Here is a 57671-nt window from a genome sequence, read left to right as displayed (position 1 = left end):
TCAGATTCGCAAGCGCCTTGTCGTCGCCCACCATCTTCAGCGCCACCTTCGAAGCGGCCCGGCCCTGCCCGGGAAAGTCCTCCGCGGCGACCGACAGGTACATTCGGCCGTGCGCCGCCGGCACCGGGACGTGGTGCCAGTACTGGTACCGGCCCGTCTCGCCGATGGGCTTCAGCTCCGGGGTGTACAGGCCCCCGGCAGTAAACAGCGTGCCATCCGGCCCCGGCAGGATGGCGCCGACGGTGGTGTGTTCGTAGTGCGCCTTCGCGCTCGACTCGCCGAGCACCATGCTCGACAGCCCGGACGGGCTCAGCCCCTGGGTCCACCACGCGAACACGCGCCCGTCGGCCGAGACCCGGACCGCCGGCGGGTGCTGCGGGTGCCCGCTCATCGCGCCCATCCCGCGGCCGTTCGCCTCGGCCGGGAGGTCCAGCGCTTTGAACGTTTTCGGGTCCAGCATTCGGTTCGGACCGACCACGAACAGCGGGCCGTCGGTTGCGTGGCCCATCAGGAGTTGCCGCGGCGTACCGCTCAGCGGGTTCGCAACGGTCGCCTCCTTCTCGAACGTGGTCAGGCTCCACCGCTGGATCACGTTGGCCGTCGGGGCCAGCACGAACAGGTGTTCGTTTCCGGCCGCGATCAGGGCGCCGTCCTCCGGGATCGGGACGTATTTGACGATCTTGCCCTCGCACACGTCCAGCACCGCGACCTTCTTCTCTTTCGGGATCCGGAGCAGCACGAACCGGCCGCCGCCGCCGAAGCAGGTCGCGTCCGCGGTCCCGGGCAGTTTCAGTTCGGCCTTATCCGCTGCTTTTGTCGGGGTGATGGGCGCGGGCTTCGCGGCGGGCCGCACCAGCCCCGGACGAGCGCCGGCGGGAGGGGCCGGGAGCGGGCTCAGGTTCGGCGCCAGCGTCACCTGCGCCGGCCCCCCGATCACCGGCGCCGGCGCCGGTGTGGCCGCCGCCGGGCCGGGTGTGGCCGCCGCCGGGGCGAGGGTGAATGTGTGGAAGATCTCCTGCCCGGACCGGTCCGTCACCGTGAGGATCACGCTCTCACTGCCCGAGAAGTCGCTTGGCACCGGCCAGGTGACGACGCCGCTCGCGTCCACCGCCATGCCGCCCGGGCCGGCGTCCACTTTGACCTTCACCCCGCCCTTCTTCGACCGCACCTCCGGCGCGTACCGGAACACTCGCCCCGGCACCGCGCCGGGGGCGCGGCTCGTCACGAACAGGTAATCGACCCCTGCCTTATCGAGCGTCGCCTCCAGATCGAACTTGTGGAGGACCAGTTTGTCGCCGGACGGGGCCAGCACCGCGATGAGCTGGCCGGTGGTGGTGAACAGCACCTTCTTGTCGGCGAGGAAATCGGTCCCGGCCCACGCCTCGTTGCCGGCCGGCAGTTCGACATCCGACAGCTTCACCAGCGCGCGGGCGTCGCCGGTCGCGTACACGGTGGTCGGCCCGGCCACGTCGCCCATCCCGGTGTTCACCTGCGCCCCGCCCCCGCCGGGGATGGTGAGATAGAAGCCGCCCTCCTGGGCCGGCGTGCGGAAGAAGTACCCGTCCGGGCCGGCGAGCTTCTTGCCGGTCGGGCCGTACACGCCCGCCGCGGTGACCGTGGTGCCGTCGGCCGCGGGGAGCACGAACCCGACCGAGGTGTGCTCGCTGAACGGCTTGACCGACGTGTCCCCGAACGTGGCGACGTTCAGCCCGGACGGCGAGAACTCCGTGCTCCAGGACCCGATGACGTGGCCGTCCGGGCTGATCCGGGAGTGGCGCCGGCCGTACAGCCCAAAGCCCGCAGGAGGGGCCGGTGCGTCCATGAGCTTGAAGGTCTGGAGATCGACCGGCGTGCGCCCGAGGAACAGCGGCCCTGCGGACGCGGCCCCCAGTAGGAGCGCGTCGAACTTCTCGACCGGCGACTGGACCGTCACCTCCTTTTCGAGCGTGGTGAGGTCGAACCGTGTGAGCGCGCCGGTGTCCGGGTACCCGACCACCAGCTTGTTCATCCCGGCGGCCATCACCATCTTGCCGCCCGCGACCGGCAGGAACTTGGTCACCTTCGCCCGGTTCACGTCGAACACCGCGACCTGCTTCGAGTCGCCGATCATCAGGCACCAGAAGCGACCGCCGCCGCCGACGCACGCGTCGGTGACGGTGCCCGGGAGCTTCAGCTCCGTTTTCGCTTCGGCCAGCGGCGCGGGCTTGAGCGGCACGGGCGCGGCCGGCGGGAACGTGAGCTTCGCCTTCTCCGGCGGCTTTGGAGTCGCGGGCTCGACGGGCGGGCGCGAGGGCAGGACCGGCGGGACGAACGGCTGCCGCGGCGGCGGGTTGAGCGGTTGGGCCCACGGGTTCGCCGGCAGAGTCGGGCGCTCGGGCGGTGTGGAAGGGATCGGGGGGGCGGGGACGAACGGCGGCGGGTTCGCGTCGCGCTGGGCGCGTTCGGCCCGTTCGCGCGCCTCGGCCTGAGCGACCTCCTCGGCCTTCTGTGCGGACTCGTGCCAGGAGTACAGGACCACGCCGGCCACGGTGGCGAGCAGCACGAACCCACCTACCGCGAGCCCGCCGAGGATCAGCAGCGGGCTGACGCCCTGCGGCTTCTTGCGCGGGCGCGGGTCGCGCTCCCGTCCCTTGTCACGGGGCCTCCTGGATACGGGGCGCCCCTTGATAACGCCGCCGGGTTTCGCCTTCGCGCGAGGCTGCCCGGTGCGGTCCTTCGCCGTCCGCTCGTCACCCGTTGGCGCCGGCGCGTCGTCGGACTCCTCCGGGATCGGCTCGAGGGCGCTTGCGGTCGTGTTTGAAACCGTTGCGTCGGCGGCTGCGGCGTCTTCGGGGGCGGGACGCGACGGGGCCGGAGCGGGTTCCCGAACCGGTACGGCCGCCGTTGACGGTGCGGCAAAGACCTCGCCGCACTTCCGGCAACGGATCCGCTGGCCGGGTTGCACACCGGAGGCGCGAAGCGAGCACTTACACGCCGGACAGGACAGTACGACGGGCGACATGGCGCGACCCCGTGGGTGACGAACGACCGGTCCGCCCGTCCGCAGGCGGGTCGGCAGCTTGAAGGTAGAAGCGCTAATAGAATACACGCGCGCGGGAACGGCAACAACGCTCGCGCTGGGATCCTATTACTGCGTGGCGCACACGTACCGCTCCCGCCGAGCCGCAGGTATTACGAGGCAACAAGCCGGAGAAACTCGCGTTCAAACCCTTCGGGCGGAAGCTCGGTCCCGACGGGGTGACGGATTTCCGCTTGTCCGAGTCCGCGATTCTCTCAAAACTCTCTTCCAACCTTCTCGGTGCCCACTCGTGCCATCGGCCTCGGCGGACTCCCACCGGCCGGCGTCCCGGCGCTCGTGGTCCGGTTCCAGGCGCACCGTTCGCTCGTACCGGCTGTCGCTGTCGAGGAACAAGAACAAGTCCCAGCGGCGACCGGTGACGGTGTACAGACTGCCCATCCAGTTGCCGACAACCACTTCGGACGCCCCTCTCATGTGGTCCAACAATGAACTCACCTGCACCGCCATGATGGAGGATGTGGTGCGTCCCGAATGCGCGGGCGGTGTCCTCCGCAACTGCTACCTCGGGAGCTGAGGGGCGCGAAGGTATCGGGCGGCAACGTATGCCGTCTCATGAAGGGCGGCAGCCAACCCGACTCCGCTCGAAATGATCCCGAGAGCCGGGGCTACCCCGTTCGAGCGGAAGGCGAGCCACAGGCCCCAGAACACCAAGCAGGAGCCCGCGACCAACCGGGCATAGCTGAACACCGTACCCATCCCTTACCCTCTGGCGATCTCGGGCCGCCTGTGGACCCGCTGGTGTCGTTTGGTAGTTGCCGCTGGCGAGACGACCAGCCCCATGCTCTTGTCCACGGAACCGTCCTCCGTGGCCCAATCACAGGCTTCGTAGATCCACCGGCCTATTGAGCCGAATGCAGGAGTTCCAAGTTCCACGTGAGGCTCAAAGCCACACGAACGGCCCGGGGCTTGGGCTGCACGGGTTCCCGACTTGTAAATTGGAACTACTGGAAAAGGGCTGCGTGCTCGCGCAGCCGATTGAGCGCTGGTTGCCCCAGGCCGGGGCGAGCTTCTTCACGTGAAGTGAGAGGCCCGCACCCTTTGGAACGGGTTCGGGCCTCTGATGATGTCGTGCAGCAAGCGTGAGGCGCTTGAGTTGCGGTCGTTACGACTTCTTCAGCTCTTTGATATAGATGTTCTTGAACCAGAGCGGGTCGCCGTGGAACTGGAGTTCGATCGGCCCTGTTTCAGGAACCGGTTTGCCCCGTTCCCAGAAGTTGAGCAATTTGGCCTTATCGACCACGAGCGTGCCGTTGAGTTTCACGGTCACTTCGTCGCCGATCACGGTAATGTGAAACGTGTTCCACTCGCCTACCGGCTTGTCGGCCTTCGTCAGCGGGACTTTTCCAACCTTGCGGCCTTCTTGCAGTCTCAGCGCCACGTCCGCTGATTTTTCGGCGTTCGGCGGGAGCGGATTGTTCCACAGACCGCCGGACCCGGTGCCCGGATCTTCGATGCGCCCGCCGCCGGCGTTGTCCGAGTCCCAAATTTGGACCTGCGGTTGTCCGCGCAGGTACAGGCCGCTGTCGCCTTTCTTGGCGATTTTCCAGTCCACCAACAGCTCGAAGTTGCCGTAATCCTTCTCAGTCACGAGGCTGACGCCGCCCTTGCCGTCGCAGTGGATTGCGCCGTCGACAAGCTTCCAGTGTTCGAACGCGGTTTTGGTGCGAGTGGCTTGCAGTTTGGCGAGGTCTTCGGGCTTCTGTTTGGCCCGCTCGGTCATCGTGGTGTGACCCTTCCAACCGGTCAGATCTTTACCGTTGAACAGCGCCGTAAACCCGGCCGGGGCCTTATTGTCTTCGGATCGTACTGATGTGGTGACGATCGCGACCGCGATCGCGACCGCCGTAAGGCGGACTTTCATGATCTGCTCCAAGATGCGAGGAAGGTGGGCGGCATCAGGCTACCCGCGGCCCGAGGCGAGGGCAAGGGGTTGGAGCAGAGGGCGGGCACGCGCCGGTGGCACGTGCAAAGTACCGTATTCGTTACCCGTGGATTTCAGCCACCGCGAGGTACAACCGGGCGAGCGCGTTCCACCCGCTCGCTTCCGGGATGGCGTCGATCGCTTTCTGAAGCGACGCGCGGGCCTGGGCGAACCGGCCGAGAAACAGTTCCGCCATCCCGCGGTTGAACAGCACCGCGGGCGTTGCGGCCGTTGCGTTCCAGGTGGCGAGAGCTTCCTCACTCTTACCGCTCTGCCACAGTAATGCGGCCTTTTCGTTCCCCGTCTCATTTGCTCCGGCAAGCAAGGCCTCAGCAGTTTCAAAGTCGCCCAGCGTTCGGGCGATGCCGGCGGCCACCAGGGCGTTCGACTTGGCGTTCTTTTGAACCCACGCCCGCAGGCCGGTGAACGCCGGGATCGCGGCCTCTTCGCCCGTGGGCCGCAGATCGGCCGGTCGGAACTGCTTGAGCAGCGGTTGCAGATCTTTAACTCGCTGCGGGAAGTGCCCGGCGGCCATCGGTATGGCGAACGCTGCCGACGGCTGGCTCACCAGCGCTGCCCACTCGGTCGGCAGCGGCCCCGGGGAGCCCGTGGTGTGACTGTTGGCGTCGATCCAAGCCGTCCGCGGGTCGACCCGGAACCCAGCCGCCACTTCGTGCGGTTCAACTTCGCTCTCGCCGCGTTCGACTGCCGTGGTGGCGTCTGAACGGGTGGCAAGGAATCGCAGCGTAAGCGATTCGAGGCTCGGCTGATTCGCGTTCGAGTGGGTCATGGGTCAGGCTCCTCGCGGCCCGGACACTGCCGCCGGGGCACGCTTGTAACGCGGCGCCTGGTGCTGCTTGCGCCTCGCGGAAAGAAAAACTGCGGTCGCCAACCGGCTCGTCGTGCGGAGTTCACATACCCAAGATAACGGAGAGGTCAAATCCGGTCGGCCAGCAACAGGATGCGGCCTCGTAAGTGATTGACCTGTAATCTGTTGCTGCCGTGGCAAGTTGCTCGGCCGCTTACCCACATTGCCCAGGTTACATCCGTGCGCCGCCGTACCCCATTCGACTGCTACTGGCCCCATTCAATTCTTCGACAAGGAAACGCGGTCCGGGCGTGGCGAGCCACGCGAAATAATTGCGGCCGAACGCCCCGGTTTGTCCTATCCCGCGCTCCGAGAGCCACAAGACCTCCACCTCACGCGAAGACGCGGCCTGTTTCCCTTTGATCGCCTTACATTCCGGCGTAAACTGAATGGACCGGCCGCCGGCGGCCATCTCACCCTTTTATGGACACCACGATGCGCTTCCTTTGCGCGGCCGCGCTGTCGCTGTCGGTCGGATTGTGGTTCGCATTTGCTCAGGACCAGGCCCGGGCCGAGAAACTGGCGACACAAAAGAAACGGTTCGAGGAGGAAAACAAGGACCTGTCCGAGCGGCTCCAGAAGGCCAAGAGCCCGGACGACGCCCGGGCGATCCAGGCCGAGGTGCGCGAGCTGGCCTTGCTCACCGCGGGCAAGGTGCTCGTGATCGCCGAGGACGACCCGAAGGACGCGGTCGGGTTCGAGGCCGCGGCGTTCGTGCTCCAGATCGCGGGTAACGCCGGGGCCGGCGGGGACGACGTGGCGAAGGCGATCGCGCTGCTCGCCGAGCACCACGCCGCGAACCCGAAGATGAAGGACCTGCTCGTTTCCGCGATGCGGGTCGGCGCGTCCGGCGACAAACTGCTCAAGGCCGTGGCCGCCGGCGGCAGCGACAAGGAGTCAAAAGCCGTCGCGATGTTCCTCCGCGGGTACGCCCTGGCGCGGACCGTGGACGAAGAGGACGACGACAAGAAACTGGCGGACGTGGTGAAGCAGGCGGTCGCGCTGTTCGAGGCGGCGGCGAAAGAGGCCCCGGACGCCAAGGTCGGCAGCGGCGGCACCGTGTCGAAGTTCGCGGCGCAGGAGATCAAGGGGCTGAACGCGCTACTGAATCTGGGGGTCGGTAAAGCCGCCCCGGACGTGGAGTCCCTGACGCTCGACGACAAGAAGGTGAAACTATCAAGCTCCAAGGGTAAGGTGGTGCTGCTCGATGTGTGGGCCACGTGGTGCCCGCCGTGCCGGGCGATGATCCCGCACGAGCGGCAGATGGTGAAGCGGCTGGAGGGCAAGCCGTTCGAACTCATCAGTGTGAGCGTCGATGACAAGAAGGAGACGCTGCAAAAGTTCCTGGAGAAGGAGCCGATGCCCTGGACGCACTGGTGGGACAACGGGCCGGAAACGGCCATCCTCAAGACGTACCGCGTCCGCGGGTTCCCGACGCTGTACCTGATCGACCACACCGGTGTGGTGCGGCACAAGTGGTCTGGCGCGCCCGACGACAAGGAACTCGACCGGGCGGTCGACGAACTCGTGAAGGCCGCCGTAGCGGCAAAAGGTTGAACGCCACCCCCGCCCGCGGTGTCCGCACCGCGGGCCGTTTTGCTCAATAGAATGCCCTTCATGGACACGGGTGAGCCGCTTCAATTCGATGCCGTCCCCGTGCCCGTCCCTCCCGATGCCCCACTGGCGGTGGAACTGATCCCCGCCCCGAGCCCGTGGGCCGTCGCACGGAAGCTGTCACACCTTCCGCACCTTCTCTTCCTTGACAGCGCCGAGGAACACACTGAGCGTGGGCGGTATTCATACGTTGCGGCCGACCCGCGTGTCACTTTACTCACCCAACCGCCGGCGGGTGGAGAAACGAACGGGAACGAGGGGGAAAGTGGTACGCCGTTTGACCCGCTGGAGCGAGCGAAACTTCGCCTCCGTCAGTGCGCTCTCACGACGGTATCGGATCTGCCCCCGTTTCAGGGCGGGCTGGCCGGTTGTTTCGGCTACGGGTACGGGCGCTCGCTGGAGCGTCTTCCCCAGACCCGGTACGACGAGTTCCGGGTTCCCGACGTTGTGCTCGGCTTTTACGACTGGGTCTTCAGTTACGACCACACGTCACGCCGGGCGTGGCTGGTTTCGTCCGGTTTTCCGTTCGCGCCCGGTGACCGCTCGCAACGTGTTGAACGAGCCGCGGCACGCCTTCAAGAGGCGTTGCAGGTGCTGCGCACAGACCAGTCGGAGCGAGCGTCCCACTTGCCCCGATTGGGCGAGCGAATCGACCCCGCCCCACAGTACGCGCTGCCGGGTTTCCCGGGGGTGACGAGCAACTTCGACCGCGCCGGGTACGAGGACGCGGTGCGCCGGGCGGTCGAGTACATTCACGCCGGTGACTGCTTCCAGGTGAACCTGTCGCAGCGGCTGCTCGCCCCGCTCCGCGAGCACCCGTTGGAGTTGTACGGCCGGTTGCGGCGCCTCAACCCCGCACCGTTCGGCGGGTACTTCGATCTGGGCGACTACCAGCTTCTCAGCGCGTCACCGGAACGGTTCTTGCGGGTACACGCCGACGGCGCGGTTGAAACGCGGCCGATTAAGGGCACACGCCGGCGCGGGCGGACCCCTGAAGAAGATGCGGCCCTCGTTCGCGACCTCGTCACGAGTCCGAAAGACCGGGCCGAGAACGTGATGATCGTGGACCTGCTCCGCAACGACATCGGAAAGGTGTCGGTGTTCGGCTCGGTGCGGGTGCCGCGGGTGTGCGAACTGGAAACGTTCCGGTTCGTCCACCACCTGGTTTCCGAGGTGCGAGGGAAGTTGAAGCCCGAGGTCGGGCCGCTCGATCTCCTGACGGCATCGTTTCCCGGTGGGAGCGTGACCGGGGCGCCAAAGGTGCGGGCGATGGAGATCATCGCGGAGTTGGAGCCGACGGCTCGCGGCCCGTACTGCGGGTGCCTGGGGTGGGTCGGGTTCGACGGGGCGATGGACACGAATATCCTGATCCGCACGTTCACCGCGGGGGGCGGGTGGGTGCAGTTCCCGGTCGGGGGCGGGATCGTCGCCGACAGCGACCCCGCCCGCGAGTACGAAGAGACCCTCCACAAAGCCGCCGGCTTGCTACGAAGTTTGTGAGTTGAGGCTCCCGGTCCCGTCGGACAGCGGCAATGTCGCTGCCGGCGCTCGACCCGGGCGCGAGACCTGAAACGCGGGCCGTGCTAATGATCCTCGAAGCGCTCGTCACCACCACCGACGCCGACGGGGGCTTGCACCTCGCGCCGATGGGACCCTGGGTTACGGACGACTTCACGCGCTTCACGCTCCGCCCGTTCCCGACCTCCAACACCTACCAGAACCTGGTGCGCCGGCCCGAAGGCGTGTTGCACGTCACCGACGACGTGCTGCTGCTCGCGCGGGCGGCGGTCGGGCAACTGCCCGAGGCGCCGCCCGCGCGCCCGGCCGAGTGCGTGAGCGGCTTCGTGCTCGAAGACTGCTGCCGGTACTTCGAGTTCGTGGTCCGGTCGGCGGACGCGAGCGGCCCGCGGGTGCGTCTCGAGGCCGAGGTGGTGCGGGCCGGGCGGGTGCGCGACTTTTTCGGGTTCAACCGGGCGAAGCACGCGGTCGTGGAGGCCGCCATACTCGCGACCCGGCTCCACCTGATACCATTGGCCGAAGTGGCCGTCGAGTTCGCCAAACTCCGCGTGATTGTGGGCAAGACCGGCGGGCCGGCGGAGCACCGGGCGATGGAGATGCTGGAAACGAAACTGCGCGAAGCAGAGGGGCGCCGATGATTCGCGTGGTTGCGCCGAGCCGGCTGCACGCCGGGCTGTTTCACGTGCCCGGCGCGGGCGCGCCGCCGGCCGGCGAGCGGGCGTTCGGCGGCGTCGGGCTGATGGTGGACCTGCCCGGCGTGGTGGTGACGGCGCGCCCCGCCGCGGGGTGGCAGTTCGAAGGGGCGCTCGCCAGCCGCGCGCAAGTGTTCGCGATGCGGTTCCTGAGGTCCGTGCCCGAAGACCGCCTCCGCCCGCAACAGGTGCTGATCGAGCGCGCCCCGGCGGAGCACACGGGGCTCGGCGTGGGAACGCAGTTGGGCCTCGCGGTGGCGAAGGTGCTGGCGGTGGCGCACGGGGAAGCAGGACTGCCCTCGCCCGATCTGGCGGCACGGGTGGGGCGCGGCGAGCGGTCCGCCATTGGGGTTCACGGGTTCGATCACGGCGGGCTGCTGGTAGACGCCGGCAAACTGCCCGGCGAACCGGTGTCTCCGCTGCTGGCGCGGGTCGATTTGCCGGACGAATGGCGGGTCGTGGTGTTCACCCCTTCCGTCGCGGGCGGCTGGCATGGGGCGCGCGAGCGGCACGCGTTCTCGGTTGCGGCGGGCGGCGCCCCGGACGCGCTGCGGCGTCTCGCCCACGAGACGCTCCTGCCGGCGGCGCGGGCCGGAGATTCGGACGCGTTCGGCGACGCGCTGTACGAGTTCAACCGGAAGGCCGGGGAGCCGTTCGCCGCGGCGCAGGGCGGGGTGTACGCCTCGCCCGAGGTGGAGGCGCTGGTCGCCGACCTGCGGTCGCGGGGCGTCCGCGGGGTGAGCCAGAGTTCGTGGGGGCCGACCGTGTTCGCGCTCGCGCCGGACGCCGACACCGCCCTCTCGCTGGTGCTCCGGTTCCGCGGCCGGGTGCCGTGCTTCGTGGCGCGCCCGTCCAGCGGGCACCGCGTGGAACGCGAGTAACGCGAGCCGCTCTGCAAAGCTGGTGTCTGATCGATGACCCTTGAACGGGAGGCGTCATGCGATCGGGCATGGGCAAGGTGCCGGTCGAGCGCCCGCGGATCGGGCGCTCGCGAGCGGAGAGTTGGCTCGGTGAGGGTTACAAGAAGCGCGTGGGAAAATGTCTAGACGCTGGTGACCCGCCGCCCCGTTCGTGAAGGTATCAATCGCAGTTACGGTGGCCGGCTGAAACACTTCAACGAGCGCCTCGGCCCGCTCCGCCGGTTCCTCAGTGCAAACGTCGGTCGGCCGTGGGGCAAGATCTACGCGGAAAGCTATCGCCACGTTGACCGCGGGAACGTTGTCCAGAAGCACATCCTCACGCACTTGTTTCAGTATGTCGTCACGAACACGGTTCTGATCTACGGGGTGCCGCGGCGCGGCGTACGCGCGTCGGTACGGGGAACCCCTCCGCACGAGCGACCGCCGAGATCAGTGCTACGTGTGTCCGAAGTCGGGGCTGCTGCGCGCGAGCCGCTACGTTCGGCGGCCACTTCGGCGTGAGGAACCGGACCACACCCTCAAACTGAACAACCGCCAACTGTGCGTTTGCCGCGCCGGCAAGTGGGGGCTGATCACCGTGCTGATGACGGCGCGATGCACCCCACAGGAGCCGCCGCTGTACGACGCCGTGATTCAACAGCACCGTCAGAAGCGCGCCGGGAGTGCCGAAGTGGTCTGATGTTATCGGAACAACCGGTACACGGTGAGCCGGCGCCCGTTGTCGCGCCGCGAACTGCTCGCCCTGCCGATCCCGATCTACTGGCTAAAGTGACCGGCGCGTTCCGGAGTTTCCAGGGCCAGTACGGGTGCACCCTGGGACATGCAACGGAACTCGGCGCCGGTGGCCCGACGCGTCAGGTCGCCGAACTGGCTTCGGAGTACGTTTCCGGCCCCTCCCAGAGCCAGTTGGCGGCGACGTGTCGCTCCAGGGCCGTGCTCAGCGCCGCGCGGAACCGCTCTGGGGGGGCGCGGTCGATGCGCTCGCCCCCGATCGCCAGATCGCCCTCCACCAGCGGCAGCCCGGTGATGTCGAGCGGGCCGAACCGGCACGTCCGGGCGAACGCCGCGAAGTCCATCGGCTTCGGCGCGAGGTACTGGTCCCGCAGCCGCCAGTGGACCGCGAACTGCCGGTTGCGGAGCGCGCTGATCTCCTCCCGCGACCGCAACTCGGGCCGGGCGAGCAGGTCCTGTGCGTCACCGGCGTTGAGCAACCCGAGGCTGCACCAGAGCGGGTTGAGCGGCACCACCTCGTCGTGCGGCGGGATCTCGTACCGCTTCAGAGCCCACGCGAGCACGACCAGCCCTTCGAGGCGCCAGGTGGCGTCGGCCTGCTGCCGGCCGGTCAACTGTCCGAGCGGGCGGTGGAGCACCTCGCGCTCGGGCGGCTCGAACTCCGGGTCGATGCCGATCTCCCCGACCCACGCCAGCAGGTCCGCATAAGTTCGCTGGACGGTTTCAGACTGCGGGTCGTCCTGTTCGAGGATCGCGCGGGCGGTGACGGCGGTCAGTGCGAGTGCCCGCCGGGCGACCCGGCCCGGGGCGGGCGGGGCGGCGCCTTCCGGCGGCCCTTCGTCCGCGGCCCGCGGGCGCGAGGCGTCGTGCATCGCCGCCCCGAGCGGGCTGTCCAGCGACACCGATCCGTGCACTTTCGGCCACTCGGCGCCGGGGTCTTCGCCCTCTTCCCCGCGGGCGCTGAAGAGCACCCGGCCGCTCGCGTCGCGCAAACCGGACGGCGTGAACAGCACGCCGTCGAGGGCCTGGGTGAGGGCGAAGAGGAGGGACAGGCGCGGGTCGCCGTCGGGGTCGAAGTCCGGCTCGAAGAGGGTGCCGAGCGAGAACCGGAACGTGGTGGTGAGGAGCAGCACCTTCTCTTTGCGGGGCGTGTCGGGGAACCGCGCAAAGTACCCGCGCATCCCGGCCATTTGGTCCGACCAGCCCGGTTCGCTGTAGTACTCGGCGCTGTGGCGGAATGTCAGAACTTGCTCCGATCGGCCGCGCCCGAACGTGACGACCGCGTTCTCCCAGGTGCCGTCGGGGCCGTCGAGTTCGACCCGCGGGGCGTGCTCACGCAGGAACGCGGCGACGCCCGCCGGGTCCGCGATGCGGGCGAAGATGTTGATCGGTTCTTGGGCCATCGGCGGCACTCCACGGGGTCAGGCCGGAGCGCCCCGAGTTTACCCGTTCAGGCCAGGAATTGGTGAGTAATCGGCCATTTGAAGCAGTTCGCGGCTGACCCCGCGCGTGACGCGCAACTTTCCGGTGTCGAACAGCGTGCTCATGATGGTCCCGATCAGGTTCGTCACCTTGACCGGATCGCTGTTCGGTTCCCCGCCGTTCGCGCTCGACTTGCCGATCACCGCGCCGCCCGGGAGGCCCCCGCCCGCCAGGAGGAGCGGCCCCAGGTTGCCCCAGTGGTCGCGCCCGCCGGTTTTGTTGATCCGCGGCGTGCGCCCCATCTCGCCGCACGCGACCAGCAGCACCTTGTCTTCGAGCCCGCGGGCCTTGAGGTCGTCGAGGAACGCGCTGACCGCGTGGTCGAACGGCGGGGCCATGTAGCCCATGCCTTCGGTCACCGTCGCGTTGTTGCTGTCGGCGTGCATGTCCCACACGAAGTTCGTCGTGACGGTGACGAACCCCGCGCCCCGCTCCACCAGCCGGCGGGCGAGCAGCATGAGCTTGCCGAGCGTTTTCGCGTTGTCGGTGTAGTGCCGCCAGTTGTTCCACTTTTTGTTGATCGTGGTCACGTCGTACAGCTTTTCGGTGTCGTACCGCGCGACCGTTTTCGGGTCCTCTTTTGCGAGGTCGAACGCTTCGGCCGCGTTGCCCAGAAGGATGCCGAACGCCTTCTGGCGGGCCGCGTCCATCTGATCGAAGCCCGCGTCGCGGGTCGATTTTGCGGCGTCGAACGCGCGCAGCATTGCGCGGCGGTCGTCGAGGCGGTCCGCCGGCAGGTTGAGCATCATGTCCTTCTTGAGCGCCCCGTTGCCGTCGGGTTGAAAGGGGGCAGTGCTGGCGGGGAACGGCCCGTGCGATGCGAACTTGCCGAACCCGCTTTGCTCCGGCCCGGCGCCCGGATCGACCGCGCGCGGGAAGAGCACGCAGTTGGTGGGTAACCCGTTGCCCGGCAAACTGGCCCCGGCGGCGCTGGCGTACGCGCTGCCGATGTTGGCCATGTACGAGTCCTTGCCGACGATGGTCTTGATGTCGTGGTTGCCGTCGCCCGGGACGAACGACCGCACGACGCACAACCGGTCGGCGCGCGCCGCGAGTTCGGGGAACCCGCTCCCGAAGGTGACGCCCGGAACCGCGGTCTTGATTTCGCCGGTCGCCGAGCGGATCTCGGCCGGCGCGGTCATCTTGGGATCGAACGTCTCGAACTGGCTCGGTCCGCCGTGCATGAACAGGAACACGACGGCTTTGTCCGTGACCGGCTTCCCGAGTTCCGAGAGTTTCGTGCCGGCTCGCGTGGTGGGCAGGAGCCACGGAAGTGACAGGCCACCGAGTGCGAGACTGCCGACGCGGAGGAAGTCGCGCCGCCCGAGCCGGGCCGAGTCGCCGATGCGCAGCATGGGTTTCTCCGGGAGATCAGTTTCACCGCAGAGGGCGCAGAGGGGAGTTAGCCCAAGGATCGCCCTTTTGTCTTTCCTGAGCACTCTCGTGCCCTCTGCGGTGAAACGGCTTGCGTCAGGCCAATATCCCGCGGATCGGTTTGCCGCCGTGGGAAATGTGAATCGGGCGGTTGGTGTGATCGGGGACCATGCCCTCCGGGTCGACACCGACGAGGTGATAGACGGTGCTCACGAGGTCACCGGCGCTCACCGGGTGATCGGTCGGGTAGGCGGCGATTTTGTCCGTCGCGCCGTGGACGATACCGGGCTTCGTGCCGCCGCCCGCGAACAGGCAGAACCCGCACTGCGGCCAGTGGTCGCGCCCGGCGGCGCTGTTCACCTTGGGGGTGCGGCCCATGTCGCCGGTCACGACCACGAGTGTGCTCTCGAGCAACCCGCGATCGGTAAGGTCGTCGATCAGGGCCGACAGCGCGCGGTCGAGGAACGGCAGCAGCAGGTGCTTCAGCATGTTGAAGTTGTTGTTGTGCGTGTCCCAGTGGCCGTTCGGCTTGGCCTCGGTGTGAACGGTGACGAACGTCACGCCCGATTCGATAAGACGCCGAGCCAGCAACAGGCTCTGCGAGAACACGTCGCGCCCATAACGGTCGCGCAACTTTTCCGGCTCCTTCGAGAGGTCGAATGCGGTTTTCGCCTTCGGCGACAGCAGCAGCTCGAACGCGGCGTCGCGCCGCAAGTCGTGCCCCTTTGCCTCGAAGTGCGCGGCCTTCGATTCGAGTTGCTGCACGAGCGAGCGGCGGCCGTTCAGTGCGTCGAGCGTCAACTCGCCGCTAATTTTGGGCAACCGTGGCTCGCCGGTGAGCGCGACGTGCGGGTTGTAGAAGTCCTTGTTGCTGGACGTGTCGCTGCCCGAAAAGGTGTCGGCGACGCTGAACACCGGGTCGAATTTGGGTCCGAGGTAGCCGCCGTAGGGGCCGGCGCGGCGGAGCCCCTGGCTGTACCCGGGGAACGCGGGCAGCATCACGTACCCCGGCAGATCGCGGCTGTGGCCGACCCCGAAGTACTGGCAAACGCTCGGAACGCTCGGGTGGTTGGTGGGCCTGGCGAAGTAGTCCATTTGGTCCTGCCCGCCGTCAAACCCCGTCATCACTCCGTAAGGGTTGTGTGAGTTGTACTTGTGTGTGACGCTGCGCACGACCGCGAGCTTGTTGAGCCGCTGGGCGAGCAACGGCAGGTGCTCACACACTTGCACTCCAGGCAGCACTGTTTGTATGGGCCGGAACTCACCGCGGATTTCCGGCGGCGCGCTGGGCTTCATATCAAAGGTGTCGATGTGGGACGGGCCGCCGTACAGGTCGATGAGGATGACGGCCTTCGCCGGCGCCCTTTTTCCGGGCGATGCGTCCGAGCCTGTCACAGCGGAAGTAGGAACCGCGGCGGTGCCGCCGACCAGCGCGGCAAGCGAACCGGCGCGCAGCAGGTCGCGGCGCGTCAGACCGTCACAAGCGGCGGAAGGGTGGCCGAGGACCCGGAGCATGGCAGCGTTTCCGGGGAAGGGGCAGCAGGTGGGTTAGAACCCACTGAAGGTAGGAGTTTGAAAGGTAACCGCGTGCGCAATGCGGTTCAAGAACGAAATGGGAAGGTTGAGGAGGCTCTGGAATGACGAGAGGTTCCGCCCGGTGGAACGTGCTGGTGGTCGAGCAGGCCGTTGTGACGCGAAGTGCTCGCCGCTTAGTGCGTTCGGATTTTGTCAACCAGGGCGTCCGCCAGTTTGTGCTTGTTAGCCGCTTCCTGTGCCTTGCCATCGTCTCCGGTGCGAACGGCCTCGGCGTACAGCGTCCAACCCTCTTCGCAGAGCTGCATGTAATCGAGGACCAAGGTGAGGTGAGCGTCGTCGTGAGATGACGTTCCGCGAAGGGCGGCCAAACGTGTGCGGGCCTCCCGCCATTCGGGCAACAGACTGCGTTCGATCGTCTCAGCGAAGGCTTTGTCGTCGAGATCGCCACGAGACAGGCGTTCGTGACCGGTGCGAATGAACTGCCTCGCGCGCTTGTCCAGCTCTTCGCAGCGCTCAAGTTCCCGGTCGATCAGAACGATTTTCGGCGGCGCCACGGAGAGAAGGGTTAACCCGACCGTGATTACGACAAAGCCGCCGAAACCGGTCACGAAGTTTCGGGTCGGCCGCGCTGCGACCCCGGCGGGGGTGAACGGCCGGCTCAGCACCAACCCGCACAAGAAACCTGTGACGAATCCGCCCGCGTGGGCGGCGAGATCGATGTTCGGTTGCGTCAGCCCGAAGAACACGTTGTACGCGAGGAACCCGAGCCCGCTGTTTTTTAAGCCGGTCAGCGCGGCCGGCGGGATCGATGTCCGCTGGCGCTGGAGCAACCCGAGCAGCGCGCCGTAAATGCCAAACACGGCGCCAGAAGCGCCGGCACTGACGACACCCGGGTTAAGCCACAGGCTGGCCAAGCTCCCGCCCAGCCCCGAAACCAAGTAGGCGACCAAGAACCCCGCGTTCCCGAGCATCCGTTCCACCAACGGTCCGGTGGCCGAGAGCACCCACATGTTCATCAAGATGTGTAGGATGCCGATGTGGACGAACATGCACGTTAGCGCCCGCCACCACTCGCCGTTAAGCGTGTTGGGGCCGAAGTCCGCTCCCCACTTCAGTAGTTCAGCGGGACTCGGCTGGTTCAGACTCAACCCGGAGGCTCCCATGAGCCCGAAAATCACAAGGTTGATCGCGACGAGAACGCGAGTCACGGTCGGGCGGGGCGTGATTTCGGTGAGCGTTTGCCAGAACCGCGCCGTTGGGTCGTCGGTGTGGGGTTCGGCCGGTTGTGTTGCTCCCGGTTCCGTTACGACATCCGCCGCACCCGTCGGCTGAGCGGCCTCAGTCTCGGGCAACGGGTTGCGGCAGGACCCGCAGAACGCGTCCCAGGTGTCTGGGAGCGGCGCGGCACAATGGGGACACGACTGGGCCATCGGTGTCGTCCGTAAGTAGATGTTGAGTCGGGGCGAAGCGGCCGTGCTGGCGCGATCACACCAGCGCGTCTCTTACGACCTTGCCGTGAACGTCGGTGAGCCGAAAGTCGCGTCCCTGGAACCGGTAGGTGAGTTTCGTGTGGTCCAGACCCATCTGGTTGAGGATCGTGGCTTGCAGGTCGTGAACGTGAACCTCGTTCTCGACCACGTTGTAACCGATCTCGTCGGTTTTGCCGTGCAGGAGGCCCGGTTTGAACCCGCCGCCCGCGACCCACATCGTGTAGGCGTCGATGTGGTGGTCGCGGCCGACGGTCTCGCGCGTTTCGCCCATCGGTGTGCGCCCGAACTCGCCGCCCCACACCACGATTGTGCTGTCGAGTAGTCCCAGCCGCTTCAGGTCGCGGACCAGTGCGGCACAGGGCTGGTCGATCTCCTTGCAGATGTTCTCCAGCGGCTTCGTGAGGTCCAGGCTGCCGCCGTGGTGGTCCCAGTCGGTGTGGTACAGTTGCACGAACCGCACGCCGCGCTGCACGAGCCGCCGCGCGAGGACACAGTTGGCCGCGAAACTCGGCTTGCCCGGCTCCGCGCCGTACGCCGCGAGCGTTTTCTTGTCCTCCTTAGCGAGGTCCATCAGCTCCGGGGCCGAGGTCTGCATGCGGTAGGCCATCTCGTAGGCGGCGATGCGCGTCTGAATTTCTGGATCGCCGGTCGCCTCGTGACGGAGTTTGTTGAGGTCGCCGACGGCTTCAACGAACTCCCCCTGGTCCTTGTTGCTCACCCGCGGCGGCGGTGCGAGGTCGAGGATCGGGCTCGGCCCTTTGAGGAACGGCACCCCCTGGTACAGGCTGGGCAGGAAGCCGGAGCCGTACAGTGCCGCCCCGCCGCGCGGCCCGCGCGGGCCGGATTGCAGCACCACGAACCCGGGCAGGCTGTCGCTCTCGCTGCCCAACCCGTAGGTGAGCCAGGCGCCCATACTGGGGCGGCCGAACTGCGGGCTGCCCGTGTTGACAAAGCACTTCGCGGGGCCGTGGTTGAACACGTCCGTTTTCATGCCGCGGAACCAGCACAGTTCGTCCACGATCCCTTTGTGGTGGGTCAGCAGTTCGGATACGTCCATCCCGCACTGCCCGACCTTCTCGAACTTCCGCACCGTCCCCAGCAGCTTCGCGTCGCCCTTGATGAACGCGAACCGCTTGCCCTTGGTGAACGTCTCGGGGACCTTCTGGCCGCTCAGTTTGTTCAGCTCCGGTTTCGGCTCGAACAGCTCGAGCTGGCTCGGCGCTCCGGCCATGAACAGGAAGATGACTGCTTTCGCCTTCGCCGGGAAGTGTGGCTTTTTGGGCGCGAGCGGGTCGGTCCGCTCCTTCGCCCGCGAGTCGCGCGCGAGGAGCGAGCCCAGGGCCATCGCGCCAATGCCGACCCCGCAGTCGCGGAAGAAGTGCCGCCGGGTACGCGCCAGCGTGAGGGCGTCGTCAATTTCGTGGGTGGTCATTCAAGAGCCTCTCGCCCGGTGCCGAGCTTGCAATCGCCGAACGCCCGCTCCAAAAGTTCGGTACTCAGATCCGCGCCGCGAATCGCCCACCAGTACGGAACGTCTTCTTGAGGTTGCAGGTGATCGCGAACGGCCACCAGCCCGAGCAGCTCAATCGGATTGTGAGCACAGAAGTAGAAACCATCTTTCTCCGCGATCCAGTGACAGTCCGTTGGGAACTGGCCCTCTTCAATTACCTCGCCTGTTACGCGCAACGCGTACCCTTTGCTGGCGAGGAGTCGGAGGCACGTGTTGTGAACGTTGGCGTGGCTACCAAGCCCCATAACTCCTCACTCCCTCGTGATGAACTCGTCCAGGTTCATCAGCACGCGGGCCACCGCCGCCCAAGCCGTTTTCGGGTCGGCCTTGCGCCTGGCGTCCAGGTACGACCGAACCCGGCTCGCCTCCGCGTCGGTCGGTGTGCGCGCGAAGCACACCGCGAACGCGAAGGCGATCTTGCCGGCATCGTCCGACGGACTTGAGGACTCGATCCGTTTCCCGAGCGCCTCGGCGAACTCTACGAACGCCGGGTCGTTCGCCAGGTGCAGCGCCTGAAGCGGCGTGTTGCTCCGGTTCCGCTTCGTACACGCCACCTGCGCGTCCGCCGCGTCGAACGTGGCTAACAGCGGGTGCTGCGACTGGCGCCAGATGTACGTGTACATGCCGCGTCGGTAGCGGTCCGGGCCTTTGCTCTCGGCCCACGCGTGGTTGCTCTGCGTGAACTGGAACAGCTCCCGCGGCTGCGGCGGGAACACGCCCGGGCCGCCGAGCTTCGGGTTCAGCAGCGCGCTTGCCGAAAGTGACACGTCGCGGATGATCTCGGCTTCTAACCGCAACCGCGACTGACGGCCCAGGAGCAGGTTACGCGGGTCCTTCTCGGCCAGCTCGGGCCGGGCCGCCGACGACTGTTTATAGGTGTCCGATGTCACGATCAGTTTGTGCAGGCGCTTGAAACTCCACCGGCCCGACGGCGACGCGAACTCGACCGCGAGCCAGTCGAGCAGTTCGGGGTGGGTTGGGAAGCTGCCCTGGAGGCCGAAGTCGTTTTCCGTTTCGACCAGGCCCCGTCCGAAGAACGTTTGCCACGCGCGGTTCACCGTCACCCGCGCGGTAAGCGGGTTGTCCGCACTGGTCAGCCACTTGGCAAGATCGAGGCGGGTCAGGCGCTTCTCGGCCGGCGTGGTTCCGACGGCGGCGGGGTAACCCGGCTGAACTTCCTCGCCCTTGCGGAGGAAATCGCCGCGGACCTGCACGAATGTCTGCCGCGGTTTCGCGCGCTCGCGCATCACCAGCGTCGTGGGCACCTGGCCCTGAACCTTCTTGATCTCCGCCAAAAGCTTCTTGGTTTCGGCGTCGTTGCCCGCTAGACGGGCGGTGGCGACCTTCGTTTGAAGCTCCGCGATCCGCTTTTCCAGGTCCGCCGGCCCGCCGATCGGGATGGTGGGCTCGTCACAACTGTCGAAGAACGCGTACAGCCGGTAGTAGTCCTTCGCAGGCAGCGGGTCGTACTTGTGGTCGTGGCACTGGGCGCACCCGAACGTGAGCCCCAGCCACACGGCACCGGTCGTGTTGGCGCGGTCGATGGTCCGCTCGACCCGGAACTGCTCGGGGTCGGTGCCGCCCTCCTCGTTGAACGCCGTGTTGCGGTGGAACCCGGTCGCGACCTTCTGGTCCAGTGTCGCGCCCGGGAGCAGGTCGCCGGCGAGTTGCTCCCGCGTGAACTGGTCGAAAGGCATGTCGGAATTAAGGGCTTTAATGACCCAGTCGCGGTACGCCCAGATCTGCCGCGGGCCGTCGATCGTGTACCCGTTGCTGTCGGCGTAGCGCGCCAGATCGAGCCAGTGGCGCGCCATCCGCTCTCCGTAGTGCGGGGAGGCGAGCAACCGGTCCACCACCGTCTCGTAGGCGCCGGACGACTTATCCGCCAGGAAGTCTTCAACCTCCTTCGGGGTCGGGAGCAACCCCGTGAGGTCGAGCGTGACGCGGCGAATGAGCGTCGATTTGTCGGCCTGCGGCGCCGGCTCCAGCCCGTCTTGGGCGAGCCGCGCGCGGACGAACGCGTCGATCGGGTTGGCGGCCGGCGCGGCCTTCGGAACGTCGGGGCGTTTCGGAGGGACGAACGCCCAGTGCGGCCGGTACTCGGCCCCCTCATCGATCCACTTCTTGAGCTTCGCGATTTGTTCGGGAGTGAGCCGGTCCGCAGTGTCAGGAGGTGGCATCCGGCCCGTGTCGCTGTCGTCGAGCAGGACGCGCTCGATCAGTGTGCTGTCGGCGTGCTTCCCGGGTGTAAGTGCGCCCTTTTTGACGGCCGCGTCGCGGTCGTCAAGCCGCAGCTTGGCCTTTTGCGTGCCGGGGCCGTGACACTTGAAGCACTTGTCCGACAGGATCGGGCGGATGTCGCGCGCGAAGTCCACTTTCTCAGCCGCCCTGCATGGGAGCGTGAGGGCGACAACGGCCGCAAAGGTCAGGAGGAGACGAGTCGGCATGGCGGCTCCGGTGGCAGCCCGAAGCTGGAGAGCTTCCGCGGGGGAGATAACGTGATTGTCGCGGCTGCGGAGCACGGTAGCAAGCGAAACAACAAGCAGAAACAGTTATGGGGTCACGTCGCGGTTTGTAATGCACCTCGCGACCTCCGGCGAGGAAGAGGCAAATGCGTAGGGCGTGTTCGTCGTAACTGATGAGGAGGGCGAGCCATGAGTACGTCACGTGCAGCAGATGAAGGTACTGCCGGGTGAGGCGGAGACTTCCAAACGCCCGACTGCATCGACGCCCCCGGTGCCCGGCGACGACGCCCTGACGCGCCCGGGGTGGTCCCCGAACTGGGTCGTGAGGACGTGCGTGGCGAGCCCCGAGGCGCGTTCGTCGTTCGGACCGATGACGGCTGCGTAGGGTCAGGAGCGGCACTTCGATAACGCCCCGCGGAAAGTGTTCGTGTCCAACGGGAGCGAATACAGCCACTCAATTGATCTTGTGAATTTGACCACTTTCGAACTGGTCGTCGACTTCCGGAACGCGGCGTATTGGCAGGGCCGGGTTGGGGACGTGTTCGCCGAACTCGAGCAGTTACGGGAAAGATGTAGCGCGACGGTTTGAGTTCGGGTACGACGGAGGAGACATTACGGGAGCCTCCGAGACGTGCGTATTCGATGGATTTGCGTGAGGGGTTGTGGGCCGACTGCCAGCTGGCGCTGAAGCCCCCTGCCCTGGCGTAGAAGTACTCAGCGAGCGCGTCCTGGGCGCGCCGGCTCAAGGCCACCGGATCGTTGGCCCCGCATACACGCAGCACCAGCCGGCCGGTCACGTTCGCCGCGTGCGGGTGCGGGAACTGGTCCGCGCCGACCCGGCCGAGTTGCACCGACGGTTGGGCCTGAAGGTCAGCATCGCGGCCCTACCCCGGGCAAACGCACTCAATTTGCCTGGATTTCGATGGATTCATACCCCAAACCGTCACCGCCCCTGCCGAGTTGCCACCATCGACAAGATCGAGAGCTTCTTCTCCACCGTCCACGAGGCGTTGATACCCGACGAGTGCGGCGACTCCATCCGCCACGGCGGATACACAGCTAAACAATAACCGAAATCGCTCTAAACAGGCAAAAACGCTTGAAAGCCATAAAAAACGCCATCTGCGTCTTGACGCAGATGGCGTTGTAGCGGAGAGGGAGGGATTCGAACCCTCGATACCCTTGCGGGTATATCGGTTTTCGAGACCGACGCATTCGACCACTCTGCCACCTCTCCAAGTGGCTGAAATCCTAAGCTGCTAGTATTCCCATCGTCATTTCAGACTCTGAACTTTACTATCCAGAGCACTACAGTTACGCTAATCGGTGTAGGAGATAGTTGTCCTTGCCGGGTTGCAGCCGTCAGGAGACACCACTTCAAACCGTTACAGCGAGGATGACGCCTAATGAAGTCTATGGGTTCGCACGCGCCGAAGCAATCCCCCCGATCGGCCTAATACATGAGCCGTTTGCGGCGTCCCATCTTCCGACAGAAAGGCGCCCCCTCCTGATTCGCATCCAGTTACTCACGAGCGATGCGGAAAGCCTCGATGCCCTCATTCCGTTCGACCGATGACCTTCAGCTTCGAGATCGTGTGCAGATCGCGCTGATGACGCACCACGGGGCGCGCGTCAGGACAGTGCCGCCGATTTCAGCGTCTACCGCAAGACCGTTGCCGGCGGATCAACGCCTACTTGATGCCGCGATCGACGCGCTGCGGTCCCGGAAAGGCGGAGGTAAGGCCGGCCACCCCAACGGGCGCTGGCTGAGGGCGTTCGCACGTGGGGCATCACAGGGCTGACCTAACAGGGGCTGGATGGATCAACTGGACCTGTAATAAGTTAATTGGTTTGTGTTAAAAAATTTAATTTAACGTTTGAATTTTCGTGCAAAGCATCTCTCGGCGATCGGGTTTCGCCGGTACCGGGTCCGGACCGGAGCGTGTCGTCCATGAACGGTACGCACCGCCACTCCTTATGAAATACCCGTTCCATTGTCCGTGCGAGTGATTGCGTGTTACTCGCCTTGGTCGTACTATCAAGGCAGAACTGCCAGAAGAAGTGACGCCGCCGTTGAGGACCCGGTCATGTTGCGGGCCACATCAGAACTCATTCGTCACGCAATTGGTCTAGTGTATCCGGATTCTTGTCTTGTTTGTGATGCTGAAGAACCACCCGACGGCGCGCTTCGGCACGGACTCTGCTCCGAATGTCGTCGCGCGATCGTGTCGGACCCGTTTCCGGCGTGCCCATGGTGTGCGCAAACGGTTGGTCCACACGCCGACATTTCTAAAGGCTGCGGTGAGTGCCGCGGCGCGGGCTTCGCGTTCGATTCCGCGGTGCGTCTCGGGCCGTATGAAGGGAAGCTGCGCGACGCGATACTGCGCATGAAGTTGCTCTCCGGAGAAGGACTCGCCGATCGTCTCGGTCGGGTGCTGGTTGAAGAGCGGGGCACTGCGCACGCGTTGGCCGAGATCGACACCGTTGTGCCAGTTCCGCTCCACTGGTGGCGCAAATGGACACGGGGTTACAACCAGTCGGAAGCTCTGGCGCGGGAAATCGCCAGTTCTCTCGGCCGGTCATACGAGCCACGCGTGCTGCGTCGGGCACGTTTTACGACACAGCACGCGCAACCGACACGTTCGGCACGGCTAATAAACATGAGGGACGTTTTCCGCGTGCGATCGAGCGCAAGAGTCGCCGGAAAAGCGGTACTGCTCGTGGATGATGTGATGACCACGGGCAGCACCGCGAGCGTGGCTGCAAAGGCGCTTCGCGACGCCGGTGCTGAGCGTGTCGTGGTCGCGGTCCTGGCCCGGCGGTAGGAGTTACGCGGGCCAGTTCGGAAATGCAGGGAGGTGGGGGCCTGACGGGTTGATGAGTCGCGCACTGGCCACCGTTGCGGCGCGAGATTGGCAATAGGAATCAGCAGCGTTCGTTGATGATGTGGCCTGCGTTGGTGTGATACCAAATAGGTTAAGGCCCGCGACGTTCCGGGGGGTGCGACGCGGGTCCAAATGGGGGAAAAGGAATGACTCGTTTCGCGATGAGCTTCGTGGGCGTATTGGCGTTCAGCACCTTCTCGCTGGCCGGCCCGGGTGAACTGTTCACGGAGAAGGAAAAGGACTTCGGGGTCAGCCCGAAGGGGACCGTTCTGGTGCATTACTTCCGGTTCACCAACACGACCAAAGAGACTATCACTCTGGGGCAGCCACGCGTCTCGTGCGGGTGTGTGACCCCGGCTCTGACGGCCAACCGCGTGGCGCCGGGCGAGACGGCCGCGGTGATCGCGTACATGGATACGAAGCGCATCCCGCACGCCGGCATCACCAAAACCGTTTTGGTCTACGTGCCGTTCCAGGGGCCGCAGTTTGAGGAGGTGGCGCTGAAGGTCACCACCGTCACCCGCGACGACCTGATGATGTCTCCCGACACGCTTGCGTTCGGCAGCGTGGTGAAGGGGAAGGGGGCGACGGTGTCGACGAAAGTCAGCTTCACCAGTGACCCTAAGTGGACGGTCAACAAGGCGACCAGCACCGGCGGGTTCGTGAACGTCGAGGCGAAGCTGGCGTCACGCAGCGGTAGCATCGTCACCTACGACATCACCGCGACACTCGACAAGGAGTGCCCGGCCGGGAACTGGACATCGGACGTGCTGCTCGAGACCTCGAACGCGGCGGTCGCAAAGCTCCGCATCCCGGTGACGGTGAACGTGACGGTGGCGGTGGCCGCGCTGCCGGAGCGGGTGTCGTTCGGTGATGTGAAGATGGGCGCCGCGACCGCGGAACAGAAGGTGACGATTCAGGGCAGCGCTCCGTTCAAGATTCTGGAAGTGAAGGGCGCTGATGATCAGCTGACGGTCAAGGTTGAAAAGGACAGTGCGAAGCCTGTTCACACGGTCGTCATCGCGGCGAGCCCAACCGCTACCGGCGGATTCACCCGGTCGGTCGAGATCGTGACCGACAACAAGGACCAGCCGACCGTTATCGTGCCGGTGACCGCGAAGGTTGTGAGCAAATAATACTCACGCTCAATCTGTGACAAACGCCGGGGCGGAACTCCCGGCGTTATTCCGTTTCAGACGCCGAAGGCGGTGCGGGTCCAGTTGCTTCTCGATCCCTGTCGTCCGGCTCACAAGGCTGTTGCTCTTTTCACCGAATGCCCGTTCCTCATTGAACGGGCATTCGGGGATAATGCCATGAGCTTGTCGTGCGGCCGTAGGGTTCGTGCAATGACCGCGTGACCGTGTTGCGATGCACTCGAAAGGTCTACTCTTTTTTCTTTCGTGTTTTGGGTTTGGCTTTCGGTTTCGGGACTTCTTCTTCGGTTAGTAGCGCCGCGATTGTTGGCCCGCCCATATCCACCCCGGCGACCCGCGCCGCCAGCCGCGCCACCTCGTCCGCCAACGGGGTACGCTTGTAGCGATACACGCCGTCGCCGAACGCCACCTCCGACTCGTCGTCGGCGCGCATCTGCTCGGACACGCACAGTACGAACTTTCCCGGAACCCCTTTCGACAGGTTTCGGTAGTGCGTCTCGATGTCGCCCTTGCGCCAGAAGCCGAAGATCTCCACGAACACCTCTTTGCCGGTCTCCGTGTGCGTGAGCTTGAAGTCCGGCACCCAGGTGTTCGACGGCAGCAGGATCGGGTGCGGGTCCGAATCGATCGTCCAGCCCTTCACCTTAGCCGCGAACGAATCGGCGAACATTTGCAGTTCGGGGGGCGTGTAGACGCCGAAGTCGGGCGCGTGCGACTTCAACCCGTCGAGGCCCGAGAGCTGAAACGTTTTCTCCTTACGCTCCGCGCCCCACCGGATGTTCGCCCGGAGGTCGAACGCTTTGCAGTGTAAGAGAGTGGGCAGGAACATCGCGAGCTGGAGCCCGTACTTGTTCGTGGACGAGAACAGCGAGAGCGGGCCGTCGAGCGTGAGCTTGTAGCTACCGCCCGGGGTTTCCTGGATCGTGCAGATGAGCCGGTGGAACTTCACGGCACGGAACAGTTGCCTGAACCGGGCCGGCGTTTCCGCGTACACCCGCACCTCCAGTAGCGTGGCGCGGAGCAGAATCGCCTGTGCTAGTGCGACATTATAGCGGTTGAGCAGTTGCTCAGCGGTGATGTCGTCGAACGAGATGACGCGCTGCTCGTCCTTGAGGTCGGCGAACAGACTGCGGTCGATGTCTTCGGGCCGAATGGTGAGCGACAACTGCTCGGCCACCTGGCGCATGACCGCGGCGCGGTCGAACGGGCGCATCGAATTAGCGGCCTCGGCGCGCTCGACGGCCGCGGCCTTGAACACCGCCTCGCGGAGCTGGTCTGGCGGGTGGTCCGCGGACACCTCGAACTCGCACCGGTCTTCAAGCAGCTTCGCGAGTCCCGCGGGGAGCAGCCCGCGGGGCCCTTCGGGGATGAGGTCCGAGAACTCCTCCTCGATCTCGCCACGCGTGCGCCCGGGCGCGTTGCGGTACGCGAGCAGGAGCTGCTCGGCGAGCGCGCGCAGGCTTTCGTCACTGGGTTCGATGTACAGCGGCACGAGCTTGTTCTTCGCGTGCCGCACCCGAACCATCTTACCGGTCAACATAAAGCACTATTCACCGCAGAGGGCACGAGAGCGGGCAAAGAAGCCCATAAGAGCACTGGTGGTTGCATACTCTTTGAACGGCTCTGCGCCCTCTCGAGCCCTCTGCGGTGAATCCTCTTCTTGGTTACTGGAACGCGCGGTGCTGGCGGCGGCGGTCGCTCACAAACTCCTCGGCTGTGTTCCGTGTGATCACCTCGTACAGCACCGCCTGTTTGTCCGCATACTTCCGCAGGATGCGCCCGAGCCGCTGCACGTTCTCGGTCGCGCTGCCGGTGCCGGCCAGTACGATGCCCACTCCCGCCGCGGGCACGTCCACGCCCTCGTTGAGCACCTGACACGTCACGACCGCGTTGAAGGCGCCGGAGTGGAAGTTCGCCAGGATCGCTTTGCGCTCCTTGGGCTTCGTCTGGTTCGTCATCGCGGGGATCAGGTACCGGCGCGCGACCTCGTACACCGTGGCGTTGTCGGCGGTGAAGATCAGGACGCGGTCGTTGGCGTGCTGCTGGAGCAGGTTCTCAAGCTTTCGGAACTTGCCGCTGGGCGTTTGCATGATGCGCTTCTGCTCGCGGTACGCGCGGACCGCCTTCCAACCCTCCGGGGCTTTGCTGGCCTCGAAGAGGAACCGGCGGAACCCGTCCGGGCCGCTCATGCTGATGCCGCGGTCGGCAGCGAACTTGCGGTACTCTTCGCGGCAGTTGCGGTACGTTTCCTCTTCCTCCTGGGTCAGCTCGACGTACACCCGGCGCGTTTCGTAGGGGGCCAAGAACTCCCCCGCAACGTCGGTGATGTCGAGGCGGTACGAGATCGGGCCGATGAGTTGCGGGAACATCTGCTCGCCGCCGTCGGCGCGCTCGGGCGTTGCGGTCAGCCCCAGCCGGAAGGGGGCGAGGCTGGCGTTCGCGGCTTCGGAGTACGACGGCCCCGGAAGGTGGTGGCACTCGTCGAACACGATCAGGCCGTACTTGTTCGCCCACGTTTCTAGATGGATGTACGCCGAGTCATAGGTGGTGACCGTGAGGGGCTGGAAGTTGCGCTCGTTCCCGCCGACCATCCCGACCGTGACGCCGAAGCTCTGCTCCAGCTCGCGCGCCCACTGCACCATCAGGTCGATTTTCGGCGTCACGATGATGGTAGGGCGGCCCACCTTCTCGATGCACAGGAACGCGACGAACGTCTTCCCGGTGCCGGTCGGCATCACCACCACGCCGCGGCGCCCGGCCTTCGTCCAGTCGGCGACGGCCGCGAGCTGGTAGTCGCGGGCGGTGCGCTCGGCGCTGAGCCTCCACCCGCTCGGCTCCTTCGGCCAACCGCGGGCGGCGTCCTCATACGGCAGCTTCTCTTTAATCAGGTGCTCAACGACGGTGCGGTAGTGCCGGCCCTGCGCGCGGTGTGTGGACGTGCGGGGATCGAACACGACTCCCGGCAGGTCGCTGTACACGAACCCGTCGGGGCCGCCCGTCACGGTCACGGTGCCGCGATCGTAACCCAGCAAGACCGGTGTGTCGCTCATGCCGGAATTATGCCACCGCGGCCGGCACTTTCCTAGCGCAGGTAGGTTAGCATCGGGCCGCGGTGGCATTTTTTGCGCGACGCGCGCCGGCCATACCACGGAGTACAGGGTTGGAAGGGGGACCGATGAGCGTGACGCGTCCGACCGAAATCCTGCGGCGACTGGAGCCCGCAGCCGCGCCCGACGGGGAACTACTGGCGCGGTTCGCGGCGCACCGGGACCAGAATGCGTTCACCGAACTGGCGCGGCGTCACGGCGGGATGGTGTTGTGCGTGTGCGAGCGCGTCAAGCGGTCGCGAGCGGATTCCGAGGATGCGTTCCAGGCGGTGTTTTTGGTTCTGGCGAAGAAGGCCGGCACCGTCCGTGATCCCCCTGATGGGTCAAGACGTTATAGCCCTGGTCAGATGTGCGCCGCAGTGTCCTGGACCGGTTGGTAGCCATCGATGGCAAGACGGCCCGCCGGTCCCACGATGCGGGGCACGGGTTGGGGCCGCGGCACATCGTTAGCGCGTGGGCCACCGAGCACGGGGTCGCGTTGGGTCCGGTGGCGACCGAGGAGAAATCCAACGAGATCACCGCCATTGCCGTGCTGCTCCGGCAACTGGGCCGGAAGAAGGCGGTGGTGACGATCGACGCCATGGGGTGCCAGAAGGACATCGCCCGGAACATCGTGGCCGGGGGCGGGGACTTCGTGCTCGCGGTCCAGGATAACCAGCCGAAGCTGGCCGCCGCGATCGCCGCCGTCGTTGAGAAGCACTTGGAGGGGGAGCGGAAGGCGCTCCGGCACCGGAACCATCAGACCGACACCCACGGCCACGGGCGACGGGACGAGCGGTTCTATTGGGGGGCTCAAGTACCCCCGGACTTTGCCGCAAAAGGCGAGTGGCCGTGGATCAAGGCCATTGGCACCGCGGTGCGAATCACCACGCACCCGGACGGGACCCAGACGGACGAGGTGCGGTAGGACATGCTGAGCCGGTTCCTGAGCGGCCCGCGATTCGGCGAGGCGGAGCGGAAGCACTGGGGCATTGAGGCCATGCACTGGGTTCTGGATGTCACATCCGGTGAGGACCGGACCCGCACCCGGGAGCGGATCTTGGCCAACAACTTGAGCTGGCTCCGGCGGTTCGCCATCACCTTGTTGAAGCGTCATCCCGAGAAGGATCGCATCCGAGGAAAGATGACCCGATGCTTGATGGATACGACGTTCCTGGACCAAGTCCTTATTTTACAAGGCAATTAATACGCGCTGGCCCTGCCCGATGCCCTCGCCCAACCGGGTGAGTCCCAGGCCGGCCGGGCCGATCCCGATCCCGACTACGATGAACACCACGATCAGGGGTTGACGCAGGAACTGGCCGACGGCCCCGGCCGCGGCGGCGAGCGGCCGGATGGCCTCGAACAGGTAGAACGAGTTCTGAAGCAATTCCATGGGGACTCGCGTACCCGGGGAGCCGCTTCGTCACAGCGGCGCGGGGCTGCGCGAGCGGTCGGTGGGGACGGCATCTACTTCGCGCACTACGTTCGTGGCAAGCCCTGATTCGGTCCAGCGCGGGAATCAAAGCGGATGACCTTAGCGGAACGTGCAACTGTGCGATGCGGTGGCCCCGTCGCGCACGCGCCACCGTGTCCTCTTGAGCACCCTTACACGACCGTACCGGGGGCCGAGTGCGACTGTGGCGCGGACCGGTAAGAGCGACCGGCCCCTCGTTCGGGGGCGAAGGCTGTGTCCAGCTTGAAGTCTGAAGCCGGCTTGCCACCGGCGACGGATCCACGGGAGCGCGAGCAGCATGCCCGAAGCCGCGAGGGCCGCGGTGGTCGGCTCGGGAATGCCCGAGGTCGGAGACGGAGCGGGCGATAGGTCGGGCGTGGGCGTGGGGTCAGGGTATGGCTCGGCCTCAGGTTCGAGGTCGAGCGCCCCCACCTGCCCTCCGGGATGACCACCGAACCCGATTGGAGACTGGCCCCTGCGATGCCGGTCACCGAAGCCGTCAGAACCCACAACCCGCCGTACCCGGGACCAGCGCAACGCCGAGCCGCGAGTAACCGTCCGGGACCGGGACGCCGGTCTGCGGCACCGGGTGCCCCGGCGGAGTACAGCCCGGCACGCGGCTGGCACGACGGGTCGGCTGGGAGCCGCCCGCCAGGTACGCCGACCCGTCGGAGAGGTTCAGAAGGACCGGCACGCCCAGGCCGTTGAAGAACGAGGTTCCGCCGCCGGCGACGGCCTGAACGGCCCCTGCCCCCGTGAGCCCGTCGATCGCCACGAGCGGCAGCGCCGTCGGCGAGCCGAACCGGAACTTGGACGCACCGGCAGGCCGCGGGTTGCCGAGATCCCGCTCGTGAGCGGTGATCCAACCGGCCTGGCCGACCGACGGGAGCCCGGCCCACGCCACCGCGAGCACCCACGCGCTCCGTCCAAGCCCTCGCATGGTGACGTTCTCCTCGTAAATCGACCGTCCCTGGCGGGAACCACGCTAGCAGTTTGGCCACAACGAAAAATCTGACTTGCAAGTATACGGGTCAAAAAGTTCATAACAAATTTATAGCATTACTGCGCAGCGATTGCTCCATCTCATCGGCATCGGTTATCGCAGAAGGCCCGCCTTCCGGGTGTCTTATCGCCCCGCCCAAGGGCCCGCCTGTGCCAGGCGGGCTCGCCGGAAGAGTTCTCAAACGTCTGAACTTTCGCCCGGAGCGTGTGCGGGAGATGTCAAGCAGTTCGCTGGCCTGCAGTTGGTTGCCGCTCACATGATTCCAGTAGTTTCAAGTTGGCGGCTTGGTTTTGTTGGCCGATCGTGCAGTAGTAATGGACTTATTTTCGCCATCTGTAGGTGCCAGCCCATCGGCCAACAGTATCAGGCATACCGCCGCCAGTGTCCACCCGAGGCCGCGGGCTGAGCGGGACCACAACCAGGCGTTACGCAGGATCAGCCCGACGGCCACCCACAGGAGTCGCACGACCCCATCGGTGGTCGAGGTCCGGGGCCGAACCTGCCCCAACTGGCGGTAGCTGCTCTCGATCCCGAATCGGGTCCGGTACAGGTCCCGAATCGCCACCGGGCTCCCGCTCACCCGCCACGCCGCGTACAGTAACTTCTTGCTCCGCCGGCCCCCGGTCCGCCGGTACCGGTAGCTCTTGTGAGCGATCACCACGTGCACCCGCACCGAGGTGCCCCGATCCGCGTGGGTGTACGCATATCGACCCGCGCCCCGCCGCCGCACGGCCCGCAACCCGACCCCCTTCACCCCGGGCCGGGGCTTGCGGCCCCGGACCACGGCCGGGATCACGAACGGCACACCCCGCGCCTGGAGCAACCGCATCACCGCGATCGAGAAGAACGCCTTGTCCAGCAGCGCGACCCGGACCGTAACCCGTGCCGCCGTCACCTGATCCAACAGCCGGGTGAGCACCGCGGTCATCGGCTCCTTCTCGCCCACGGCCGTCAACCCGAGCGTGTACCGGTCCGGTCCCCCGACGAGGCACGCGGTGGCGTACGTGTGGAACGTGTGGGTGCCGCCGGCCCCCTTGGACCGGGTGGTGTCCCGGTTCGGCGTCCCGAAGTACCCGATCCGGTGGTAGTCGATCGCGACCCGAGCCGCCCGCTTCCGCTTGCCGAGCGGGGCGTGGAGGGCCGGCCGCAACCGCCGCTCGAGGGTGCGGCGCCGCTTGGGCAGCGTGAGGTACAAGCAATCCCAGATGGCCTGCCCGGACGGGGCGTCGGCGATCGCGGCACAGGCCGCGGCCACCGAGCGGGCGAACGCCGCGGCGAACAGCACCACCCGCCACACCACCTCGGGTGTACAGGTGCGGCGACGCTTGGGCAGTTGGACCGCACGGCCGAGCCAGTCGGTCAGGACCGGACGGAGGTGCCGGGTGGCGTGGGCCGGGGTGGCTCGGATAGACTGACGTTTGGGTCGCATGGGGGCTCCGACAGTGGAGGCGTGGTAACCACCATTGACCGGTAAACCCATGCGGCCCGCTACTCATAAATCGCCCAACTTGAAACTACTGGATTCAGAACGTCGCCGATGACGACCCGCTCGACCTCCAGCAGCACCCGGCGGTAGATGTCGGGCGCTCCGGTTCGCAGCAACAACTTCACCAGCCGCCAGACGCAGACCTAGTCGACGCGCCCGCCGAGACATGCCCAGCCCTGCAGGCCGAGATATCATAACGAATTTGATATTAATTAATCTTTCATACAGCTTTCCGTTATCGGGCGGCCAAGTCCAAGCACCGGTAGGCGAGGTCGCGGATTTTCGTTCCCCTCTCGGACGTGTCACTCGGCCGGGCGGATCCAAACCAGTTCAGTCCCGGTGCGGACGAACAGCGCGCGGTCCACGGCCGCGACGCCGTACACCACGTCGCCCACGGCCGAGTACCGGGTCGCTTCGAGTTCCGCCTTCGGCACCGGCGGACCACCCGCCCCGCGTACCGGGTCCGAATCGGAACCTCGTCGGCCGATCCGATCTGCAGCCGTGGCTCGGCACCCCGACCGTTCGGCAGGCTGTGGTCGCACGCGTGCGGCGCGATCGAAACCCCGTCGGCGAACCCGCCCGCGCTCAGCACCACCCACCGCTGGTCCTCGGCCACGCACGACCCGCACGCGCCGTGGAATAGGTCACGATGCCGGCGATCCAGCGCCGCAATCGGAAGCGCGTCGATGGAGAGGGCACTGCAGGTTCCTGTACGGCCCGGTGGCGGTAAAACAATTTTTTATTCAATAGTTTTCCCGAACCATCTTCTTCGTGACCGTACGGATTCCCGCCAGTGTTGGTTCTGCCGGGCGCTGGGGTGCCGCGCCGAGTTCGGCGGGAGGCGCACCCGCCAGGGGCGGAGTGAGGCGGGGTCAGCGGGCGCGGAACACGGTCACAACACCGGCCTCGGTGCCGACGGCGAGTCGTGAGTCGTCGGCGGACCACGCGAGCCGAGTGACGACCGCGCCGAGCCCCGCGGCCGCGAGCGGGCGCCGCCCGCCGTCAGGCCGCCAAAGGAGCACCTGGCCGTCGTCAGCGCCGGAGGCCAGTAGCGGTCCCGCACGCTGGAACGCCAGCGCCGACACCTTGCCCACCGCGTCGTGCGCGTCCAGGACGAGCGGGCGCGTGTTCGCCGGCCCGGACCCGGAGCAGTCCCACACGGTGACCCGGTGCCCGCCGCCGGTCGCCAGGAACCGCGACGTGTGGTCCCACGCCAGTTGGGTCACTTTCTTCGGGTAGCCGAACATTTTCAAGTCCGTGCCGGCCGCCATGACCCAGAAGTGGACGGTCGAGTCCTGGTCGCCGGTGGCGAGGAACTTCCCGTCCGGCGACCACGCCAGCCGCAGCACCGAGCCCTTCCACTCCAACCGCCCCGCCGGTTCTGCGGCGTCCGGCGACCAGAGGGCGACGCCGCCGTACGCGGCGGCCGTCAGTTCGTGCCCGCCGGGCCGCCATACGAGGTCGGTGACGGTGCTGGCGTGGCCCGGGTAGTCCCGCAACAGGCGCCCGTCGCGCCCCCACAACCGCACCTTCTTGCCGGCCGCGGACGCGAGGTACGTTCCGCACGGGCTGACGGCCACCGATTCCACCCACCGCGCCCCGGCGTCGAGGGCGAACCGCTCGGCCCCGGTCGCGGCGTCCCAGACGCGGACCCGGCCGTCCTGGCCGGCCGAGACGACCGTGCCCTCGTCCGCCCACGTCACCGCGGTCGCGCCGCCCCGGTGACCGGGCAGTTGGTGCCGCGCGGAACCGGTGACGGCGTCCAGAACCACGACCGGCCCGGCGGCCCCGGCCACGGCAACGAACCGGTCGTCGGGCGACCACGCGAGCGAAATCACGTGGTCCTCGATCCCGCCCCGCCAGACTTCGGTGAGTTTCACCCCGCCGAACCAGCCGCTCACGCCAAGCATGACTTGAACCCATCCGTCAGCGCGGTTCGGTCCAGGTTGCGGCCGATGAAGATGAGCTTGTTCGAGCGCGGCGCGGCTCCCCACGGTCGGTCCGGACGGGCGTCGAGCAGCATGTGAACGCCCTGAAACACGAACCGGTTCTTGTCGCCCTTGATGCTCAGCACGCCCTTCATGCGGAAGATGTCCGTCCCTCGCGTCTGGAGCAGCTCGCTCATCCAGGCGTTGAGCCGGTCCATGTCCAGGTCGCCGGGCACCGTGATCCCGACCGACGACACCTCGTCGTCGTGCTCGTGGTCCGGCTTGTACTCGTGGGTCGCGGTCGGGGCGAGCGCGCCGGCCGGTCCGACCAGTTCCGCCCCGAACTCGTCCGGCCCGTGTTCGGTGAACAGCGCGTAGCACCCGGCTTCGGCGATCGGCACGGGGAACCGCTTCGGACCGCCCTCCGGCAGTTGGAGCTGCGAGAGCCGCTTGCCGACGGGCAGAGGGTCTCCCGGCGCGACCCCGTGCTCCTCGTCGCTGAACAGCAGCACCGCGTCCGTCTCGACCGCTTTCCGCCCCGCCTCGTCGGCCGACGGGCACGGCAGCAGCGCCACGTTCATCGCCGGGTCCGGGCCGTCGCCGCAAACGAACGCGTACTCCCCGGCCACGAGTTCGTAGACGCCGCCCCACTCGAACGGGTACTCCGGTTCGAGGAACTGCGGGTCCACCTCAAGCGCCCGGTCCAGGTTGAACCCGCCGACGTTCAGGATGCGGTCCATCTCCACGACCGAGTTCCGCGTCCGGTACAGTTTCGCCGCGCCGTTCATGCCCTTGATGCGCGCCTCGAGCGCGTCCAGTTCGCGCGCCGAGACGAGGTCGGTCTTGTTCAGCAGGAGCACGTCGGCGAACGCGATCTGGGTCCGCACCTCGTCCGAGTCCCAGTGGTCGTGGACGTGCTTGGCGTCGATCAGCGTGACGATCCCGTCGAGCCGGGTCTTGCGCCCCACCTCGTCGTCCACAAAGAACGTCTGGGCGACCGGCCCGGGGTCGGCCATGCCGGTGGTCTCGACCACGATGTAGTCGAACTTGTCCTTCCGCTTCATCAGGTTGCCGAGGATGCGGATCAGGTCCCCGCGGACGGTGCAACAGATGCACCCGTTGTTCATCTCGAAGACTTCCTCTTCCGCGCGGATCACCAGGTCCTGGTCGATCCCGACCTCACCGAACTCGTTCTCGATGACCGCGATCCGCTTGCCGTGGTTCGCGGTCAGGATGTGGTTCAGGAGCGTCGTCTTGCCGGAGCCGAGGAACCCGGTGAGGACGGTGACCGGGACGCGGTCGTTGGTCGCGGGCATGGCTTAACCCCCGTCGGAAAACGATGTTTTACTTGAATATACTTCGTTATCATACCCCGCTCAGCCGTGGGTGCCACGGGCGGCCAGGGACAAAACGTCCGTGCGGGTGATGTCGGCCGCGGCCTTGGGCAACGTGTGGTGCCGCGCCCGGCCCGGCTCGCCCGTCACGGCGACGACCGTTTCCACGTCCGGGCCGCCGCCCTCGGCGCACCGCCGCTCGGTGACCACGACGACGGCGTCGGGCCGACCGAGCGCGTCGCGCATCCACCCCCGGATGCGGCCGAGGACGACCGGGTCGGACTTCCGACCGCTGCTGTATCCGTTGACCATCGCGGGGCCTTCCGCTCAGGGTGTGAGGGCGAAGTCCGGTAGCGCGCAACGCCCGTCGGGGCCGCGGCGGACGGCCGCCTTCAGCGGGGTGGTGGCCGGGCGGGTGTACTTCTCGCTCACCAGGTTACGGCCGTCGTCGCCGTTCTCGCCGGACCCGCTCCGCCACTCGACGGTCACGGCGTATTCTCCTTCGGGCAGTCCGTCGCCGCCGTCGGCGGAGGTGACGGCGAAGCGGCCGTCGGGGCCGGCTCGGGCGCGGGGCGGCAGACGTCCACCGGTGCCGCCGACGGCATGGAACACCAGCACCGCGCCCGCGGCCGGTTTGCCCCCGCTGACGGCGCGGCCGTGCGTCCGGACCGGCCCCGGCGCGTCATCGGCCTTCGGGCCGCCACAACCCATCACCCCGGCCATTACCAGCGCCGCGAAGGTCGCACGCATCAGTTGTCTCCCGCCGGGACCTCGCCGCCGGCGCGGGTGATCATCGCGGCCAGCGTCGGGTAGGTGAGCGACGCCTTGAGGAACCGGACCGACCCGTCGCCGAACAGGCAGTTCGCCCCGCCGGTGTGCGTGCTGTACACCTCCCACTGGTTGGTGCAGTTGACCGCGCACGCGCCCCCGTTCGACGCGTTCCCGTCGGCGGTCGCGCCGTCGATCCGCATGTTCTTGTTCCAGTCGGCCCAGATCCCGCCGTTCACGCACCCCGGCCCGCCGGCGCCGCACGGGTTGTTCTCGGCCACCGTGTCCGTCACCTGCGTCCGCCGCTTCCACAACTGCTGCCGGTTGGCGCACTCGGACACCATCGCGGTGTTCGACAGCCCGTCGGTCATGTCCGACCACCGGTTCCCGCCGCCGTCAAACACCGCGCGCACGTCAGCCGGCGGCTGTGCGAGGTACGCCCCGTTGACCCCGCTGAACGGCCCGTAGTCCCACCGCCCGCCCTCGATGCGGGTCATGGTGCCACCGACCGTGGGCACCAGCACCTCGGTGAACGCCGGCTCACGGGCGGTCGCGGACGGGCACTGGTAAATCTTCACCGGGGTCTTGATCGCGTCGCGGTTCGGCGGGTCGAACCACGCCACGTCGAGGCGGATCTGCTTGAACAGGTTGTCCTGCTCGATGAACGGCAGGATGACGACGGTCCACGGGTGCCGCGGGCCGGGGTTCCGCACGGTGCCGAGGTTCACCGGGAACTCGCCGCGGGCGCTCTCGAAGTTGTGCAACCCGAGGCCCAGTTGTTTCAGGTTGTTGGAGCACTGCATCCGCGCCGCCGCCTCGCGCACCTTCTGCACTGCGGGCAGCAACAGTCCGATCAGGATTGCGATGATCGCGATCACTACCAAGAGTTCGATCAGCGTGAACGCGGGCCTTCGGCAGCGGGTCATTTCGGCTCCGGAGCGTGCGGTCGGTGTGAAGGTCGTTGGCGGTCGCGGTGGCCAGCGCCTAGTCCGGGTCGGGCCACTCGGGGAGGGGGTCGCGGATCTTCGACCACACCGCCGGGCCGCCGGCCATCTCGGCATCGGTCATCAGGGCAGCGTCGAGCGCAGCGCGGACCGCCGGCTCGTCCATCTTCTGGCCGATGAACACGAGCTCCTGCCGGCGGTCGCCGTGGGGCCGTCGAACTCGGCCTCGAAGACGACCGCGGCGTCGGCGATCGTCATCCCGTCCTGCGGCGACGGGTCGAACGTGCGGGCGTCCCCGTCCGGGCCGACCAGCGTGACCACCTCGGCCCCGTCCCCGACGACGTTCCTCACCAGATCGCCGAGGATGCTGTACGTCGCCGCCACCCGCACCCGGCCGGAGCCGGTGAAACCGCTGCCGCCGTCACCGCCGCCGGGCTTGTTACTGCACCCCTCGCGGCGACCGTCGCGAGGCCGAGCAGCACCACGGCCAGTAGTCGATTCGTCGCGCGCATGATTCGGCTCCGGGCGGAGGTTGGGGTCAGTCGTCGTGGTCTTCCCCGCCGCGGGCGACGAGCGCCGCCGGGGTGCCGCCGACGGTGAACGTGGCCACCACGTCGAGCGTCTTGAGCGACAGGACCGAGAGCGTGCCGTCACCGGGGTTGGTGAAGAACCCGTACTTGCGGTTCGCGTCGAACGCGAGGTCGTGGTGCCCGAAGTGCCCCTCGACCGCGCTCCTCCCGACCGCCAGCACCTTCACCGACTTCATGTCGGAGAAATCGCCGTCCCCGTTCGGGTCGAGCGCGATGACCTCCAGCGCGTCGGCCGCGTCGCTGTCCTTCACCCGGTCGTGGAACACCAGCGCGTAGGTCTTCCCGTCCACCGACGTGACCACCTCCGGCGTAACCGCGTGTGTGCCCTTTTTGACCGCGAGCGGGAGGAACACCGGCTTCGGCTCGGCGCTCTTGGCGTCCAGCACGGCCAAGTTGGGCGCCTCCTTGCCGGTGACGAACAGGACGTGGTGCCCGTGGGTGACGAACGCCCCGGTGCGGCGCGGCTTGTCGCCCTCCGTGCCGAGGTCGATGTGCCGCACCTGGACCTGATCGGCCTTGAGCTTCAGCCCGGGGTCCGCGTCCACCCAGCACACGCCCGCGGACGGCGCGAAGAACACCTTCCCGGCGCACGCGGCGGCCCCGTGGATGCCGCCGGTCGGTAGCGCGAACGAGTACGCCGGCTCGGGCCTCGCGCCGATGCCCACCGGGGACACGTCGACGCGCCCCTTGTTCGGCCCGCCGCCGTCGATCCAGCACGCGTACCCGACCTTGTTGTCGACGACCGCCAGGGTGATGTGCCCGCCCCCGCCGGTCACGAACAGCGGCTTCCCCTGGCCCAGCGACCGCGCGTCGTTCGTGGCGTACCCCTCGGGGTCGATGCGGGTGTACCCGTTGAGCTTGTCGTTGGCGAGGTAGAACCACCCGTCGTAGCGGTACAGGTGGGCCGGGTTCCCCTGCTTGGCGTCGAGCCGGCTGTCGATCACCGCGGGCGCCGCCTTGTACGTCCAGTGCCCGTGGTCCCCGTGGTCGGCGTACCCGACGCCGGACTGCATGAGCACCCACCCGCTCTCGAACGCGCCGTCGGCGTCGTCCCGGACGCCGACACACACGAGGCTGCCGGACTCGCGCATCTGGACCAGCTTCTGCTTCGCCGGGTCGAGCTTCTTGAACCCGGCCACATCGGCGAGCGGGTCGAGCAGCAGTTCCTGGTCCGCCCCCACCCGCACGTCGGCCCACTTCACCGAACACGTCTTCATGTCCTGAACGAACAGCCGGACGATCGGTGCCGGCGGCTTCGCCTTCGCGGGCGCCTTGTCGTCGCCCCCCGCGACGGCCCCGCCGAGTGCGGCCGTCAGCACGAACCACAGCGCGCAGCGCATTTTCGTTCCCCTCTCGGAAGTGTCACTTGGCCGGGCGGATGCAAACGAGTTCGGTCCCGGTGCGGACGAACAGCGCGCGGTCCACGGCCGCGACGCCGTACACCACGTCGCCCACGGCCGAGTACCGGGTCGCTTCGAGTTCCGCCTTCGGCACCGGCGGGCCGCCCCCCGGCCCCTTGCCCTCCGGCGGCTTCGGCAGCGCGTCCGCCGCGGCCCTCTTCGCGGCGTCCAGGCGCGCCGCGTAGTCCTCCTTCGACCACAGCCGGTTGACCGCCAGTTTCTCGAACTCGCCGCCGGCCCTGAGCACCGTGGTGACGCCCGACTTGCCGAAGAAGTACACCCGGTCCCCGGCCCCGACCGGGGTGGCCCACGTTTCGTCGTCGAGCCGCTCCGCGTACCGCTCCGCCCCGGTCTTCAGGTCGAGGCAGTGGACGAGCCCGAGTTTGGTGACGAAGTACACGTGGCCCTGGTGAACGACCGGGCTGGCGTGGTGGCTGACCGCCTTCGTGCCGTTCCAAACCGGCTCGAACGCGGGCCTCCCGTCCCGCGCGCCGAACCGCACCAGACAGTTCGACTTGGCGGACGCCTTGAGGTCCGGCTTCATGCGGTTCTCGCCGGCGCCGACCGCGATCAGATCGCCGGCGGCCGTCGGCGACGGGATGGTGTTCCCGGTGAGGCCGTCGAGCGCGGCCAGTTCCTTGCCGGTCGCCGCGTCGTAGGCGGTGAGCGTGCCGCCCCCGCTGGCGAGAACCGCGGCCTTGTTGTTGAACGTCGTGACGACCGGCGAGGTCCACGACGTGCGGCCGGGCCGCTCCGTTTTCCACAGTTCCTTGCCGTCGGCCTTGCACACCGCGAGCAGGTACGACGGGCCGGCGTGATCGACCTGCACGAACACCGCGCGCCCGGCCTCGGCGAGCGAACTGCCCAGCCCGTGGTTGTTCTTGATCTCGCCGTGCTCCTTCGCGAGCGACCGGTGCCACAGGGTGCCGCCGTCGTGCGTGAGCGCGAGCAGGTCGCCGCTCTCGAACAGGCAGTAGACGCCCTCGGCGTCCGCCACCGGGGTCGGGCCGGCGCGGCTCATCATCGGGTTGTTCTTCCCCTTCTGGGAGGCCGCGAACTCCTTCTTCCAGGCCACCGCGCCGGTCCGCGCGTCCACCGCGACGACCAGCAACTTCTCCTTCTCCGGCCCCTCAACGGCGGTCACGAACACGCGGCCCTTCCACACCACCGGCGACGACTGCCCGTACCCCGGCAGCGCGGCGCGCCACGCCACGTTCTCGTTCGGCCCCCAGGTCAGGGGCAGGTCGCGGGCGGTCGTGCAACTGGACCCGTCGTTGCGGAAGCCCCGCCACGTGTCGGCGGGCGGGGTCGGGTCCGCACCGGCGCAACCCGCGAGCAGTAACAGCGGAAACATGGGACGTTCTCCGACCGAGGTGAGTTAGAAGTCGTTGCCGCCGGCCACTTCGCCGCCGGCGCGCGTCGCGAGCGCCCGCCAGGTGGTGAGCGCGATCGCGTCGCGCACGAACCGTACGCTGCCGTCGCCGAGGCACACGTTGACGCCGCCACGGAAATTGCTGCGCGCGGACAGGAACCCCATGCCGTGCGCGGTCGAGTCGGGCTCCGGGCTGTTCGGGCCGAGGCCGGCGGTGAACCCGTTGACCGAGGCGTTGGCCCAGATCCACGACCCGCCCCGGTTGCCGCGCCAGGACGTGGCCGACAGGTACTCGGCGCTCCCGATGGGCGGGCTGGCCCCGTAGCCGGGGTTCGCCCCGCTCGGCCCGGTGAACAAGCCCTTGCCCGACAGGCTGGCCGTCTGCCGCCGCTTCTCGTCCGGCGTCAGGTCGGCGAACGGCTTGGTCAGGTTCTGGTTCAGCCCGAGCAGGCACTGGGACATGAACATGGTGTTCGAGGTGCCGTCCGCGATGTCGCCGAATTTCAGGCCGGGGCCGTAGAAGAACATGCCGTCGGACGGGAACCGGGTGTCGTACCCGTTCGGTGCCGCGGCGCCCGCTCCGGCCAGCCCGGAGCCGAGGTTGACGACGTAGCTGGTGCCGGCGTGCGTTCCGCCGCCCGAGTTGATCGTGAACAGCGGCTGCTGGGCGTCGCCGGGGCAGAGGAAGGTTCTCACCACCGTTCCGGCGGTGCCGGCGACCGACGGGTTCAGTTGGAACGACGGGGTCGGAAACACACCCACGAACAGCGGCTGGGTCATGTCGATCTGCTTGCCCAAGTTCTCCTGCTCGATGTACGGCAGCAGTTGGGCGTGGACCGAGTAGCCGAACGAGGTGGCGTTGCTCTCCCCGGCCGACTTCATCCCCGGCAGAACGCTGTTGGCGCCCTCGTAACTGTGAAGGGCCAGGCCGAGCTGTTTGAGATTGTTCTGGCTGCTCATCCGGGCGGCGGCTTCGCGCACCTTCTGCACCGCCGGGAGCAGGAGCCCGATCAGGATCGCAATGATCGCGATCACCACCAGCAACTCGATCAGCGTAAACGCGGCGCGGGTACGGTTCGGACGCTCCATTGGGGTTCTCTTTCTGAAACCGCTGGCGAGAGTAGGTAAAACGAGAACATACTATTACTTAGTTTTACCAAGTGCGCCAAGTTAATTCCGTGGCATAATTTGGTCGGCCGTGACCGGTTCGCCTTGTCGAGTGCCACCGCGTCCGACTCGGAGACGCCCGGAGCGGTGCGGAAGAGGTGATGTAGGCGCCTGAGCAAACGGGAGTGGCCGTCGAGCCGAGAGTGACACCCGAGCGAGCCGCCGGACCCATTTCACGACCACGACGGGCGGCCGAGATCGGCGCCAACCTCCTGACCGCCCGGGGTATCCCGATGCACCACACGCACCGAACGCGCCCGTGGCACGATCACGACTTCGACCCCGGCAACCCATCCGGCGAACGCGGCACGCGCCGGGTCGTGTTGCTCGCCGCGGCGATGATGGTCGCCGAACTCGTGGCCGGCTCGCTGACCAACTCGATGGCCCTGTTGGCCGACGGTTTGCACATGGGCACGCACGTCGCCGCGCTGGGCATCGCCGCGTTCGCGTACCGGTACGCCCGGCGGCACGCCGCCGACCCGCGGTTCGCGTTCGGAACCTGGAAAGTGGGCGTGCTGGCCGGGTTCGCGAGCGCGATTATCTTGGGGCTGGTCGCGCTGTTCATGGTTTACGAGTCGGTCGTCCGGCTCCTGAACCCGGTGCCGATCCGGTACGGCGACGCGATCCTCGTCGCGGCCGTGGGGTTGGCCGTGAACCTGCTGAGCGCGTGGCTGCTTCACGGACACGACGGGCACGTCCATTCGCACGGTCACGATCACGGCCGCGGCCACGACTTGAATCTGCGGGCCGCGTACCTGCACGTTCTGGCCGACGCCCTCACTTCGGTGTTTGCGATCGTGGCCCTGCTCGGCGGCCGGTTCTTCGGTTGGGACGTTCTCGATCCCGTGATGGGTATCGTCGGGGCCGTTGTGATCACCACTTGGGCCTGGGGCTTGCTCGGCCGAACCGGGCGGGTGCTGCTCGATCGCGAAATGGACGCGGCGGTCGTGGCAGAGATTCGCGAGGTTCTCGACGACGGGGATGCGGTCGTCGTGGATCTGCACGTTTGGCGGGTCGGGCCGGACAAGTTCGCCTGCATCGTGGCCCTGGTGGCGGCCGACCCGCTCCCGCCTGACGAGTACCGGCGCCGGCTCCAGGTGCATGAGGAGATCGTTCACGTCACCGTTGAAGTCCACCCGTGCACGGGGGAACATCCGCACACCGAAGAACAGGCGATCGCCCACTGACGACGCGTGACGTTCGACGAGGACCGTTGTCGGGTCCGCAAGGGGAACGCGACGCAGGTCCTGGCGGCGTTGCGGAATGTCGCGATCCACTTACTCCACGGCGTGGAGGCCGCAAGCACCCGAGCCGCGACTCACCGATTCCAAGTTCGCCCGGACGAGGCCCTTGACCTCCTCAAGGGTACACAACTTGAACAATGAAATAGCCCTGGACCCCGATGAACCGCTTGCGGCCGTTCACCTTTTTCCCCCCGTCGTACCCCTCGGGGCCGCCGCGGTGGGTCGTCTTGACCGTCTGCGCGTCCACCCGCAAAGTTTCCGGGGTCGGAGGGGCACCGGCCTCGATGCGGACCTCCTCTCGCCGGGTGGCGTGAACCTTCTCCCAGGTGCCGCACAGCCGCCAGTCGCGGAACAACCCGTAGGTGGCGGGACGAGGTCCTCGTGGCAACCAGCCCGACCGTTTCGGCCGAGTTCGTGATCCGCGGGTACTGTCGCCGGTGGAGCATTGAGGTCGTCTTTTTCGAGAGCAAACAGCTCCTCGGTTTACACGACCCGTGCGTGCGGGTGGCCAAGAGCGTCGAGCGGGAGCACCCGATGGCGTGGTTTGTCCAAGCGCTGACGATCCTGTGGTACGCGGGCCCCGGTCGCGAGGGCTCCCAGGTCCACCGGGACCGGCCATGGTACATGGGCCAGAACACGCCCACATTCGCGGACATGCTCGGCGCGTTGCGGCTCCAGCACTGGGAGATGCACTTTGCCAAGGAAGCGGCCGACGGTCGAGACCTCACGGAATTTCACAACGCCCTGAAAAACTGGCTCGCCGCCGTTTGGTAATGTCCGAAACACCAGTCTGAGTAGCCCTGTTCAGAGCCAAGAGCGGATTGATTTTACCAAAGGCAGGGTGCGGCGAGTGAGAGCGAGGGTTTCTCGAGTTGGGGACCGCCCGCCGGCAACCTGTTATTTGGCCGTAGCCCTTCGCAAACTGCACCATTACCGGTCAGCCGCGTGGTGAGCTTGTGCCCCGGGGCACGGCACAACGGAACCATTGTGGCGCCGCGGGCGAGCGCGAACCCCAACAACGGCACGGGTTCAAGCCCCATCCCCGCGGGTTCGCACGGGTTCAATCGACACGGCAGAACACAGCCTTCAGGTATCGGCCCTCGGGCACGTTCAGCAGGAACGGGTGGTCTGGGGCGGCGCCGGTGATCTTGAACACCTGCACGTTCCGCCCCGCCTGCCACGCCGCCCGGCGAATGGATTCGAGGAAATCGGCCTCACTCACCAGCCCCGTACACGAGCACGACAGGAGCACCCCGCCGGGCTTCACCACGAGCATCGCCAGCCGGTTCATGTCGCAATACTTTTTGAGTGCCGATTCGACATCCTCACGGTCCCGGGTCAGTTTGGCCGGGTCGAGGATGACCGTGTCGAACCGCTCCCCGTTCGGGATCACATCACGTAGCCACGCGAACAGGTCCGCCTGAACGTACCGCACTTGCGCGCCGTTGAGTTTGGCGTTCTGTTTGGCCATGTCCAGCGCCTGCTCGTCGAGGTCGAGCCCGACCACCTCCGCCGCGCCGCCGAGCGCCTTCGCGTACACGCCGAACCCGCCCGTATTACAACAGATGTCCAGCACACGCTTCCCGGCGCATAGCCCGGCGAGGGTCTTGCGGTTGTCCCGCTGGTCCACGAAAAAGCCGGTCTTGTGTTTGCTCCCGGGGGCCACGCGGAACTTCAACCCGTGCTCGTTAATCACGTCCGGCGCGGGTGGCTCCGGCGGGCGGCAGTCGAACGACTCCTGCTTCCCGACGTGCTCTTCGGCGAAGTAATAGAACTTGGCGTCCGGGTAGTGCACCCGCAGCGCGTCCATGATCGCGGCCCGCTGCTTGTACATGCCCGCCGCGAAGAACTCCAGCACCAACGTGTTGCCGAACCGGTCCACCACGAGTCCGCTCAGCCCGTCGGCCTCGGAGTGAACGAGCCGGTACGCGTTTGTGACGTCATCGAGCTTGAGCGTGTCGCGCCGGAACGCCACCGCGTCACCGAGTTTGCGGGCGAAGTAGGCCGCGTCGATTACCTCGTCCGACTGGGTGGTCAGCACGCGCAGGGTGATGCGAGAATGCCCGTTGTAGAACCCCCGCGCGACCCACTGACCGGTGCTGTTGACGATGTCCACAACGCTACCCGGCGGGATGCGCGCAACGGGGCGCTCGACCATCTTCTGGAAGATCCAGGGGTGCGACGACCGGCGCTCGATCTTGAGCTTGACTACTGGCAGCGGGGCGGCATCGGGTGCAGGGTTCATACCCACATAATACCAGAAGCGGCGAAAACGCCGAGAACCCGCCGAAAGCAAGCGATTTGCGACCTTGCACGGTCGGACGCAAGGCACCAACGGGCGCGTGGCCGCGTCGGCGGCGGCTCGGGCGCCGCGTGTGCCAGTGCGTTACCTTAGTTCATTCCGCCCGCTCTTCGCGCCGAACCGCCGCCAGCAAAACAGCACCAGATCCAGGGCCAGATCGAGCGACCGGTCTAACACACGCGCGAGCACCCGAAGGGCGAGCCAAGACGCCGGCTGTGCCAACAGGATTATCGTGTACGGCGCGCCCCCGAACCACCGCAGCCCGAGCGACTCGTTCGACCCGAACACCAGCCCGACCACGCCGAAAGCCACCACGGCCGCAAGGAGCGGGCTCGGCCTCCACGGCTCCGGCGCCACCCGCGGCCCCTTGGTTTCCGCGGTCGCCCGCGCGTCCCGGCCCCGGTTGGTGCGGGCGCCGGTGCTGTGCAAGTGGCCCTTAACGCGACCACGCGCGGGAACGGATTCCGGTCTCCCCGTCCGGGAAATGGTGTGCATCGACAGGCAACCCGTGGGGTTGGTCAACGAGACCTGGGTTCCGATCTCGGGCACCGAGGAACATACGTTGCGGGCCGATCGCGAGCACGCAAACGAGGATGCGGCGACCATCTGCACGCTGCCGAACCGCTCTCGACTTCCGCCGCGTCTCGGCACCCAGCAGAGGGCGGTGTGTTCGTATGTCCTCGCGCGCTGGGCACGCGTTCGACGCGGCGGGTGTTGACCGCCCCAGGTGCTGATTAAAATGTCGCCGCGCGTGAGGCGAGTTACCTGAGGCGACCACACCTCGCGAACCACACGCCTTATCGCTGAGTAGCTCCCCCCCCCGCCCGACCTCATTCTTCCGGTTCGCTAGCGACCCGCAGCTTCGCCAGCAGCCGTCGGAAGTCCTCCGGCGGCGGCACCTCCCAGCTCACGGCTGCCCCCGTATCGGGGTGCGCGAAGCCGAGGCGGGTGGCGTGCAGCATCGGCCGCTGCGCCCCGCTCCCGTCGGGCAGCGGTTGGCCGTCGATCGGCCGATCGTAGACGCCTTCCCCGCACAGCGGCGCGCCGGCCTCACCCAGGTGAATACGGACCTGGTGCGTGCGGCCCGTTTCGAGCCGGCATTCGACCAGAGCGAACGGACCGAGTGGTTCCAGCACCGCCACGTGCGTGACGGCTCGCTTTCCGTCCGCAGCAAGATCGGTGGTGGTGCCGCGCCGGCCGTCGCCGCGATCGGATACGAACACCGACGCGATGCGCCCCGGCTTCGGCACCCCGCGCGTGAGCGCCAGGTAGCGCCGTTCCGTGCTGTGCTTGCGGAACTGGGCCGTGAGGTTTTCGCCCGCCGCCCGGGTACGGGCGAAGACCACGAGGCCGGACGTGTCGCGGTCCAACCGGTGGACCGCGGTCACCGCTCGGTCCGGCGTCCCGAGCAACGTCGGGAGCAGGCCCGCGAGCGTCTTCGTGAGGAACCGCTGCCCGTGCGCCCCGAACTCCTCGGCCTCTTCCTTGTGGCGCATCGTGGTGAGGCCCGCGGGCTTGTTCACCACCACAACCGCGTCGTCCACGTACACAATCGCGTCAGGCGACAGCCCCAACTCCAGAGCCGGCTTCGGACGCGGCGCAGGTGGCCGCGGGCGTTCGGTTGCTTTCTTCCCCGGCTCGGCTTTCTTCGCCGCGCCGGTTTTCTTCGACGGGAGCGCCTGCTTGATCTCGACCGTCCCGGCCGCGAGTTCGACCCGCTTGCCGAGTTTCAGCCGCCGGGCCACATCGGTCTCCACCTGCCCGCTCACCTTGACGTGCCGCTTCTCCACGAGCCGCTTCGCCTGCGCCCACGACAACCCGAACCGCGACTTCAATACCGCGGCCAGTGTTTGCCCGGCGTCCCGGCGGTCCACGACGAACTGAATTGGCGGCACGACCCCTGCCCTCACAGATCTGGCGGCGCAATTCGCGCCTGCACACATCAAATGTAGCAGTCCGGGTGCGGGCGCACGCAAAGAACCGGAAACACCGGTTAGCGCCGTCCGGAATCCCGCCGCGCTCGGACCGGACCCAACTTGACACCCCGCGCGGTCCGCCCTTAAGGTTGGACGAATGGACGCGTCCCCTCCGCATCCCGAGCGTGAACCGTGCAGTTGATCGCACCCGACATCCTCGCCGAGGCCCGCGGCATGACCGGTGCCATGGCCGGCACCATTACGGTGCTTGGCGTCGCGCTGTGGCTGTTCGGGTGGCGGTGGCACCGGTTCTGGGTCGTCGCGGGCATCACCCTGGCGTCCGGGCTCATCGGCCTGAACGCCGGCCGGACGTCCGGCGGGACACAGGTGATGGCGGTGGGCATCCTGTTGGCGGTGTCGGCGGGGCTACTCGCCCTGGAACTGGCGAAGGTGCTGGCGTTCGTGGCCGGCGGCTGCGGGGCATGGCTCGCGGCTCAGTGGGTGTTCCCTCAGGCGCAAGAATTGTGGGCCGTGTTCCTGTGCGGCGGACTGTTCGGAATCCTGCTCTACCGCCTCTGGACGATGCTGCTCACCAGCCTGTTGGGCGTCCTCTTCGCAGGCCACGCCGGAATACTGCTGGCCGAGCAAGTTTGGACCCTCGATACGGGTGATTGGGTCGCCCGTAACGTCGCGCCGCTCAACGGCCTGGTGGTCGGCTTCGTCGTACTCGGCGTCTTGCTGCAAGCCGTGTCGGCACGCGACCTGGAAGCGGCCGAAGCCAAATCGGAAGGGGCCACCGAAGCGGAAGAAGAAAAAAGCGAGGAGCCACCGCCCCCCCCGCCAAAGCCCAAATCAAAGCCGAAGCATTTGCCGTGGTGGAAACGTCTACTCGCACCCCGCAAGGCGGCATAATTGCGGTTCGTCCTGCCACCGCCGTCAGCGCGGTGCAATCGCTCAACCCGATCCGCACACCCGGAACAATCGGTCGCGCCGGAGCGCCAACTGACATCGTCCCGCCCCAAATACACCCGTACACTACCCTCAACACATCAGTCGTTGAGGGAGGGTGCGCAGTGTCTACTGAAGCCGCCATGCCGCGCGACCCGCGGGTCGTCGCACTCACCGCCGCGCTCGCGGACCCGTTCGAGCCGCGCGACGTGAAGTTCAAACCGCAGATGGTCAAGAACAACCGGTGTCTGGCGATGGCGTATGTCGACGCCCGCCTCATTCAGGACCGGCTGGACGATGTGCTCGGTGTGGAGCACTGGGAGGACGTGTACGAGATACTCCCGGACGGCTCGGTGATGTGTAAGCTCCGCTGCAAGATCGGGGACAACTGGATCACCAAAACCGATGTCGGATCGCCGAGCGAGCAACCCGATCTCGGCGACCGCCTCAAGGCGGCGTTCAGCGACGCGCTCAAGCGCGCCGCTGTGAAATTCGGCATCGGCCGATACCTCTACCGGTTGTCCGCGGCCTGGGTCGATTATGACTCGGTGAAGAAGCAAATTGTTCAACCGCCGCCGCTCCCGGCCTGGGCACTCCCGAATGCAAAATCACAGTCTGCAAACGTGGCGCCCGTTGGGGTTGTCGCGCCCGCACCGAAGAAGGATGTGCCCAAGCCCGAAGCGCCCCCAAAGCCGTCGGTCCCATCAGTCGCCGCGGTGCAACCGAACACCGCGGTGCCCAAAGTCGAACCCACCAACCCAGACGTACACAAAACTGAAGGGGCAAAAGCGGACGCTGGGAAGCCGGTCAATCTGCCGACGAACGGCCAGGAGTTGCACCGCCGGTTGCGCGAGTACGATGCGAAACTTGCGTCTCAAAAGCTGTGCCCGGTCGGCGCGTTACTCGCGCACGTCACTCAGGCCGGAGTGAAAGCAGGCTACACCGCCAACATGGTCGAGTGGACCGGTCCCGCGATCCAATTTGCGGTGGACGTGGTGCGGGAATTTGACCAAAACGCACGGCAGGGCAAGCCCGAACCCCGCACCGCGGCGTGAGTTAGCGAGATCGGACTCTTTTTCGCGATTGTCTGCGCAAGCACGGTCTGACGCCGCGTTCGTTGGGGAGAAACCGTGGGTTATCTAGACCCGCGGTCGGTCCCGGTGTCAGACCGAGCTGCCCCATGTTCGCGATCCGCTCCAAACTGTACGCGCTTGCCGCGGCGGTCCTCGTGACCGCGACCGTGGCAACTTGCGCCGACGCCGGGTGGGTCACCATCAAGAACGACACGAACAAGGCGCTCGTCGTTCAAGAAGTGACGTTCATAAACGGGAAGCCGGTGCGCGGGAAACCAACAAAGTTGCTCGGCGGCGAGTCGTTCCGGGAGTTTCAGAACACCGCCGGAGAAAAGAGCTACGAGGTCTACGAGGTGACCAGCCCGCAGAGGCCCGTTTGGAGCGGGAAACTGAACTGCAAAGCCGACACCCAGTCGTTTTCGGTCGTGGTGGCGCAGGGAAAGGTCAACGTGGTGCCGGCCCCAGATCCGAAGAAGCCGTAGCTGAGGATAAACACACCGACGGGCCGGAACCCACGTGGCTCCGGCCAGTCGGCGTTTTGACGCTCGCGCGGCGCGGGGGGCTACTCTCGTTCTGTGGCACGAGTCCCACGGGCATTACACCTGGGAATGCCCGTAGGACTCAACTCGAACTGCTCGGCGTTACAAACCACCCGCGGCGTTACGCCGCAGTTGACGCTAGCTCCGCCCCGGCGCCGCGCGGTTGTGACGATCGTACCCCGCGTCGCCCGTTCGCGGCAACCAGTTTTCGTTTCGCGCAACCCGCGTGCCGGGCTACATTGGGCGCTTTCTCCCCTGCCCTCCCCGAGTCCGCCAGTAATGAGCGCCACGCTGCCTGCCGCGCCGACGACCGTTCGCTACCGAATGCTCTTCCTGTTGTGCCTGCTCGCGATGATTACCTACCTCGACCGCGCCATGTACGGCAGCGCCAAGGGCGACCTCATGGCCGCCGTCGGGCAGCCCGAGAAGCGGTTTTACCTCGTCCTCGTGGCGTTTCAGATCGCCTACGCCCTCTTTGAAATCCCGGCGGGGTGGATGGGCGACCGGTTCGGCCCGCGCATCACCCTCCTGCGGGTCGTTGCGTGGTTTTCGCTGTTCGTCGGGCTGACCGCGTTCGCGGGTTACGCCCTCCCCGGCACCGAAATCGTGGTGATCGGGTTCGGGGTGCTGGTCGCGATGCAGTTCCTGTTCGGCATCGGCGAGGCCGGCGCGTTCCCCAACATCTCGAAGGCGATTTACAACTGGTTCCCGGAAGACAAGCGGGGGAGCGCGAAGGGACTTGTGTGGATGTCGGCCCGCCTCATGGGCGGGCTCACGCCCTTCGTGTGGGTGCTGCTGGTGGTGATCGGCGGGCTGACGTGGCGGCAAGCGCTGGGCGTGTTCGCGGCAGTCGCGGCTCTGTGGTGCGTGGCGTTCTACGCGACCTTCCGCAACCGCCCGGCCGAACACCCGGACGTGAATGCGGCCGAGGACGAACTCATCAACGCCGGAAAGGGCGCAACGCAAGTGAACGAAGCGGTGCCATGGGGCCGCATCTTCACCAACCGGAACGTGCTGGCCCTCTGCGCGATGTACACGGTGACCAATTTCAACTGGTACTTCCTGATGTACTACCTGCCGAAAACGCTCAAGGATCAGTTCCCATCGGGAAACGCGACCGACGGCGGGAAATTGCTCCTCGCGCTACTCGGCGGCGCGCCGTTGCTCGTGGGAATGGCGGGCTGTTTGCTCGGCGGGCTGCTGACCGACCGCTATATCCGCCGAACGGGCGATCGGAAGTGGGGGCGGCGCATCTACGGGATGCTGGGCTACGGGCTAGCGGGGTGCTGTTACGCCGCCGCAGCGGCGTTCACCGGCGGCAACTTGTGGGTGTTCGCCGGGTGCCTGATCCTGGTGGGGTTCACCAACGACCTCATCATGGGGCCGTCGTGGGCGACGGCGCAGGACATCGGGCGCCGGTACTCCGCGATCGTGTCCGGGGCGATGAACATGGTCGGGAACCTCGGCGCCGCCCTCGGCAACCTCATCACCGGCCTGATCCTCGAGACCTACACCGTGAAGCAGATGGTGGACGGTAAGGAAGTCGATGTCGTCAGCGGAACGGGCTACGTGACGTGCTTCACGATGTACGCGGTGGTGTACGGGTTGGGGGTGCTAACTTGGCTCGTGATCGACCCGACGAAACCGGTGGTAGAGGAAATCGTCGCACCGGAGCCCGAGTCGGAAGAGACACGGTAGCTCACGCGACCGAAGCCAGCACCGCCGGCGCCAGGGCCGGCGGATCGACCATGTTGAGAACCTCGTCGGACACCTCTTCGGTGTACGAGCACACGTTGACAACGCCGTTCACGACCGTGAGGTAGTGACAGGGCTTCTCGGTCCAGCACCCGCTGTTGTAGTACCGGATCGGCCCGGTCTCGTTCGCGACGGGAAGGTGAGTGTGCCCGCAGCACACCACGTCGCACCCCCGCTTGGCGGCGTACTTGACCGCGTCGGCCTCGATCTTTTGGGTGCAGCGTAGGAAGGTCTTGCTGCGCTGTTTGGCGAACTTGGCGAACGTGTGTGACTGGTCGATCTTCTGGAGGAAGTTGTACACCCGGTCCGCCACCCAGGTGATGAACGGGTAGCGGGTAATGAACTCGTCGAACCGGTGCCCGTGCAGGAAGAGGATCTTCCGCCCGCCACTCTCCACGACCGTTTCGTCCGCGCAGCGGACCCCGAGCAAATGAGAAACGACCTCGGCGGTGCCGTCGTGGTTGCCGTTGATCCAAACCACTTCCATCTCGTCAGCGAGCTTCCGTAGCTCGGAGAGAATCTTCCAGTGGTTCTTCTTCAGCCGGCGGAAGTCGATCGAATCGAAGACATCGCCGTTAAGGACAAGGTGCCGGGCTTTAAGATCGCCGCGGCGCACGGTGTGTAAAAAGTGAGCGAGGTACTTGGCCTGACAGTTTTCGCTGCCGAGGTGGATGTCCGAGATCACGATGGCATCGAGCACGGAGAGCTCCCCTCTCGGGCGTCTAATATCACACTATTTCTACACGATGACGGTTCGTTAGCGGTGCAGATCGTATGAAGTCCAAGTTAACTATTATCTTACACCATGATATGCGCCGCATGGCTGCAACGGGCGACATCATGCGGCACATCGATCTTATTGTTTAGATATTTGGCAAGCGTCCAAATCCAGGCCGTACTGGGCGTTAGCGGTGTCGGCTTTTCGGACACGAGGCCGCGATCCGCCGAAAAAACAGACAGTCAGCTTGCCTCTGAAAAAAGCCGGTGTATTATTCCTTTGTCCCGCCGGTTGGTACCTACAGTGAATGGGCGACGCTGTAGTGACCTCCGGCGGGACTTTTTTGTTTCTGCCAAGTTCACGTCTCTTTGTCGAAACCCACCTCTTCAGCAGCACTCAAATCTGATACGATCTACCCCGTTCCTCGCTTCGCGAGACGTTGTAAGATGTCGTCCGGGTTTCGATTACGTGTGTTACCCTTGGCTCCACTTCTGACCGCGTTTCGCGCGGCCCGAGGAGTGGCTCCATTCGCGTCTGCGCCGGCTCGTCTCAACGTCCGGTTTCTCGACAGTGCCACCGACGAAGAATTGGCGACCGCCCTCGACACCTTTATCCGCACGACACAACCGATTCTATTTCGCCCCGAACTTGTGTCGCAGCGGGTGCGATTGATCCGGCACGCGCTGAACCACCTCGTGCGCGCGAGCGATCCGCTCCCGGACCGTTTGGCGCACTGTCTGACACCGGGTGGGGTGTACACCCTCCCGGGACTCGGGCCGGCGTTCTGGTCCGCGATACTCAGTCGCATTGATCCCGATACCGGTCCGGTGTGGTGCCCGGCTACGGAAACCGGGCTCCAAAGGCTGGGAATGCTTCGCGACGGCGGAGCGGATGTCCGCGCGCGATTTGAGGCCGTGAGTCGCGGGTTCGATGCGGTCCGCCGGCACGCCCCGGACTTGCCCCCGTTCGAGGTCGGGCAGTTTCTGGAGCGGGTGTCGCGTACCCGTGGCCGCGAGTTCCCGACCGGTTCCGTCCCCGATGGCGCGTTCGCGTGGGCCGCGACACCCGGCCGTGTGGAGCAGGCCGTGCGGGAGGTGCGCACCCGCGTGCCGCTCGCCCACCGGATGCGGTCCACCCCCGACGAGTGCCTCAACGCGGTCCGCGAGTTCGCAGCCGCAAGCGCCGCCGGCGACTCGCCCGCAGCGTTCGGGGCGTTCCGAACGGCATTTCCGGACGGGCGCTGGGAAACCGCCCTCCCCGCCCTCGACGACGCGTACCTCCCCGCACTGCCCGAAAACGATCGCGCCGCCCTCTGGTGCGAGGTTTCCGCGGTGCTGCGCGACCGCTTCAAAGTTCACCCGCTCGAACTGGCCGACGTGGTGACCGCCGTCGCGGACGCGCGGTGCCCCGAGCCGGGCGGCGACGGGTTCGCGGGGTTCTGCTCGGACACGTTCGCGTTCCTGGGCGAACTGGCCGAAGCCAACGCCAAAGACTGGATGGCCGAGCACCGCGACCGCTACCAGTTCGTGCTGCGCGAGCCGCTGGTGGAGCTGTGCGAGGCCGTCGCGGAGCGGTACATCCACCCGGTCCTGAACCGCGAGCACGGCTGGGACCTGGAGTGCGACGCGCGGAGCGGGCGGGCGGTCACGAGCATCTGCAAGAACGACTTCGGGCGCGGCGGCCCTTACCAGCCGGTGCAGTGGATCACCTTCTACCGGAAGGCCCTGGCGAACAAGCGCGCGGACGCGCAGTTCTTCGTTCGGGTCGCGGACGATGGAGTCCACTACGGGTTCCACCTGGGCCGCTCGGCGCGCGAAGCGGGCAAGCAGTTCCGCCGCAACATCCAGGAACACGCGGACGCAATCTTCCGCGCGCTCCACACGGGCAACGTGTTCGCGGAGTGCCGATTCTGGACGGACGACGACCTGACGACCGAAGTCGCGGTGCGGTCGGCCGCGGACCTACGGGCGTGGGCGGTTCACAAAACGCTGGCGATCGGCAAGCGGCTGCCGTCCGAGTCGCCGCTCTTGCGCCGCGAGGACCTGACGGGCGAAATCCTGCTCACCTTCGACCGGCTGCTGCCGGCGTTCGCCTGCGCGGCCGAGGGCGACCCGCGGGCGCTGCTCTCGCGCCGGGCCGGAGCCCCGGACGGCGCCCCGCCCTACGACCCGGCGTCGTTCCACCGCGAAACGTTCCTGTCGGAAGTCTGGCTCGACCGCGTGCTCGGCCTGCTGCGGTTGAAGCGGCAGCTCGTGCTCCAGGGCGTGCCGGGGACCGGGAAAACGCACGTCGCCCGGTGCCTGGCGCGGCTGCTGGCGGGCGACCGAGCCGACTGCGTGCGGCTGGTCCAGTTCCACCCCTCGTACAGCTACGAAGAGTTCGTGGAGGGCATCCGGGCGCGGCCGGTTGAAGGGAGCGCACGCGGCGAGATCGCGTTCCCCGTGGAGGACGGGCTGCTGTGCCAGTTCGCCGAGCAGGCCCGCGCGCGGCCCAGCGAGCCGCACGTCCTCATCGTGGACGAGTTGAACCGCGGTAACGTCTCACGCATCTTCGGCGAACTGCTGTACCTGCTGGAGTATCGCGACCAGGCGATCACGCTGCCGTACTCCCGGCGCGAGTTCCGCCTGCCGGAGAACGTGTTCGTCCTCGCGACGATGAACCCGCTGGACCGCTCGGCGGTGTCGCTCGACCACGCGCTGCGGCGGCGGTTCTCGTTCGTGGACATGCCCGCGGACGCCGTGGTGCTCGCCTCGTGGCTCGAATCCCGCGCCGACGCCGAACCGACCGACCCGACGTTCAACCCGCGGGTGGTGCTGTTGTTCGAGGAACTGAACCGCCGGCTCGCCCGCGACCTCGGGCCGGACCGGCAGATCGGGCACAGCTTCTTCATGGTGCCCGAGTTGGATCACGATAAACTGGCGGCGGTGTGGACGCACCACGTGCGCCCGGTGCTGCTCGACTACCTCGGCGGGCGCGAGGAGCGGCTCGCCGACTACACGCCGGAACGGCTCGTCGGGGCCGGCGAGAGACGCCGCAAGCCGAAGCCCTCGGTGCCGAACGATGAGCCCTGATTTCAACCGATGACTGATCGACAGACACCGCGGGCGCCATTCACGATCCAGTATTTTGTGCTTGTTTCTTGTGGCACAGACAGTCCTGTTTGCGCGGCGCAAAAAGGCGCCCGCAACCGGACCATGAATCAGGAGCCCGAATGCCACGCAGACGTTAACAGCGAACGGCCCGGCTGACCGATTACGCCGGGCGTGCGAAACGGCGCTGCGGCGCGGGCGTCATCTCGGGAGCCCAACGACCGCGGAGCGCCACACGTGACCGATCCCGAAGATGATCTGCCGTCCCCTCCACACTCGCGCCTGCGTCGGCTCCGCAAACTCGCGCTGTGGCGTGGCGGCGCGGTCGCAATGGTGGCGCTGGTCTTGTTCGTCGGCCGATGGCAGGTGGGCCGTGTGGGGCAGCGCGAACTGGACCGGGTCATGCAGCGACTCGACGCCGAAGAACCGGGTTGGCGCCTGGACGCAGTCCTGGCGGAACGCGCCCGGCACATGCCGCCGCCGGCCGATGGAGATCTCAACGCGCGGGTTCTCGCTCTCGCTGGTGAGGTGCCAGAGCCTTGGAACGAGTGGCAAGAGGAACTAACTCGGACAAGGTGGCAACAGGGGCGTGCGCACAACCACCGGCCCGACAAAGATGGGCTGGCGCACGCCGCGAAAATGGCCGAGCCGACCCGAACGCTGCGTGACCGCGCAGTTGATCTGCGCCGCGCCCAGCGGCCCGGCACGTACCCGCTCACGGTCGGCCCGGACCCGGTTGCCACATTGCTCCCCCACTTGGCCCAAGCGCGGCGGGTGATCACCGTGCTCGAGTACGACGCACGTTGGGAAGCGCTGCACGGGAACCCCAACCGCGGCATCACCGCGGCCCGTGCGGCGCTCGCTGTCGCCCGCTCGTTCGGTGACGAACCGGTACTCCTCTCGCAGATGACGCGCATCTCCTGCGCTCGTGCGGCGGCGGACAGTACGATGCAAACGCTCGCGTGGGGCGAACCGACCGACGAGCTCGCGGAACTGCAAGCCGAGCTACTTACGGAAGCGGATGTGCCTTGGTTCCGGTACGGGATGCGCGGCGAGCGCGCGATGCTCGACCACTTCTTCACCGGAGTTCAGAACGAAACGATCCCGCTGGAGAGCCTGTTCAACTACGCGGGGTTTGGGGCGCCAAAGCCGGCTCACTATGCGGCGTTTCGGGCATACAAAGCGCTACTTCCTGGAGACCGGGCGAAGTGCCTGGAGATTTGCTCTCAGTGCGTTGCGGTGTCGAATTTGCCTCCACACGAACAGTTATCCGCGCTCAAAAAGATACAAATTCCGAGCGGCCCACCGATCGACATTCGGTACACCGTGATGCGTCGGATGATCCCTGCGTTCGAGCGCATCGCCGAGAGGTCACTTCAGACGCGCGCCGATCTGCTTGCAGCGTCGGTATGCCTCGCGTGCGAACGACACCGGATCAAGACAGGCCGCTTCCCGCGCGCGCTTGCCGAATTAGTGCCGGCGTTCTTACCCGCGGTGCCCGTCGGGCCGTTCGATGGCCAGCCGCCGGTGTACCGCACGCACCCGGATCGCGTTGCCGTGACGTACTTCTGGCCGAATTCACCGCCCAGTTCGCCCTCCAAAGAACTTGACGAGAGCGGGACAGGGCAAGGTGCCGGCTATCAGCTTTGGAACCCGGACCAGCGACGCGCACCAGCCGAGGAGATGAACGACCCGTGACGCGCACGATCGCCCTGACCGAACGGCGACCACGCGCGGTCAAGCTCCCGCGCGCCGAGGTCGATTTCCTGCTCGGCCCCGCGCGGCACTTGATCGACATCAGTCCCACCTTCGAGCGCGGTACGTACACGCTCACCCCCCGCGGCTACGTCGGGTTCTTCACCGGTCCGGCCGCGCGCTATCTCATCGGGCCGAAAATCCCGTGGCCGAACCTCCAGTTCCTTCTCGGTTCCGGCGTTCACCCAACCGGAGGCACCACACGCATCCCCGAAGGTGGGCTGCTCGGCACACTGGCTACGGCCTTTGCGGATCAACTCGAAGCGGTCGCGCGCGCCGGGTTGGTCGCAGGGTATGGCGAGGTCGAGTCGGTGTCGCCGTTCCTGCGCGGCAAGCTCCGGACGGCCGCGCAAATGCGCGACGCCGCGAGCCAGGCGTTTCCCGGGCACTTCCACATCGACGAACCGTCGTTCGACCTGAACACCCCGTGGAACCGTATCGCCCGGTCTGCTGCAACGACCCTCGGCACACATCCCGATGTGCCCCGCGCGACGCGCGAACGCATCGAAACAGCGGCCCGCCCGCTCGCCGAGGTACCGAACGTCCACGGCACCGACG

49 protein-coding genes, 1 tRNA gene and 1 pseudogene (2 of these 51 cut by a window edge) are annotated in these 57671 nt (G+C 66.7%); 19 read left to right on the top strand and 32 right to left on the bottom strand.

What is annotated here, in order from left to right; genetic code table 11:
• The 3 genes from GobsT_RS16215 to GobsT_RS16205 form a co-directional block, all read right to left on the bottom strand.
• Positions 1-3001: the 5' portion of a hypothetical protein gene (locus tag GobsT_RS16215; RefSeq protein ID WP_148087763.1), read on the bottom strand. The gene continues 452 nt to the left of window position 1, outside the view; the window shows 3001 of its 3453 coding nt (coding positions 1-3001); its start codon is at positions 2999-3001; its stop codon lies beyond the left edge, outside the window.
• Between the two features lie 1180 nt (positions 3002-4181).
• Complete coding sequence (locus GobsT_RS16210; RefSeq protein WP_010042999.1) at positions 4182-4940, bottom strand: 3-keto-disaccharide hydrolase; 759 nt, start codon at positions 4938-4940, stop codon at positions 4182-4184.
• Positions 4941-5061: 121 nt separating this feature from the next.
• Positions 5062-5790 carry a YfgM family protein gene (locus tag GobsT_RS16205; protein ID WP_010042997.1) on the bottom strand — a complete coding sequence of 243 codons (729 nt, stop codon included), beginning with the start codon at positions 5788-5790 and terminating at the stop codon, positions 5062-5064.
• A 513-nt stretch (positions 5791-6303) separates the two neighbouring features.
• On the opposite strand from GobsT_RS16205, the gene GobsT_RS16200 reads away from it, so the two are divergent.
• The 5 genes from GobsT_RS16200 (at position 6304) to GobsT_RS16180 (ending at position 11291) form a co-directional block, all read left to right on the top strand.
• Positions 6304-7425: a TlpA family protein disulfide reductase gene (locus GobsT_RS16200; RefSeq protein ID WP_148087762.1), complete on the top strand. Its 1122-nt coding sequence runs from the start codon at positions 6304-6306 to the stop codon at positions 7423-7425.
• Between the two features lie 99 nt (positions 7426-7524).
• Positions 7525-8982 carry an aminodeoxychorismate synthase component I gene (gene pabB / locus GobsT_RS16195; protein ID WP_210418840.1) on the top strand — a complete coding sequence of 486 codons (1458 nt, stop codon included), beginning with the start codon at positions 7525-7527 and terminating at the stop codon, positions 8980-8982.
• A 32-nt stretch (positions 8983-9014) separates the two neighbouring features.
• The gene (locus GobsT_RS16190) at positions 9015-9638 is read left to right on the top strand and encodes a DUF447 domain-containing protein (RefSeq protein WP_232068360.1); all 624 of its coding nucleotides are present in this window, start codon (positions 9015-9017) and stop codon (positions 9636-9638) included.
• Positions 9635-10573, top strand: a complete 939-nt coding sequence (locus tag GobsT_RS16185; RefSeq protein ID WP_010036597.1) for a Beta-ribofuranosylaminobenzene 5'- phosphate synthase (mptG) — start codon at positions 9635-9637, stop codon at positions 10571-10573. Before GobsT_RS16190 ends, GobsT_RS16185 begins: the two co-directional genes overlap by 4 nt.
• Before the next feature lie 478 nt (positions 10574-11051).
• Positions 11052-11291, top strand: coding sequence for a hypothetical protein (locus GobsT_RS16180; RefSeq protein ID WP_010036589.1), 240 nt, complete (start codon positions 11052-11054; stop codon positions 11289-11291).
• Positions 11292-11466: 175 nt separating this feature from the next.
• Here the strand turns inward: GobsT_RS16180 and GobsT_RS16175 are convergent, their stop codons facing one another.
• The 8 genes from GobsT_RS16175 to GobsT_RS16140 all read right to left on the bottom strand — a co-directional run bounded on the left by GobsT_RS16175 (position 11467) and on the right by GobsT_RS16140 (position 22438).
• Positions 11467-12747 carry a DUF4272 domain-containing protein gene (locus GobsT_RS16175; RefSeq protein WP_010036587.1) on the bottom strand — a complete coding sequence of 427 codons (1281 nt, stop codon included), beginning with the start codon at positions 12745-12747 and terminating at the stop codon, positions 11467-11469.
• A gap of 39 nt (positions 12748-12786) precedes the next feature.
• Positions 12787-14181, bottom strand: a complete 1395-nt coding sequence (locus GobsT_RS16170) for a DUF1501 domain-containing protein (protein ID WP_010036586.1) — start codon at positions 14179-14181, stop codon at positions 12787-12789.
• A gap of 115 nt (positions 14182-14296) precedes the next feature.
• Entirely contained in the window at positions 14297-15715 is a 1419-nt protein-coding gene (locus tag GobsT_RS16165; RefSeq protein ID WP_010036585.1) for a DUF1501 domain-containing protein, read from the bottom strand.
• Between the two features lie 194 nt (positions 15716-15909).
• Positions 15910-16899, bottom strand: coding sequence for a rhomboid family intramembrane serine protease (locus GobsT_RS16160; protein WP_261340040.1), 990 nt, complete (start codon positions 16897-16899; stop codon positions 15910-15912).
• Positions 16900-17221: 322 nt separating this feature from the next.
• Positions 17222-18658 (bottom strand): DUF1501 domain-containing protein, encoded by a 1437-nt coding sequence (locus tag GobsT_RS16155; protein ID WP_010036582.1) that lies wholly within the window; start codon positions 18656-18658, stop codon positions 17222-17224.
• On the bottom strand, positions 18655-18981 hold the full coding sequence (locus GobsT_RS16150; RefSeq protein ID WP_010036579.1) for a hypothetical protein: 327 nt from the start codon (positions 18979-18981) through the stop codon (positions 18655-18657). The genes GobsT_RS16155 and GobsT_RS16150 overlap by 4 nt, the downstream gene beginning before the upstream one ends.
• A gap of 6 nt (positions 18982-18987) precedes the next feature.
• The gene (locus GobsT_RS16145) at positions 18988-21183 is read right to left on the bottom strand and encodes a PSD1 and planctomycete cytochrome C domain-containing protein (RefSeq protein ID WP_063744571.1); all 2196 of its coding nucleotides are present in this window, start codon (positions 21181-21183) and stop codon (positions 18988-18990) included.
• A gap of 1168 nt (positions 21184-22351) precedes the next feature.
• Positions 22352-22438 (bottom strand) — tRNA-Ser (locus GobsT_RS16140).
• Between the two features lie 850 nt (positions 22439-23288).
• Here GobsT_RS16140 and GobsT_RS16135 point away from each other — a divergent pair.
• Positions 23289-24026 carry a ComF family protein gene (locus tag GobsT_RS16135; protein WP_071529251.1) on the top strand — a complete coding sequence of 246 codons (738 nt, stop codon included), beginning with the start codon at positions 23289-23291 and terminating at the stop codon, positions 24024-24026.
• Between the two features lie 206 nt (positions 24027-24232).
• Complete coding sequence (locus tag GobsT_RS16130; protein WP_029600737.1) at positions 24233-25222, top strand: DUF1573 domain-containing protein; 990 nt, start codon at positions 24233-24235, stop codon at positions 25220-25222.
• 247 nt (positions 25223-25469) lie between these two features.
• On the opposite strand, the gene GobsT_RS16125 is transcribed toward GobsT_RS16130, so the two are convergent.
• Positions 25470-26780: a DUF790 family protein gene (locus GobsT_RS16125; RefSeq protein ID WP_010036563.1), complete on the bottom strand. Its 1311-nt coding sequence runs from the start codon at positions 26778-26780 to the stop codon at positions 25470-25472.
• Positions 26781-26904: 124 nt separating this feature from the next.
• A complete protein-coding gene (locus GobsT_RS16120; RefSeq protein WP_010036560.1) occupies positions 26905-28290 on the bottom strand; it encodes a DEAD/DEAH box helicase family protein in 1386 nt (461 codons plus the stop codon).
• A 125-nt stretch (positions 28291-28415) separates the two neighbouring features.
• Between GobsT_RS16120 and GobsT_RS16115 the strand changes: the two genes are divergently transcribed.
• From GobsT_RS16115 to GobsT_RS16105, 3 genes are read left to right on the top strand one after another with little or no spacing between them, the layout of a single operon-like run.
• On the top strand, positions 28416-28727 hold the full coding sequence (locus tag GobsT_RS16115) for an RNA polymerase sigma factor (protein WP_010036558.1): 312 nt from the start codon (positions 28416-28418) through the stop codon (positions 28725-28727).
• Complete coding sequence (locus GobsT_RS16110; protein WP_081471506.1) at positions 28697-29254, top strand: ISAs1 family transposase; 558 nt, start codon at positions 28697-28699, stop codon at positions 29252-29254. The genes GobsT_RS16115 and GobsT_RS16110 overlap by 31 nt, the downstream gene beginning before the upstream one ends.
• Positions 29255-29257: 3 nt before the next feature.
• Entirely contained in the window at positions 29258-29533 is a 276-nt protein-coding gene (locus GobsT_RS16105) for a transposase (protein WP_010036554.1), read from the top strand.
• Here the strand turns inward: GobsT_RS16105 and GobsT_RS16100 are convergent.
• The 14 genes and pseudogenes from GobsT_RS16100 to GobsT_RS16030 form a co-directional block, all read right to left on the bottom strand.
• Positions 29519-29722, bottom strand: a complete 204-nt coding sequence (locus tag GobsT_RS16100; protein ID WP_010036553.1) for a hypothetical protein — start codon at positions 29720-29722, stop codon at positions 29519-29521. The two genes, GobsT_RS16105 and GobsT_RS16100, sit on opposite strands and share 15 nt — an antisense overlap.
• A 559-nt stretch (positions 29723-30281) precedes the next feature.
• The gene (locus GobsT_RS16095) at positions 30282-30722 is read right to left on the bottom strand and encodes a hypothetical protein (protein WP_148087761.1); all 441 of its coding nucleotides are present in this window, start codon (positions 30720-30722) and stop codon (positions 30282-30284) included.
• 334 nt (positions 30723-31056) lie between these two features.
• Positions 31057-32214, bottom strand: a complete 1158-nt coding sequence (locus tag GobsT_RS16090) for a transposase (RefSeq protein WP_010033207.1) — start codon at positions 32212-32214, stop codon at positions 31057-31059.
• A 359-nt stretch (positions 32215-32573) separates the two neighbouring features.
• On the bottom strand, positions 32574-32705 hold the full coding sequence (locus tag GobsT_RS40470) for a hypothetical protein (protein WP_010036550.1): 132 nt from the start codon (positions 32703-32705) through the stop codon (positions 32574-32576).
• A gap of 438 nt (positions 32706-33143) precedes the next feature.
• Positions 33144-34181, bottom strand: coding sequence for a WD40 repeat domain-containing protein (locus GobsT_RS16075; protein WP_010036548.1), 1038 nt, complete (start codon positions 34179-34181; stop codon positions 33144-33146).
• A complete protein-coding gene (locus tag GobsT_RS16070; RefSeq protein ID WP_010036547.1) occupies positions 34169-35515 on the bottom strand; it encodes a CobW family GTP-binding protein in 1347 nt (448 codons plus the stop codon). Before GobsT_RS16070 ends, GobsT_RS16075 begins: the two co-directional genes overlap by 13 nt.
• A 60-nt stretch (positions 35516-35575) precedes the next feature.
• On the bottom strand, positions 35576-35845 hold the full coding sequence (locus GobsT_RS16065) for a hypothetical protein (RefSeq protein WP_010036546.1): 270 nt from the start codon (positions 35843-35845) through the stop codon (positions 35576-35578).
• 15 nt (positions 35846-35860) lie between these two features.
• Entirely contained in the window at positions 35861-36283 is a 423-nt protein-coding gene (locus tag GobsT_RS16060; protein WP_010036545.1) for a hypothetical protein, read from the bottom strand.
• The gene (locus GobsT_RS16055; RefSeq protein ID WP_010036544.1) at positions 36283-37227 is read right to left on the bottom strand and encodes a DUF1559 domain-containing protein; all 945 of its coding nucleotides are present in this window, start codon (positions 37225-37227) and stop codon (positions 36283-36285) included. Before GobsT_RS16055 ends, GobsT_RS16060 begins: the two co-directional genes overlap by 1 nt.
• A gap of 58 nt (positions 37228-37285) precedes the next feature.
• Positions 37286-37432: pseudogene (locus GobsT_RS38790) on the bottom strand (GTP-binding protein); the annotation flags it as partial.
• A complete protein-coding gene (locus tag GobsT_RS16045; protein ID WP_197905119.1) occupies positions 37369-37629 on the bottom strand; it encodes a metal ABC transporter solute-binding protein, Zn/Mn family in 261 nt (86 codons plus the stop codon). The pseudogene GobsT_RS38790 and the gene GobsT_RS16045, both read right to left, overlap by 64 nt.
• A 154-nt stretch (positions 37630-37783) precedes the next feature.
• A complete protein-coding gene (locus GobsT_RS16040) occupies positions 37784-39175 on the bottom strand; it encodes a YncE family protein (protein WP_010036539.1) in 1392 nt (463 codons plus the stop codon).
• A gap of 22 nt (positions 39176-39197) precedes the next feature.
• Complete coding sequence (locus GobsT_RS16035; protein WP_010036538.1) at positions 39198-40589, bottom strand: outer membrane protein assembly factor BamB family protein; 1392 nt, start codon at positions 40587-40589, stop codon at positions 39198-39200.
• Between the two features lie 24 nt (positions 40590-40613).
• Positions 40614-41696 carry a DUF1559 domain-containing protein gene (locus GobsT_RS16030; RefSeq protein WP_010036536.1) on the bottom strand — a complete coding sequence of 361 codons (1083 nt, stop codon included), beginning with the start codon at positions 41694-41696 and terminating at the stop codon, positions 40614-40616.
• A 311-nt stretch (positions 41697-42007) separates the two neighbouring features.
• Between GobsT_RS16030 and dmeF the strand changes: the two genes are divergently transcribed.
• Positions 42008-42961, top strand: coding sequence for a CDF family Co(II)/Ni(II) efflux transporter DmeF (gene dmeF / locus GobsT_RS16025; RefSeq protein ID WP_010036535.1), 954 nt, complete (start codon positions 42008-42010; stop codon positions 42959-42961).
• 172 nt (positions 42962-43133) lie between these two features.
• On the opposite strand, the gene GobsT_RS41060 is transcribed toward dmeF, so the two are convergent.
• A complete protein-coding gene (locus tag GobsT_RS41060; protein ID WP_417936339.1) occupies positions 43134-43406 on the bottom strand; it encodes a hypothetical protein in 273 nt (90 codons plus the stop codon).
• On the opposite strand from GobsT_RS41060, the gene GobsT_RS16015 reads away from it, so the two are divergent.
• Entirely contained in the window at positions 43400-43792 is a 393-nt protein-coding gene (locus GobsT_RS16015; protein ID WP_010036531.1) for a hypothetical protein, read from the top strand. The two genes, GobsT_RS41060 and GobsT_RS16015, sit on opposite strands and share 7 nt — an antisense overlap.
• Before the next feature lie 286 nt (positions 43793-44078).
• Here GobsT_RS16015 and GobsT_RS16010 read toward each other — a convergent pair whose 3' ends face one another.
• The 3 genes from GobsT_RS16010 to GobsT_RS16000 all read right to left on the bottom strand — a co-directional run bounded on the left by GobsT_RS16010 (position 44079) and on the right by GobsT_RS16000 (position 47215).
• Positions 44079-45263 (bottom strand): class I SAM-dependent rRNA methyltransferase, encoded by a 1185-nt coding sequence (locus tag GobsT_RS16010; RefSeq protein ID WP_010036530.1) that lies wholly within the window; start codon positions 45261-45263, stop codon positions 44079-44081.
• Between the two features lie 141 nt (positions 45264-45404).
• Complete coding sequence (locus tag GobsT_RS16005) at positions 45405-45749, bottom strand: hypothetical protein (RefSeq protein WP_010036529.1); 345 nt, start codon at positions 45747-45749, stop codon at positions 45405-45407.
• Positions 45750-46150: 401 nt separating this feature from the next.
• On the bottom strand, positions 46151-47215 hold the full coding sequence (locus tag GobsT_RS16000; RefSeq protein WP_010036528.1) for an RluA family pseudouridine synthase: 1065 nt from the start codon (positions 47213-47215) through the stop codon (positions 46151-46153).
• Positions 47216-47428: 213 nt separating this feature from the next.
• On the opposite strand from GobsT_RS16000, the gene GobsT_RS15995 reads away from it, so the two are divergent.
• The 4 genes from GobsT_RS15995 to GobsT_RS15980 all read left to right on the top strand — a co-directional run bounded on the left by GobsT_RS15995 (position 47429) and on the right by GobsT_RS15980 (position 51494).
• A complete protein-coding gene (locus GobsT_RS15995) occupies positions 47429-48148 on the top strand; it encodes a hypothetical protein (protein WP_010036526.1) in 720 nt (239 codons plus the stop codon).
• A gap of 161 nt (positions 48149-48309) precedes the next feature.
• Entirely contained in the window at positions 48310-49239 is a 930-nt protein-coding gene (locus GobsT_RS15990; protein WP_232068359.1) for a Rad52/Rad22 family DNA repair protein, read from the top strand.
• A gap of 125 nt (positions 49240-49364) precedes the next feature.
• A complete protein-coding gene (locus tag GobsT_RS15985) occupies positions 49365-49739 on the top strand; it encodes a hypothetical protein (protein ID WP_010036524.1) in 375 nt (124 codons plus the stop codon).
• 336 nt (positions 49740-50075) lie between these two features.
• Positions 50076-51494, top strand: a complete 1419-nt coding sequence (locus tag GobsT_RS15980) for an MFS transporter (protein ID WP_010036523.1) — start codon at positions 50076-50078, stop codon at positions 51492-51494.
• Position 51495: 1 nt separating this feature from the next.
• Here the strand turns inward: GobsT_RS15980 and GobsT_RS15975 are convergent, their stop codons facing one another.
• Positions 51496-52251, bottom strand: a complete 756-nt coding sequence (locus tag GobsT_RS15975) for a UDP-2,3-diacylglucosamine diphosphatase (protein WP_010036522.1) — start codon at positions 52249-52251, stop codon at positions 51496-51498.
• 887 nt (positions 52252-53138) lie between these two features.
• Between GobsT_RS15975 and GobsT_RS15970 the strand changes: the two genes are divergently transcribed.
• From GobsT_RS15970 to GobsT_RS15960, 3 genes are all read left to right on the top strand, one after another.
• Positions 53139-55340, top strand: coding sequence for an McrB family protein (locus GobsT_RS15970; protein ID WP_029600736.1), 2202 nt, complete (start codon positions 53139-53141; stop codon positions 55338-55340).
• 255 nt (positions 55341-55595) lie between these two features.
• Positions 55596-57056, top strand: coding sequence for a hypothetical protein (locus GobsT_RS15965; protein ID WP_148087759.1), 1461 nt, complete (start codon positions 55596-55598; stop codon positions 57054-57056).
• Positions 57053-57671 carry the 5' portion of an McrC family protein gene (locus GobsT_RS15960; protein WP_010036518.1) on the top strand. It continues 539 nt past the right edge of the window, so the window shows 619 of its 1158 coding nt (coding positions 1-619); its start codon is at positions 57053-57055; its stop codon lies off the right edge, out of view. The genes GobsT_RS15965 and GobsT_RS15960 overlap by 4 nt, the downstream gene beginning before the upstream one ends.

It is taken from the genome of Gemmata obscuriglobus (assembly GCF_008065095.1).
Classification (GTDB): Bacteria; Planctomycetota; Planctomycetia; order Gemmatales; family Gemmataceae; genus Gemmata; species Gemmata obscuriglobus.
The sequence above is the reverse complement of the archived record's forward strand: the minus strand, read 5'-3'. Positions and strand labels throughout refer to the sequence as shown.

Coding starts and splice junctions, on each gene's coding strand:
- GobsT_RS16200 (WP_148087762.1), top strand. CDS start 6,304: ATGCGCTTCCTTTGCGCGGCCGCGCTGTCGCTGTCGGTCGGATTGTGG.
- GobsT_RS16205 (WP_010042997.1), bottom strand. CDS start 5,790: ATGACCCACTCGAACGCGAATCAGCCGAGCCTCGAATCGCTTACGCTG.
- GobsT_RS16135 (WP_071529251.1), top strand. CDS start 23,289: ATGTTGCGGGCCACATCAGAACTCATTCGTCACGCAATTGGTCTAGTG.
- GobsT_RS16055 (WP_010036544.1), bottom strand. CDS start 37,227: ATGACCCGCTGCCGAAGGCCCGCGTTCACGCTGATCGAACTCTTGGTA.
- GobsT_RS15970 (WP_029600736.1), top strand. CDS start 53,139: ATGCTTCGCGACGGCGGAGCGGATGTCCGCGCGCGATTTGAGGCCGTG.
- dmeF (WP_010036535.1), top strand. CDS start 42,008: ATGCACCACACGCACCGAACGCGCCCGTGGCACGATCACGACTTCGAC.
- GobsT_RS16145 (WP_063744571.1), bottom strand. CDS start 21,183: ATGCCGACTCGTCTCCTCCTGACCTTTGCGGCCGTTGTCGCCCTCACG.
- GobsT_RS16115 (WP_010036558.1), top strand. CDS start 28,416: ATGAGCGTGACGCGTCCGACCGAAATCCTGCGGCGACTGGAGCCCGCA.
- GobsT_RS16210 (WP_010042999.1), bottom strand. CDS start 4,940: ATGAAAGTCCGCCTTACGGCGGTCGCGATCGCGGTCGCGATCGTCACC.
- GobsT_RS16190 (WP_232068360.1), top strand. CDS start 9,015: ATGTCGCTGCCGGCGCTCGACCCGGGCGCGAGACCTGAAACGCGGGCC.
- GobsT_RS16090 (WP_010033207.1), bottom strand. CDS start 32,214: ATGCGACCCAAACGTCAGTCTATCCGAGCCACCCCGGCCCACGCCACC.
- GobsT_RS15980 (WP_010036523.1), top strand. CDS start 50,076: ATGAGCGCCACGCTGCCTGCCGCGCCGACGACCGTTCGCTACCGAATG.
- GobsT_RS16170 (WP_010036586.1), bottom strand. CDS start 14,181: ATGCTGCGCATCGGCGACTCGGCCCGGCTCGGGCGGCGCGACTTCCTC.
- GobsT_RS15985 (WP_010036524.1), top strand. CDS start 49,365: ATGTTCGCGATCCGCTCCAAACTGTACGCGCTTGCCGCGGCGGTCCTC.
- GobsT_RS16175 (WP_010036587.1), bottom strand. CDS start 12,747: ATGGCCCAAGAACCGATCAACATCTTCGCCCGCATCGCGGACCCGGCG.
- GobsT_RS16065 (WP_010036546.1), bottom strand. CDS start 35,845: ATGGTCAACGGATACAGCAGCGGTCGGAAGTCCGACCCGGTCGTCCTC.
- GobsT_RS16075 (WP_010036548.1), bottom strand. CDS start 34,181: ATGCTTGGCGTGAGCGGCTGGTTCGGCGGGGTGAAACTCACCGAAGTC.
- GobsT_RS16120 (WP_010036560.1), bottom strand. CDS start 28,290: ATGAGCGACACACCGGTCTTGCTGGGTTACGATCGCGGCACCGTGACC.
- GobsT_RS16165 (WP_010036585.1), bottom strand. CDS start 15,715: ATGCTCCGGGTCCTCGGCCACCCTTCCGCCGCTTGTGACGGTCTGACG.
- GobsT_RS16160 (WP_261340040.1), bottom strand. CDS start 16,899: ATGGGAGCCTCCGGGTTGAGTCTGAACCAGCCGAGTCCCGCTGAACTA.
- GobsT_RS16095 (WP_148087761.1), bottom strand. CDS start 30,722: ATGCGAGGGCTTGGACGGAGCGCGTGGGTGCTCGCGGTGGCGTGGGCC.
- GobsT_RS16010 (WP_010036530.1), bottom strand. CDS start 45,263: ATGAACCCTGCACCCGATGCCGCCCCGCTGCCAGTAGTCAAGCTCAAG.
- GobsT_RS16130 (WP_029600737.1), top strand. CDS start 24,233: ATGACTCGTTTCGCGATGAGCTTCGTGGGCGTATTGGCGTTCAGCACC.
- GobsT_RS16125 (WP_010036563.1), bottom strand. CDS start 26,780: ATGTTGACCGGTAAGATGGTTCGGGTGCGGCACGCGAAGAACAAGCTC.
- GobsT_RS16030 (WP_010036536.1), bottom strand. CDS start 41,696: ATGGAGCGTCCGAACCGTACCCGCGCCGCGTTTACGCTGATCGAGTTG.
- GobsT_RS16040 (WP_010036539.1), bottom strand. CDS start 39,175: ATGCGCTGCGCGCTGTGGTTCGTGCTGACGGCCGCACTCGGCGGGGCC.
- GobsT_RS16155 (WP_010036582.1), bottom strand. CDS start 18,658: ATGACCACCCACGAAATTGACGACGCCCTCACGCTGGCGCGTACCCGG.
- GobsT_RS16100 (WP_010036553.1), bottom strand. CDS start 29,722: ATGGAATTGCTTCAGAACTCGTTCTACCTGTTCGAGGCCATCCGGCCG.
- GobsT_RS16035 (WP_010036538.1), bottom strand. CDS start 40,589: ATGTTTCCGCTGTTACTGCTCGCGGGTTGCGCCGGTGCGGACCCGACC.
- GobsT_RS16070 (WP_010036547.1), bottom strand. CDS start 35,515: ATGCCCGCGACCAACGACCGCGTCCCGGTCACCGTCCTCACCGGGTTC.
- GobsT_RS16060 (WP_010036545.1), bottom strand. CDS start 36,283: ATGCGTGCGACCTTCGCGGCGCTGGTAATGGCCGGGGTGATGGGTTGT.
- GobsT_RS16150 (WP_010036579.1), bottom strand. CDS start 18,981: ATGGGGCTTGGTAGCCACGCCAACGTTCACAACACGTGCCTCCGACTC.
- GobsT_RS16105 (WP_010036554.1), top strand. CDS start 29,258: ATGCTGAGCCGGTTCCTGAGCGGCCCGCGATTCGGCGAGGCGGAGCGG.
- GobsT_RS16185 (WP_010036597.1), top strand. CDS start 9,635: ATGATTCGCGTGGTTGCGCCGAGCCGGCTGCACGCCGGGCTGTTTCAC.